The organism is Curvibacter gracilis ATCC BAA-807, assembly GCF_000518645.1.
GTDB lineage: Bacteria > Pseudomonadota > Gammaproteobacteria > Burkholderiales > Burkholderiaceae_C > Curvibacter > Curvibacter gracilis.
In genome coordinates this window covers 1-40,795 of record NZ_JADZ01000042.1, presented here as the reverse complement: position 1 = coordinate 40,795, position 40,795 = coordinate 1, and the positions used below count along the sequence as shown (strand labels likewise).

At 69.2% G+C, this 40,795-nt stretch carries 39 protein-coding genes; 17 read left to right on the top strand and 22 right to left on the bottom strand.

The features are described 5' to 3' along the window. The first annotated feature begins 456 nt into the window (after window positions 1-456). On the top strand, window positions 457-1,542 hold the full coding sequence (locus L880_RS33355) for an alpha/beta hydrolase family protein (RefSeq protein WP_245615333.1): 1,086 nt from the start codon (window positions 457-459) through the stop codon (window positions 1,540-1,542). Here L880_RS33355 and L880_RS0123715 read toward each other — a convergent pair. From L880_RS0123715 to L880_RS0123690, 6 genes are all read right to left on the bottom strand, one after another. After that, a complete protein-coding gene (locus L880_RS0123715) occupies window positions 1,533-2,141 on the bottom strand; it encodes a MarC family protein (RefSeq protein ID WP_027477780.1) in 609 nt (202 codons plus the stop codon). The genes L880_RS33355 and L880_RS0123715 overlap by 10 nt on opposite strands. 3 nt (window positions 2,142-2,144) lie before the next feature. Then, window positions 2,145-2,558 (bottom strand): VOC family protein, encoded by a 414-nt coding sequence (locus tag L880_RS0123710; protein ID WP_027477779.1) that lies wholly within the window; start codon window positions 2,556-2,558, stop codon window positions 2,145-2,147. Between the two features lie 40 nt (window positions 2,559-2,598). Continuing rightward, window positions 2,599-3,540 (bottom strand): patatin-like phospholipase family protein, encoded by a 942-nt coding sequence (locus tag L880_RS0123705; RefSeq protein ID WP_084461608.1) that lies wholly within the window; start codon window positions 3,538-3,540, stop codon window positions 2,599-2,601. After that, complete coding sequence (locus tag L880_RS34540; protein WP_084461600.1) at window positions 3,540-4,172, bottom strand: OmpA family protein; 633 nt, start codon at window positions 4,170-4,172, stop codon at window positions 3,540-3,542. The genes L880_RS0123705 and L880_RS34540 overlap by 1 nt, the downstream gene beginning before the upstream one ends. Window positions 4,173-4,372: 200 nt before the next feature. Next, window positions 4,373-4,747: a hypothetical protein gene (locus L880_RS0123695; protein WP_027477777.1), complete on the bottom strand. Its 375-nt coding sequence runs from the start codon at window positions 4,745-4,747 to the stop codon at window positions 4,373-4,375. A 61-nt stretch (window positions 4,748-4,808) separates the two neighbouring features. Then, complete coding sequence (locus L880_RS0123690) at window positions 4,809-5,174, bottom strand: TraR/DksA family transcriptional regulator (RefSeq protein WP_027477776.1); 366 nt, start codon at window positions 5,172-5,174, stop codon at window positions 4,809-4,811. 208 nt (window positions 5,175-5,382) lie between these two features. Here L880_RS0123690 and L880_RS0123685 point away from each other — a divergent pair, with 208 nt between their 5' ends. After that, complete coding sequence (locus tag L880_RS0123685) at window positions 5,383-6,201, top strand: enoyl-CoA hydratase/isomerase family protein (RefSeq protein WP_027477775.1); 819 nt, start codon at window positions 5,383-5,385, stop codon at window positions 6,199-6,201. Between the two features lie 35 nt (window positions 6,202-6,236). On the opposite strand, the gene L880_RS0123680 is transcribed toward L880_RS0123685, so the two are convergent. Then, window positions 6,237-6,881 (bottom strand): glutathione S-transferase, encoded by a 645-nt coding sequence (locus L880_RS0123680; protein WP_027477774.1) that lies wholly within the window; start codon window positions 6,879-6,881, stop codon window positions 6,237-6,239. Between the two features lie 127 nt (window positions 6,882-7,008). On the opposite strand from L880_RS0123680, the gene L880_RS0123675 reads away from it, so the two are divergent. The 8 genes from L880_RS0123675 (at window position 7,009) to L880_RS0123640 (ending at window position 14,353) form a co-directional block, all read left to right on the top strand. Beyond that, window positions 7,009-7,383: a hypothetical protein gene (locus L880_RS0123675; protein ID WP_027477773.1), complete on the top strand. Its 375-nt coding sequence runs from the start codon at window positions 7,009-7,011 to the stop codon at window positions 7,381-7,383. A 108-nt stretch (window positions 7,384-7,491) separates the two neighbouring features. After that, entirely contained in the window at window positions 7,492-8,061 is a 570-nt protein-coding gene (locus L880_RS0123670) for a Crp/Fnr family transcriptional regulator (protein ID WP_027477772.1), read from the top strand. Window positions 8,062-8,084: 23 nt separating this feature from the next. After that, complete coding sequence (locus L880_RS0123665) at window positions 8,085-8,444, top strand: DUF2946 family protein (RefSeq protein WP_027477771.1); 360 nt, start codon at window positions 8,085-8,087, stop codon at window positions 8,442-8,444. An 82-nt stretch (window positions 8,445-8,526) separates the two neighbouring features. Beyond that, window positions 8,527-10,917 carry a TonB-dependent receptor gene (locus L880_RS0123660; RefSeq protein WP_027477770.1) on the top strand — a complete coding sequence of 797 codons (2,391 nt, stop codon included), beginning with the start codon at window positions 8,527-8,529 and terminating at the stop codon, window positions 10,915-10,917. An 11-nt stretch (window positions 10,918-10,928) separates the two neighbouring features. Further along, window positions 10,929-11,516: a YcnI family copper-binding membrane protein gene (locus L880_RS0123655; RefSeq protein ID WP_027477769.1), complete on the top strand. Its 588-nt coding sequence runs from the start codon at window positions 10,929-10,931 to the stop codon at window positions 11,514-11,516. A gap of 22 nt (window positions 11,517-11,538) precedes the next feature. Beyond that, entirely contained in the window at window positions 11,539-12,018 is a 480-nt protein-coding gene (locus L880_RS0123650; RefSeq protein ID WP_027477768.1) for a copper chaperone PCu(A)C, read from the top strand. A gap of 131 nt (window positions 12,019-12,149) precedes the next feature. After that, entirely contained in the window at window positions 12,150-12,983 is an 834-nt protein-coding gene (locus L880_RS0123645) for a PhaM family polyhydroxyalkanoate granule multifunctional regulatory protein (RefSeq protein ID WP_027477767.1), read from the top strand. A gap of 89 nt (window positions 12,984-13,072) precedes the next feature. Continuing rightward, complete coding sequence (locus L880_RS0123640) at window positions 13,073-14,353, top strand: FIST signal transduction protein (protein WP_027477766.1); 1,281 nt, start codon at window positions 13,073-13,075, stop codon at window positions 14,351-14,353. On the opposite strand, the gene L880_RS0123635 is transcribed toward L880_RS0123640, so the two are convergent. After that, window positions 14,314-14,856 carry a MarR family winged helix-turn-helix transcriptional regulator gene (locus tag L880_RS0123635; RefSeq protein WP_027477765.1) on the bottom strand — a complete coding sequence of 181 codons (543 nt, stop codon included), beginning with the start codon at window positions 14,854-14,856 and terminating at the stop codon, window positions 14,314-14,316. The two genes, L880_RS0123640 and L880_RS0123635, sit on opposite strands and share 40 nt — an antisense overlap. A 136-nt stretch (window positions 14,857-14,992) precedes the next feature. Between L880_RS0123635 and L880_RS0123630 the strand changes: the two genes are divergently transcribed. Next, window positions 14,993-16,198, top strand: a complete 1,206-nt coding sequence (locus tag L880_RS0123630; protein ID WP_027477764.1) for a sulfite oxidase — start codon at window positions 14,993-14,995, stop codon at window positions 16,196-16,198. Window position 16,199: 1 nt separating this feature from the next. Here the strand turns inward: L880_RS0123630 and L880_RS0123625 are convergent, their stop codons facing one another. Beyond that, complete coding sequence (locus L880_RS0123625) at window positions 16,200-16,955, bottom strand: helix-turn-helix domain-containing protein (protein WP_027477763.1); 756 nt, start codon at window positions 16,953-16,955, stop codon at window positions 16,200-16,202. Between the two features lie 167 nt (window positions 16,956-17,122). Here L880_RS0123625 and L880_RS0123620 point away from each other — a divergent pair, with 167 nt between their 5' ends. Further along, the gene (locus L880_RS0123620; RefSeq protein ID WP_027477762.1) at window positions 17,123-19,051 is read left to right on the top strand and encodes an MFS transporter; all 1,929 of its coding nucleotides are present in this window, start codon (window positions 17,123-17,125) and stop codon (window positions 19,049-19,051) included. Between the two features lie 29 nt (window positions 19,052-19,080). Here L880_RS0123620 and L880_RS0123615 read toward each other — a convergent pair whose 3' ends face one another. Then, window positions 19,081-20,265 (bottom strand): saccharopine dehydrogenase family protein, encoded by a 1,185-nt coding sequence (locus tag L880_RS0123615; RefSeq protein ID WP_027477761.1) that lies wholly within the window; start codon window positions 20,263-20,265, stop codon window positions 19,081-19,083. 91 nt (window positions 20,266-20,356) lie between these two features. Continuing rightward, window positions 20,357-21,472, bottom strand: coding sequence for a phosphate ABC transporter substrate-binding protein PstS (gene pstS / locus L880_RS0123610; RefSeq protein ID WP_084461604.1), 1,116 nt, complete (start codon window positions 21,470-21,472; stop codon window positions 20,357-20,359). A 158-nt stretch (window positions 21,473-21,630) separates the two neighbouring features. Between pstS and L880_RS0123605 the strand changes: the two genes are divergently transcribed. Beyond that, window positions 21,631-22,089, top strand: a complete 459-nt coding sequence (locus L880_RS0123605) for a low molecular weight protein-tyrosine-phosphatase (protein ID WP_084461602.1) — start codon at window positions 21,631-21,633, stop codon at window positions 22,087-22,089. On the opposite strand, the gene L880_RS0123600 is transcribed toward L880_RS0123605, so the two are convergent. The 6 genes from L880_RS0123600 to L880_RS0123575 are packed head-to-tail and all read right to left on the bottom strand — an operon-like array spanning window position 22,061 to window position 28,998. Continuing rightward, entirely contained in the window at window positions 22,061-23,245 is a 1,185-nt protein-coding gene (locus L880_RS0123600) for an amidase (protein WP_027477758.1), read from the bottom strand. The genes L880_RS0123605 and L880_RS0123600 overlap by 29 nt on opposite strands. After that, window positions 23,232-24,278 carry an ABC transporter ATP-binding protein gene (locus tag L880_RS33345; RefSeq protein ID WP_043330419.1) on the bottom strand — a complete coding sequence of 349 codons (1,047 nt, stop codon included), beginning with the start codon at window positions 24,276-24,278 and terminating at the stop codon, window positions 23,232-23,234. The genes L880_RS0123600 and L880_RS33345 overlap by 14 nt, the downstream gene beginning before the upstream one ends. Then, a complete protein-coding gene (locus L880_RS0123590) occupies window positions 24,275-25,399 on the bottom strand; it encodes an ABC transporter ATP-binding protein (protein ID WP_027477757.1) in 1,125 nt (374 codons plus the stop codon). The genes L880_RS33345 and L880_RS0123590 overlap by 4 nt, the downstream gene beginning before the upstream one ends. Next, the gene (locus L880_RS0123585) at window positions 25,396-26,295 is read right to left on the bottom strand and encodes an ABC transporter permease (protein WP_027477756.1); all 900 of its coding nucleotides are present in this window, start codon (window positions 26,293-26,295) and stop codon (window positions 25,396-25,398) included. Before L880_RS0123585 ends, L880_RS0123590 begins: the two co-directional genes overlap by 4 nt. Before the next feature lie 32 nt (window positions 26,296-26,327). Further along, window positions 26,328-27,281 (bottom strand): ABC transporter permease, encoded by a 954-nt coding sequence (locus tag L880_RS0123580; protein WP_027477755.1) that lies wholly within the window; start codon window positions 27,279-27,281, stop codon window positions 26,328-26,330. Between the two features lie 43 nt (window positions 27,282-27,324). Beyond that, complete coding sequence (locus L880_RS0123575; protein ID WP_043330416.1) at window positions 27,325-28,998, bottom strand: ABC transporter substrate-binding protein; 1,674 nt, start codon at window positions 28,996-28,998, stop codon at window positions 27,325-27,327. A gap of 171 nt (window positions 28,999-29,169) precedes the next feature. On the opposite strand from L880_RS0123575, the gene L880_RS0123570 reads away from it, so the two are divergent. Both L880_RS0123570 and L880_RS0123565 read left to right on the top strand, forming a co-directional pair. Then, window positions 29,170-30,114: a LysR family transcriptional regulator gene (locus L880_RS0123570; RefSeq protein WP_027477753.1), complete on the top strand. Its 945-nt coding sequence runs from the start codon at window positions 29,170-29,172 to the stop codon at window positions 30,112-30,114. Window positions 30,115-30,206: 92 nt separating this feature from the next. Further along, window positions 30,207-32,462, top strand: coding sequence for a putative bifunctional diguanylate cyclase/phosphodiesterase (locus L880_RS0123565; protein ID WP_027477752.1), 2,256 nt, complete (start codon window positions 30,207-30,209; stop codon window positions 32,460-32,462). Between the two features lie 277 nt (window positions 32,463-32,739). Here L880_RS0123565 and L880_RS0123560 read toward each other — a convergent pair whose 3' ends face one another. Next, entirely contained in the window at window positions 32,740-33,570 is an 831-nt protein-coding gene (locus L880_RS0123560) for a creatininase family protein (protein WP_027477751.1), read from the bottom strand. A 143-nt stretch (window positions 33,571-33,713) separates the two neighbouring features. Between L880_RS0123560 and L880_RS33340 the strand changes: the two genes are divergently transcribed. Continuing rightward, on the top strand, window positions 33,714-36,635 hold the full coding sequence (locus L880_RS33340; protein ID WP_051443551.1) for a bifunctional diguanylate cyclase/phosphodiesterase: 2,922 nt from the start codon (window positions 33,714-33,716) through the stop codon (window positions 36,633-36,635). Window positions 36,636-36,664: 29 nt separating this feature from the next. Here the strand turns inward: L880_RS33340 and L880_RS0123550 are convergent, their stop codons facing one another. The 4 genes from L880_RS0123550 to L880_RS0123535 form a co-directional block, all read right to left on the bottom strand. After that, on the bottom strand, window positions 36,665-37,189 hold the full coding sequence (locus L880_RS0123550) for an ureidoglycolate lyase (RefSeq protein WP_043330415.1): 525 nt from the start codon (window positions 37,187-37,189) through the stop codon (window positions 36,665-36,667). 58 nt (window positions 37,190-37,247) lie between these two features. Then, entirely contained in the window at window positions 37,248-37,550 is a 303-nt protein-coding gene (locus tag L880_RS0123545; protein WP_027477749.1) for a polyhydroxyalkanoic acid system family protein, read from the bottom strand. A 2-nt stretch (window positions 37,551-37,552) separates the two neighbouring features. Beyond that, window positions 37,553-38,728, bottom strand: a complete 1,176-nt coding sequence (locus L880_RS33335) for an aminopeptidase (protein ID WP_425389208.1) — start codon at window positions 38,726-38,728, stop codon at window positions 37,553-37,555. Window positions 38,729-38,841: 113 nt separating this feature from the next. Further along, window positions 38,842-39,885, bottom strand: a complete 1,044-nt coding sequence (locus L880_RS0123535) for a peptidoglycan-binding protein (RefSeq protein WP_027477748.1) — start codon at window positions 39,883-39,885, stop codon at window positions 38,842-38,844. Between the two features lie 360 nt (window positions 39,886-40,245). On the opposite strand from L880_RS0123535, the gene L880_RS0123530 reads away from it, so the two are divergent. Continuing rightward, a complete protein-coding gene (locus tag L880_RS0123530) occupies window positions 40,246-40,569 on the top strand; it encodes a DUF1840 domain-containing protein (RefSeq protein WP_027477747.1) in 324 nt (107 codons plus the stop codon). The last annotated feature ends 226 nt before the right edge of the window (window positions 40,570-40,795 follow it).

The window sequence follows — 40,795 nt, the reverse complement described above, 5'->3', positions numbered from 1 at the left end:
CCCCCCTGGCGCGAGCAGCGCAGGGAACCACGAAGTGGCCCTGACTTCGGGTCGCCTTTCTTTGCTTACTTTCTTTGGCGAAGCAAAGAAAGTGAGGCGGCCGCCGGGCCGCAACCCCGGCCTCCGCCCTCAAACACATAACAGAAGCCTCAGAGCGCAGCGGCAACACCTGTCCGCCACTCAGTGACCCAAGGGCTACAGCGGCATTGCAGAGAAGCGCTGCATCGAGATGAAGGCGCACGAATCCGTTGGAAGCCAGCGAGCAGAAGGTGACACAGGCGGGGGGTCGCTGGCGCCCATGGCGTGGATGACGCGCCTCGGCAGCCCCTGCCGGCATTTCGCGCCGCTTTGCTGCATCCCGTCGCAGCAGGCTCGCGACAAAGGCTCTTCTGGATGAAAGTCTGCCCCAAGGCGCTCACATGGCGCATGCGGTTCAACAACATCCGGAGGATCAAAATGACTTGCTTCACAGCCCGCATCACTGTCAACCACCTGCGTGTCGGTCAGCGCGCTTCCCAGCCCCGCGCCTTGTGGCGCCGGGTGCTCGGTGCCGGGGCCTTGTTGGCGCTCAGCTTCTCGGCCCAGGCCTTCCAGGCGGGCATGCGCCAGATCACCGTGCCCGGCGAGGATCCGATTCCGGTGGCCCTGTTCTACCCGACCCAGGCCCCCGCCAAGGCCGTACCCATGGGGCTGTGGGCGCCTGAAGTGGCGCCGGGTGCGCCTGCCGAAGCCCGTTTCAAGGGCTTGATCCTGTTGTCGCATGGCACCGGCGGCAGCGAACTGGGGCACCACAACCTGGCCACCCGCCTGGCCGCGCAGGGCTATCTGGTCGCCGCGCCCCGCCATCCCCATGACGACTGGCAGGATCGCAACCTGGTCAACTCAGGCCGCTATTTCGGCGAGCGCGCCCATCAGGCCAGCCGCGTGATCGATGCGGTGCTGGCCGATCCTCAATGGGGCCCCCGTGTGCCGGAGGGGCGCATCGGGGCGCTGGGGCACTCGGCTGGGGGCTACACCGTCATGGCGCTGGCCGCCGATCAGGTCCAGCCTGCGCTGGCGGGGCAGCATTGCCGTCAGGTCAGCGACGACCCCATGTTCTGCCGGCTGGGCAACGGGGCCCTGGCCAGCACCCCGGGAGCCAAGCCTGCGGCGGCGGTGGCGGAGGACGCCACGCGGGTCGGAGACCCGCGGATCCGGGCCGTGCTGGCCATGGCCCCTGTCGGGGTGGTGTTTGACGCTGCCGCCCTGCAGCAGGTGCGGGTGCCTGTCCGGATCTATACCGCGCAGTTCGATCAGGTGCTCAACAGCCGATACCACGGCGACTGGCTGGCCCGGCAGGTGCCCAAGGCCGAAGCCGTCTCGGTGCCTGGGGCCGGGCACTTTGCCTTCATGGCCAAGCCTTCGCGTTCCATCCCGTCGGACGCGGGCGACCCGGCATCCGACCCGGCGGGCTTTGACCGTGAGGCATTCCAGCAAGGACTGGCCGAAGACGTGGTGGCCTTCTTCGATCGCAGTCTCGATGGCCGCCGTGCTCAGCCGTGAGTCAGCTGCGGCACCAACACCTTCAACCCCCGCAGCAGCATCTCCACCGACACCGCCACCAGGATCAGCCCCATCAGGCGCTCGAAGGCCAGCACCACCCGCTCGCCCACCAGCCGCTGGATGCGGTCGGCCAGCACCAGCACCACGGCGCACACCGCCATGGTCACGCTCAGGGCGCCCACCCACTCCAGGCGCCGCTCGGGCGCCTGTGACACCAGCAGCAGCACGGTGGCCAGGGCCGAGGGGCCGGCCAGGGCGGGGATGGCCAGCGGCACGATCAGGGGTTCGCCCTCGGGCAGCGGGCTGCCGGCCTCGCGGGCGCTGGGGAAGATCATGCGCAGCGCGATCAGGAACAGCACCACCGCGCCGGCCAGTTGCAGGGCCAGATCGCTCAGGTTCATCTGGCGCAGAAAGCCTTCGCCCATGAACATGAAGCTGAGCAGCAGGCCGAAGGCAATCGCCACCTCCCGCACGATGACCCAGGGCCGGCGGCTGGGCGGCACGTTGCGCAGGGCGCTGGCGAAGATCGGGATGTTGCCCAGCGGATCGGTGATCAGCAGCAGCAAGATGGTGGCCGAGGTGAATGTGTAGCTGGTCACGGCTCAGCTTTCGTAGACCGAGTCCAGCGAGTCGAAGCCCTTGACCTCGATCGGGTTGCCGAAGGGGTCGCAGAAGAACATCGTCCATTGCTGGCCGGGCTGGCCTTCAAAGCGCAGCTGGGGCGGCAGCACGAACTCGGTGCCTGCGGCCTGCAGCCGGGCTGCCAGGGCCTGCCAGTCGGGGGTTTCCAGGATCACCCCCAGATGGGGCATGGGCACCAGCTTGTCCCCCACATGGCCGGTGGGCGCGGTGGCGAACGGGGTGCCCAGGTGCAGCGAGAGCTGGTGGCCGAAGAAATCGAAATCCACCCAGGTGGCGGTGCTGCGCCCTTCACGGCAGCCCAGCACGTCGCCATAGAAGCGACGCGCCGTGTCCAGATCGGTGACGTTGTAGGCGAGGTGGAACAGGCTTTTCATGGCGCCGGAGGATAGCAGCCCCGGCGCCAGGCGGCACGGCTCAGCCCGCCCGGGCCTTGCCCGGCAGGCGACGGGCCAGCTCGGGCAGGGCCCGGCGACCGGCCTCGTAGCCGGCCTGGATCATCTCGCGCCGCGACTGGAAGTCGGTGCTGCTGAAGCGGCTGGTGTCGGGCCGGATCACCAGATCGGCCTGCTTGGCCTCCAGCTGGATCAGGGCCCGGCCCATGATCTCGAACGATTGCAGGATCACCTCGTACAGGCCGGCGCCGGTGTTGTTGCGCGGCGGTGTGCTGACATCCACCGCAATCACGAAATCGGCCCCCAGCTGGCGTGCCTGCTGCACCGGCAGCGGGCTGACCAGTCCGCCGTCCACCAGCTCCTGACCATTCACCATGGCGGGCACGAACACGCCCGGGATGGCGCAGGAGGCGCGCACGGCCAAACCGGCGTCGCCGCTTTTCAGGGCCAGCAGCTCGCCGCTGACCAGTTGGGTGGTCACGGCACAGAAGGGGATGCGAAAGCGCTCGATGGGCTGCTGGCGCAGTTGCTCATTGACCAGCTTTTGCAAGGCCTCGCCGGCAAACAGGCCGCGTTTGTTGGCAGCGCTCAGGTCGGCCACGTCCAGGTCGCGCACCTTGAGCGCGATCTCCTCGATCTGCCAGGGGCTCATGCCGGCGGCGTAGCAGGCGCCGATCAGGGCCCCGGCGCTGGTACCGGCCACGGCATCGGCGCGGTAGCCCGCCTCGTCCAGGGCCTTGAGCACGCCGATGTGGGCAAAGCCGCGCGCCGAGCCGCCACCCAGCGCCAAGGCCACCCGGGGCACCGGGTTTCCGATGGGTTTGCTCGGAGGGGTGGCGGGGGCCGGCGTCAGGGGCTTGACTGCAGCGTCGGCCGTGCGGGCGGTGTGGGCCAGGAGCGCCAGGCCCAGCACCGCGGTGCCCAGGCTGCGGCGGGGCAGGTGGTCGTCTGGGGTGCTTGGCATCATGAAGCGGCTGCCGGGCGCACCAGGCCCTGGTCGATCATGGATTTGAGTCGGTCCCAGGCCGATTCGAAGGCGTTGGGGGCCTCACCTCGGGTCAGGGTGTCGAGTTGCTCGTCCAGCACCAGCACCTCGACGCGCCGGTTCAGGCGCCGCCCCTCTTCGGTGGCGTTGGAGGCGACCGGGCGCTTGTACGAGTAAGCCTCGGTTTTCAGGCGCTGCGCGGGCACGCCCAGGGCGATCAGTTCGCGCCGCACGGTCTGCGCCCGGGCTTCGGACAGGGCCTGGTTGGTGGCGTCCGAGCCGGTGTTGTCGGTGTGGCCTTCCAGCACCACCGGATGCTCGGTCTTGTGCAGCAGCAGATCGGCCACGCGGCTGAGGTAGGGGCCGGATTCGGCCGGGTTCAGGCTGGCCTGGCCGGTTTCGAACAGGGCCGAGCCAGGCAGAAAGATCTGCACCCCGCGTGGCGACTGGGCCACGGCCAGGGTGGGGCCGCTGTAAGGGGCGGGCGCCGCGGCGGCGGGCACCGGGGCCGGGGGCGGACTTTGGCAGGCACCCAGGGTCAGGGCGGTGACCAGGGCGGTCGCCAGCACAAAGGGGTGTCGCAGGCTCAAGGGGGGTGGGGTGGGGGTCATCTTGTTGGGGGCCGGGGGAACGGAGGCCGATTATCGAAAGTGCCCCCCGTTTTGGCGCAGACGAGCGGCGCAACAACAGGGCTTCAGCGTGAAATTCGCCGCAGAAAACACCATTTGCGCGCCGTTGCGCCCATGAAAAAGCCCCCGGGCCGGTGGGCGACGGGGGCTGTGTTCGGCGCGCGGCCTGGGCCGCGCGGGTTTCAGGCCACGGAGGGGTCGGCGGCCAGGTTGTCGAACTTCTTGAAGTACTGGCGGGCCAGGGCCACCAGCTGGGCGTCGGTGGGGTGGTCGGCGGCGATCGAGTCGACGATCACACCGGCAACCGCCTTCTGGTGGCTGGCGCACCAGTCACGGAAGTTGGTGCGGGCCAGGCCGGGGCCGGTCAGCAGCACTTCGCGGGTGCCGGCCAGGGCTTCGGCGATGGTGGCGTAGAAGGCCACGTCGTCGGCGGTCTTGCCCTGGTGCTTGTGGTGGCTGCGCGACTTGATGCGCTGGGCTTCCACATGCTCGCGGTCGAACATCAGCACATGGGCTTCGGAATGGTCCAGCCAGACGACGGCGTGAAAAGTGGTCATGAGGTCTCTCTTTCTGAGGTGGGTGAGTGATGAAGGGACGGCACGGGCTGCGCAGGCAGGCTCAGTGCGCGTGGGTGTGTTCCAGGGCTTCCTGGCAGCGGATGCAGCGCTCGGCCTCGGGGGCGGCATGCAGCCGCGCCGCCGGGATCTCGACGCCGCAGTCCAGGCATTCGCCGTAGTGGCCTTCGTCGATTCGCTTGAGGGCGGCATCGATGGCCGCCACTTCGGCGGTTTCGCGTTCATCGAGTGCAAAAGCCAGTTCACGCTCGGTGGCCGATTGGGCGTGTGAATCTTCGGGTTGCGGGGCGCGGCCCTCGGCTTGCGCGCGGTCGACCAGGCCGCCGCGCTGCAGGGCCAGTTGTTCAATCAACGAGGCACGCTGGGCCAGCAGTTGTTCGCGGAAGGGTTGGGTGAGGTGAGGGTGCATGGTGGCCTTTCTGATCTCTGCTTTCTGATCTCTGGTTCGGCCCGGTCTCCTGGGCCATGGCTTCATGATCTGCCTGGTGCCGGGTGCCGTCTTTGATCGTGGTCAAGGGCGGGCATGGGGGTGATGACGGGCACTGCAGGTGACAGCGCGTTGCGCCTGGGGCGCCGCACAATCCGGGCGAGTCCAACCCAAGACCCAGGAGACCGACATGACGAGCCACGCCACCCCGGCACCCGACTACACGCGCTACACCACCCTGGCCATCAGCCGCCGCGGCCCCGAAGGGCAGGTGCTGGACATCCAGATGCGCGCCCTCAACGGCAAGTTGCCCACCGCAGGCCATGCGGGCCACCGCGAGCTGGCCGAGATCTGGCGCGATGTGTCGGCCGACGACAGCGTGCGGGTGGCGGTGCTGCGCGGCGAGGCCGGGGGCTTCTCGGGCGGTGGCGATCTGGCCATGGTGCAGGAGATGAGCGACAGCCACGAGACCCGGGTGCGGGTCTGGAAAGAGGCGCGCGACCTGGTCTACAACCTGATCAACTGCGACAAGCCCATCGTCAGCGCCATGCACGGGCCGGCGGTGGGGGCGGGCCTGGTGGCCGGCCTGCTGGCCGACGTGTCGATCGCCGCGCGCAATGCCCGCATCGTGGACGGCCACACCAAGCTGGGCGTGGCCGCCGGTGACCACGCGGCCATCGTCTGGCCGCTGCTGTGCGGCATGGCACGGGCCAAGTACTACCTGCTGCTGTGCGAGCCCCTGTCGGGCGAGGAGGCCGAGCGCATCGGCCTGGTGTCGTTGGCGGTGGACGAGGCCGAGCTGTTGCCACGCGCCTACGAGGTGGCCGAGCGCCTGGCCGCGGGCAGCCAGAGCGCCATCCGCTGGACCAAGTACGCGCTCAACAACTGGCTGCGCCAGGCCGGGCCCACCTTCGACAGCTCGCTGGCGCTCGAATTTTTGGGCTTTGCCGGCCCGGATGTGCGCGAGGGCATCAGCGCCTTGCGTGAGCGCCGCCCGGCCCGGTTCTGAGGGGCTTGAGTCCGGGCCCGCAGGGGCGCCTCGGCTTACTTGCGCCGGCTCAGCATCAGCTCGGTGTTGGCCTTGCGGTCGGCATTGATCTTCTGCACGTGCGGGCGCTCACCCATGCGCTTGAGGTAGTCGCGCACCGGCAGCTCGGCCAGGTAGTCGCGGCCATAGACGATCTTGGTGGCGCCGCTGATCAGCGGCAGGTGCACGATGGCGGTGCAGTCGGCCAGGCTGAATTGATCGCCTGCGATGAAGGGCTGGTCAAAGCGGGCCAGCTTGGCAAAGGCCGCGATGTTCTTCTCAAGCTGGGCGCTGATCTTCTCGCGCGTGCCCTCGCTCACCTGGCCTCCGAAAAAGGCCTGCGGGTACAGGTTGCGGGCCACCAGCTCCAGGTGCAGCTCCAGGTAGGTGATCAACTCGCGCACCTTGGCGGCGGCAAAGGGGTCGGCCGGCAGCAGGGGCTGGGCCGGGTGGGTCTGTTCGATGTATTCGCAGATCACGGCCGACTCACTCAGGGCGCCGTGTTCGGTCTTCAGGTAGGGCACCTTGCCCATCGGGCTGGCCTGCAGGTCCACCTCGCCCACCCAGGCGAGTTCCTCTTCGAAGGGCAGGCCCTTCTCCAGCAGGGCCAGTTTGACCTTGTTGTAATAGTTGCTTGCCGCAAATCCGCAAAGTTTCAGCATCGGGGGTCTCCTGTTGGTCGTTCATGGGGCCGGCCGCTTGCCGCCGCCGGCGCTCGCCATCGTAAAGGCCTGCCGGGGCAGTCGGGCGTCCCGCGCTTGACTTGCTGCGGTGCGACATAATTCGGAAATGCCGTCCATCCGCCCACGTCAGCTCTTCGCCCGCTCCATGCTGGCGTGGTTCGTGCTGTTCGTCGGCGCCTCGGTGGCCTCGCCGCTGATCCATCCGGTGGATTGGCAGGAGGTGTGCACCTCGGCGGGCGCGCGTCGCTTGGTGGTGGGCAGCAACAGCGCCGACGGGGCCGATGGCGTCTGGATCGCCCTGGCCCACACGCTGGACTGCCCGGCCTGTCTGCCGGGTCTGGCCCCGGCACCCGGCCCCTCGGCCCTGGCCGCACCGACCTGGGTCGCGGCCCTGGCGCCCGGTGCGCCCCGTGGTGCCGGGCCTGTGCCCCGCGCGGCCAGCGCCCCGCTGCCGGCGCGCGGCCCACCCGGATCGGCCTGACGCCGCTTCGGACCGGGCCGACCCTTGCCGTCGGCTTCGGGCTCAGTCATGCATGCCTGGGAACGCTTTTTGCCTGTCCCTGGCGTTCGTCTTATCAAGGGGGTCTTGATGACCTGTCAAGAAATTCAGCTGCCCGGCGAGGCCAAGTCCTTGCGCATGGGCGATTCATTGTTGGAAGCCGGTGCCGTGGGCCCGGTGTGGCGCGTCACCCGCGGGGTGTTCCGCCTGGAGCGTGTCAGCGACGAAGGCGTGGCCTTTGTGCAATTGGCCTTGCCAGGGGATCTGCTGGGGGTGGAAGCCTTGTGCAGCGAGCGCTATTCGTTCTCGGCCACCGCGGTGGTCGACAGCGAGGCCGTGCCCCTGGCCCTGGCCGACGAGGCCGCCCGGCACCGTGTGCTGGCCGATGCCTTCCTACAGCAGCAGGCGCGCACCGCCGAGGCCGTGCGCCTTCGCAGCGGCACCGTGGCCAGTCGGGTGGACCACTTTCTGACCACGCTGGCGCATGCCACCGGGGTGATCACCCAGCGCGTGCGCGACTGCGACCTGCCCTACCTGCGCGACATCGCCCACATCGTGGACTCGGCACCCGAGAGCGTGTGCCGGGCCATGGGGGGCCTGGTGGCCCCCCGCACCCGGGCACGCCCGGCGCGGCGCAAGCTGGACTCTGCGCTGGCCTGAGCTTTCCCGCATAATCAGCCGCCATGCACACCCTGCGCCAAGCCCGATACCTCGCCCGCCTGATGGTGGCGTGGTTTGTGCTGTCGCTGGGCGTGGCGGTGGCTTCGCCCCTGGTCGCGCCGCTCGACATGGAGCTGGTGTGCTCCTCCACCGGCGCCATCAAGGTGCTGGTCAAGTCGGCCGACGGCAGCACGGCCAGCCAGACCGGCCACACCCTCGACTGCCCTCTGTGCGCCGCCCTGGGCGCGCCGCCCCCGGTGCACACCGTGGTGCTGCCCCCGGTGCTGCCGCTGGGCCATGTGCTGCAGAGCATCCCGGCCGCGCGCATCGCGGCCCTCACGGCGGCGCCCCTGCCGCCTCGCGGCCCGCCCGCACTCGCCTGAAATCCAGCCTTCCCGGCCACCGCCTGCGCTCGCCTGATGTGAGCCGCCGGTGCGCCCAGGCCTGTTCTTTTCTGGAGTGCCCATGCGCAAAAGCCGCATGGCGGCGGCCCTGGCCGTCGCCTTTCCCCGTGTTTCCACCGCCTTCACCGGCCCGGTCCTGACCGGTGTGCTGGCCTTGTCCCTGCTGCCCCTGGCCCAGGCCGACGACAACAACAACGCCCCCAGCAAGTCGCTGGGCGTGGTCACCATCACCAGCGGCCAGCCCAGCTCGCTGCCCACGCAGATCCCCACCACCCTGGAGGGGGCCACCCGCGAGCAGATCGAGACCACCATCAACGCCACCGACAGCGAAGACGCGCTCAAGTACTTCCCCAGCCTGCTGGTGCGCAAGCGCTACATCGGCGACTACAACCACGCCATCCTGTCCACCCGGGCCTCGGGCACCGGCAACAGCGCGCGCTCCATGGTGTATGCCGACGGCATCCTGCTGTCCAACCTGTTGGGCAACGGGGTCGGGGGCCTGAGCTTTCCGCCCCGCTGGGGCCTGGTCACGCCCGAAGAGATCGAGCGCGTGGACGTGATGTACGGTCCCTTCTCGGCGGCCTACGCCGGCAACTCGGCCGGCGCCGTGGTCGACTACGTGACCCGCATGCCCACCCAGTTCGAGGCCCATGTCTCGGCCGGCTTCACCACCCAGCCTTTCGACCTCTACAACACCCATGACACCTACAAGGCCTGGCAGACCAGCGCCTCGCTGGGCAACAAGAACGGGGATCTGTCGTGGTGGCTCAACTTCAACCACACCGACAGCGACGGCCAGCCCCTGACCTTTGCCACCCGCCTGCTCAGTGCCGGCAGCGCCACTGGCTCGGGCACCGCAGTGACCGGCGCCGTGGCCAATGCCAACAACGCCGGCCAGAAGTGGATCGTGCTCGGCACCGGTACCCAGTACCACACGGTGCAGGACCATGTGAAGGCCAAGCTGGCCTATGACTTCACGCCCACCGTGCGCGGCAGCTACACCCTGGGCATCTGGCAGAACACCTCGGTGGGCAGCCCGGTGTCCTACCTGCGCAACGCGGCCGGGCAGACCGTCTACAGCGGGGCTTTCAGCACTGGCGGGCTCACCTACTCGGGCTCGCAGGCCCTGACCGGCGCCGACTTTGCGCTGACCCGCCAGGCCAGCACCCACTTCATGCACGGCCTGTCCCTCAAGAGCCACACCCAGGGCGAGTGGGACTGGGAGCTGGCCGCCAGCCTGTACGACTACAGCCGCGACCTGCTGCGCCAGAACGCGGCCAGCAACCCCGCGCCAGCGGCCGCCAGCGGCGGCGCCGGCACTCTGGCCGACGGTGGTGGCACCGGCTGGAACACCCTGGCCGCACGGGGCACCTGGCGCCCCACCGGTTTGCAGGGCGCGCACATCGTCGACTTCGGCGTGCAGCAAGACAGCTACAAGCTCAGCTACGTCACCAGCACCCTCAGCAACAACTGGCTCAGCGATGCGTCGGGCAGCCTGGCCTCCAGCGTGAAGGGTCGCACCCAGTTGCGCAGCCTGTGGGCCCAGGACGTGTGGGCCTTCGCGCCGCGCTGGAAGGCCGTGCTGGGCCTGCGCCTGGAAGACTGGACGGCCACCCAGGGCCAGACCGCCTTCTCGGCCAGCAGCGCGCTCGCTTTTGCCGAGCGCTCGGTGCAGGCTGCCTCGCCCAAGGCCGCGCTGTCCTGGCAATGGCAGCCCGACACCGTGCTCAAGGCCTCGCTGGGCCGGGCCGTGCGCTTCCCGACCGTGGCCGAGCTGTACGGCGCCACCTCGACCACCAACTCGCAGTACATCAACGACCCCAACCTGAAGCCCGAGCGCTCCTGGACGGCCGAGTTGAGTGCCGAAAAAGACCTGGGCAACGCCCTGGCGCGCCTGACCTACTTCGCGGAGACCACGCGCGACGCGCTGTACTCGCAAACCGTGTACGACGCCGCGGCCAACAAGAACATCAGCCGCGTGCAGAACGTGGGCCGCATCGACACCCAGGGCCTGGAGGCCGCCTTCAATGGCCAGGGCGTGGGCTGGCGCGAGCTCGACGTGCTGGGCAGCGTGACCTATGCGCACTCCATCATCAAGGAGAACGCAGGCTACGTCAGCACCCCCGGCGACACCCTGGGCCGCCAGCAGCCCAACATCCCGCGCTGGCGCGCCACCGCCCAGGCCACCTGGCACTTCAACCCGCAGTGGAGCGCCAGCCTGGGCGCGCGCTACAGCGGCACCCAGTACCGCACGCTGAACAACGCCGACACCAACGGCTTCACCTACATGGGCGTGAGCCGTTACTTCACCACCGACCTGCGGGTGCTGTGGCGCATCGACAAGACCCTGACGGCCTCGTTTGGCATCGACAACCTGAACAATTACCAGTACTGGAACTTCCACCCCTACCCGCAGCGCAGCTACCAGGCCAATCTGCGGGCTGATTTCTGAAGGCGCATCCCATGTTCAAACCTGTTTTCCTCCGGGCCGCTCTGGGCCTGACCCTCGGGCTGAGTGCCGCCGCGCAGGCCCACGTCACCCTGGAGCAGCCCCAGGCCACCGCCGGCGCTGCCTACAAGGCCGTCTTCAAGGTGGGCCATGCCTGCGGCGAAGGCCAATCCACCCACACCATCACCGTGCGCGTGCCCGAGGGCTTTCGCGGCGCCCAGCCGGTGCCCAAGGCGGGTTGGACCCTGAGTGTGCAGCGCGCCGCGCTGGCCCAGCCCTACGAGGCCCATGGCCACCTGGTCAAAGATGACGTGGTCGAGGTGCGCTGGCAGGCCCAGGGCCCCGCCAACGCTTTGCCGGGCGCCTACTATGATGAGTTCGTGCTGCGTGGCACGCCGGCCGGCCCGGCCGGGCCGCTGTGGTTCAAGGTGCTGCAGGGCTGTGACGGTGGCCAGTCCGACTGGGCCGAGGTGCCCGCCTCGGGCAGTTCCACCCGGGGCCTGAAGGCCCCGGCCGCCCTGCTCGAGGTGGTGGCACCGGCCGCTGCAGTCGTCCCGTCGGTCCCGGCCACCCCCGCCGCCCCGGCCGCCCATGTCCATTGATTCCATTGCCAGAAAGACCTCCATGCAAAAAGCATTCATGACCCTGATCGCCGCCGCCAGCCTCGCACTGGCCGCCTTGCCTGCCAGCGCCCAGGTGGTGCAGGTGCAAGGCGCCTGGGCACGCGCCAGCGTGCCGGGCCAGAAGGCCACCGGCGCTTTCATGACCCTCACCGCCCCGGCGGGCGCCACCCTGGTGGGCGTCAGCACGCCGGCGGCGGGCCTGGCCGAGGTGCATGAGATGAAGATGGAAGGGGATGTCATGAAGATGCGCGCCCTGCCGTCGCTGCCCTTGCCGGCTGGCCAGGCGGTGGAGCTCAAGCCCGGCGGCTACCACGTCATGCTGCTCGACCTCAAGGCCCCGCTGGCCAAGGACAGCCAGCTGCCCCTGACGCTGAAGCTGCGCGACGCCAAGGGCGCCGAAAGCCAGCTCGACATCAGCGTGCCCGTGTCGGCCACGCCGCCGGCGGGCGGCATGGCCGGCCACGAGCACCACAAGCACTGACGCCACGGGCGCTGCAACCAAAGGCAAGCCTTGTGTGCAGCGCCCCGATCAGGTGCAATTCCGCCTGTTCCAGCGGTGCGACCTCCGGTAAGCTGCGGCCATCGATCTCAATTTCAGAAGATGGAGCAGACATGACGGACACCACCCCCTTCGGCTTCGGCAAACTTGTGCCGGGTTTCGACTTCTTGCAGAACCTGGCCAGTTCGGCCGTCAAAGGGGCGCAGCAGGGCCTGCCCAACATGCCCAGCCTCTCCAGCTGGGTGGCCCCCACCCTGAGCGTCGAAGAGATCGACAAGCGCATCAGCGAACTCAAAGCCGTGCAGTTCTGGCTCGATCAGAATGCCCGCGCCCTGGCCGCCACCATCCAGGCCCTGGAGGTGCAGAAGATGACCCTGGCCACCCTGAAGGGCATGAACTTCAGCATGGGCGATGTGGCCAAGGCCTTCCAGGTCAAGACCGCCGACATGGTGGCCGAGATGCAGAAGGCCTCGGCCAACCTGGCTGCCGCTGCCACCGCCGCCACCACGGCCTCGGCACCCCCCGCACCGGCTCCGGCCCCCGCGCCGGAACCCGAGCCCGCACCGCCCCCCGCGCCAGAACCCGCCCCGCAGGCCGAGGCAGCGGCTGCTCCCGGTGTGATCGACCCCCTGCAATGGTGGGGCGCGCTGACCCAGCAGTTCCAGCAGATCGCCACCGACGCCATCAAGGACACGGCGGTGGCCCAGGCCCTGGACAACACGCGCAACCTGGCCACCGGTCTGGCGCGCGAGGCCCTCAAGACCACGGCCGAAGCCGTGAGTGCCGGCGTCAAGGTGGCCAAGGCCGCCAAGGCCAAGGCCAGCCCCGAAGCCATGGCCCCCGCCCCGGCCAAGGCCGCCACCCAGAAGGCGCCCGCCGCCCGCAAGGCCCCGGCGGCCAAGAAGGCAGCCCCTGCCAAGAAGGCCGCGCCGCGCCGCGCCTCCTGAAGTCAGGCTGGCCCGGGGCCAACCGGGCCAGATTGCGTCTGACGGGGTTTTGACGCGGCAGAATGGGGGCACGCCATCGCGGAGTCCTCATGTCACTTTTTCCTCACGGCCACGCCACCCATCCCCAGTGGCGCATGGCAGCCGGCCTGGTGCTGGCCCAGTTGCGGGCCCAGATGGCCTTGCCCGGGTATGCGTCCAACCCCACGCTGGGCCTGCTCTACATCACCGACCATTACGCCCCCGAGGCCCAGAATCTGCTCGATTTCCTGTCGGCCGAGCTGCCCGAGATCAACGACTGGGCGGGCACCGTGGGCATCGGTGTGGCGGCCAACAACGCCGAATACTTTGACGAACCTGCCCTGTCCCTGATGCTGTGCGACATCCCGGCACACCAGTACCGGGTGTTCTCGGGCGTGGCGCCGCTGGGCCTGGGCTTCCAGGCCCATACCGCGCTGGTGCACGCCGATGCCGGCACGCCCGATGTGGCGGAGCTGATCGCCGAGATGGCCGCCCGCACCGACACGGGCTACCTGTTCGGCGGCCTGGCCGCCAGCCGCCATGGCAGCGTGCAGTTTGCCGTGGGGGGCGATGGCAACATCCGCGGCCACGGCGCGGCGCGTGGCGTGTTCCGCGGCGGGCTGAGCGGGGTGGCCTTCACCGAAGAGGTGTCGCTGATCTCGCGCGTGACCCAGGGCTGCCTGCCGGTGGCGCCGGTGCACGAGGTGACGGCCGCCGACGGCCATGTGGTGCTGGCCCTGGATGGCGAGCCGGCGCTGGCCGTGCTGCTGCGCGACCTGCGCGTCACGCTCGACCTCGATGGCCCGCAGCGCAGCCCCGCCCTGCAGCAGGCCCTGGAGGTGTTGCGCTCCACCCTGGTGGGCCTGAGCGCGGCAGGCGACGACAGCCTGGACCGGCACGGCCGTTTCGGCGCCGATGTGCTGGTGCGCCACATCATCGGGCTCGACCCGGCGCGCCAGGGGGTGGCCGTGGCGCACCCGCTGCAGGTGGGCATGCGCCTGGCGTTCTGCCGCCGCGACGTGCAGGCCGCCCGGGCCGATCTGATGCGCATCTGCGCCGAGATCCGCGAAGAGCTGGAGCCCGAGATGCTCTCCGTCGACCAGGCCACGGCCCTGTCGGCGGGCTTGCCCGAGGCCGGCCCCGTGGCCGGGCGCCGCATGGCCGGGGCCGTGTACGTGAGTTGTTCAGGGCGCGGCGGCCCGCATTTCGGTGGGCCCAGTGCCGAGCTGCAGATCGTGCGCCACGCACTGGGCGATGTGCCCCTGGTGGGCTTTTTTGCCGGTGGCGAGATCGCCCGCCACCACCTGTATGGCTACACCGGGGTGCTGACGGTGTTCACCACCGAGGATTGATCGGCCTCATCAGGGGGTGTGGCCTGGTGGCGCGCATGCTCGATCAGCCGATCGAACAACTCGCCCAGGCGGGCCTGGTCCGACTCGGACAAGGCGCCAAAGATGGCCTGGTTGCGCCGTTCGATCACTTCCATGGTGCGGCGCCATTGGCTGCGACCTGCTTCGGTCAGGCTCAGCACCACGCCTCGGCCATCGGTGGGGCTGGCCTGCTTGAGCACCAGGCCCTGATCCACCAGCGATTGCGCGGCCCGGCTGGCCTGGCCCTTGTTCAGGTTGGCCCGGTGCGCCAGGTCGTTCACCGACAGCGGCTCGAAAGCCCCGATCGAGGCCAGGCAGCGCCCGTCGCTCAGCGGCAGGCCCGCCTCGGCCAGGTAGGCGCGCTGGCTTTCCAGGTCGGTCAGCTTGTGCAGCAGGTGCAGCCGGTAGGTCAGGGTGCGCTCCAGCGGCATGGCCGGCACGGGCGTGTGCTGCGGCCTTGTGGAGGAGGTGGGGATCTTTGCCATAGGGGTAAGTCTACCCACGGCACAGCTCGGACCGGCGCTGGCTTTGGTCCACAATCGTGGTCAGACCTTTTCTGCTCTGTCGAGCTGTCTGCCTAAGGGCAGGCCGGTTCGCCAGCCTGTTCCTTGTCGGTGTTCCATGTCCGAATCCATCCAGACTGCCTGCCTTTCTTCCGCATCCCGCCGCCGCTGGCTGGGTGGTGCTGCGGGCCTGTGCCTGCTCGGAGGCTGGCAATCCCCGGTGTTTGCCGAGCCGCGCGTGCTGCCCGGCTATGCGTCCTGGAAAGATGCCTCCGCCCTGGAAGAGCACAGCCACCTGGCCCTCGAAACCCGGCGCAGCGCCATGGGCAGCAGCGTCATCACCCCGGCCAGCCAGTTGTTCGTGCGCAGCCACCTGCCGCCACCCGAGGCCCGCATCCTCAGTGACCGCGACGCCTGGGTGCTGCAGACGGCCGGCCTCAAGCAGGCCCGTGACATCACCTTGGGCGAACTGCGTGAGCTGGGCCTGGAGACCGTGGCCACGGTGCTGCAATCGGCCGGCAATGGCCGGGCCTTCATCCCGGGCAAGGTCAATGGCCTGCCCTGGGGCGTGGGCGCGGCCGGCTGCGTGGTCTGGAGCGGCGTGCCGCTGCGCCGCGTGGTCAGCGCGCTGGGCGGGCTGGACCCTGCGGCGCGCTTCATCACCGCCACCGGTGCCGAGGTGCTACCCGAGGGCATCGACCCGCTGAGCCTGCTGCCCGAGCGCTCTGTGCCTTTGCTCGCCCTGGATGACGCCTTGCTGGCCTGGGAGATGAATGGCGAGCCGCTGCCGCTGGCCCATGGCGGGCCCTTGCGCCTGATCGTGCCCGGCTACTACGCCGAGAACCAGATCAAGTACATCCGCCGCCTGGCCTTCACCGAGCAGGAGAGCGCGGCCCGCATGATGGCCCGCGATTACCGCCTCACCCCCGTGGGGGCCGAACCCGGGCCGGGCGATGCCCCGCTGTGGGAGATGGACCTCAAATCCTGGATCAACAGCCCCGCCCCGGGCGGGCGGGCGCTCAAGCCCGGGCCGGTGCGCGTGCTGGGCGTGGCCTTTGGCGGCACCCGCGCCGTGCGCCAGGTCGAGGTGTCGGTCGATGGCGGCCAGCGCTGGGGCGTGGCCCAGTTCTCCGGCCCCGACCTGGGCCGCTTCGCCTGGCGCCAGTTCGTCTTCGAGACCGAGCTGCGCACCGGCAGCCACGTGCTGGCCAGCCGCGTCACCGATGCCGAGGGCCGCGAGCAGCCGCGCCTGCGCACCGACAATGCCGGCGGTTTTGCCAACAACAGCTGGCTCGACCACGCCATCAAGGTGCAGGTGGGGTGAATCACGATCCCGTTCTGAGCGGCTGGATGCGCCGCAGCGCGCTGAAGGCCTCGAACTCCCAGCTGCGCTGGGCCAGCAGCAGGGTGTAGCCCTCGCGCTGGCTTTCGGGCAGCTTCTGGTCGGCCAGGTGCTGCTGGGCAAAATCCTGCGCCACGCGCTGCAGCCGCTCCATGAACATGGGCGCCAGGCTGCGGCTGATGCTGCCGTGCACCAGCAGCAGGCCCTCGTCCGGCCCCGAGAAGGCGCCTGAAAAATAGTCCAGCAAGGCGTGTTCGCGGAAGAAGTTCATCACCGGCCCGTGCGGGCGCCAGCGAAAGGTCTTGGCCAGCTTGAGGCGGTAGCGGTTCAACGGGCGCAGCTCGATGATGCCCACCCGGTCCAGTTGCAGCAGGGCCTTCACCGCCTCGGCCTCGCTCAGGCGGTAGGTCTGGGTGATCTGCTCCAGCGTCCACTGGCTCAGCACGCAGATGGCGCACAGCAGCAGCTTCTTGTCGGCCACCACGGCGCGCTCCTGCGCCTCGGTCAGCTGGGCCAGCAGGGGCTGGGCATCGGCCACCCGGCGGGCCAGGTCGGCAAAGTCGAGCCGCAGCACACGGCAGATCGCGTCGATGCGCGACAGCGAAAGATCGCCCTTGGCCAGCATGCGCTTGACGCTGGACTCGGCCATGCCCAGCGCACGCGCCAGGTCGGCATAGGTCATCTGGGCGGATTTCAGTTCCTGCTTGAGGATGCGGATCAGGTCGGCGGTGCTGCTCATGGGGGTCTGCCAGGGGCTTGGGTATCGGATTGGGCTACTAAAAGGTGATTTTGAGCATTCTGGTGCCAAAAACGTGTCGCTGCACGACGGCGTTGCAGACACTCGGGGCTCAGGTCACCGGGCCCGCCTGCCTCTAAACTCGGCCCACCGTTGATTTCTGTCACACCATGAACCCCTCCGTCCAGGACGCTCATTCCGAGCACCCCAACCAGTTCGCCCTGCTGCGCCAGCGTCGGTTTGCACCGTTCTTCTGGACCCAGTTCTGCGGTGCGGCCAACGACAACCTGTTCAAGTTCGCCTTCACGGTGATGGTCACCTACCAGCTGCAGGTCAGCTGGTTGCCGCCTTCGCTGGCCGGGCTGGTGATCGGGGCACTGTTCATCCTGCCTTATGTGCTGTTCTCGGCCACCTCAGGCCAGTTGGCCGACAAGTGGGACAAGACGCGGCTGATCCGCCTGGTCAAGTCGCTCGAGATCGCCATCATGCTGATCGCGGCCTGGGGCTTTGTCAGTGGCCTGGTGCCGGTGTTGCTGTTGTGCACCTTCCTGATGGGGTTGCACAGCACCTTGTTCGGGCCGGTCAAGTTTGCCTATATGCCCCAGGTGCTGAGCGAGCGCGAGCTCACCGGGGGCAATGGCATGGTCGAGATGGGCACCTTCGTGGCGATTCTGCTGGGCCAGGTGGCGGGTGGGCTGCTGGTGGCCGTGCCCGCCGTGGGGCATGCCGAGGTGGCCGTGGCCTGCGTGCTGCTGGCCCTGCTGGGGCGTGGCGTGGCGCAGGCGATTCCGGCCACGCCAGCCACCGACCCGGGGCTGAAGATCAACTGGAACCCGGTCAGCGAGACCTGGCGCAACCTGCGCCTGGCGCGCGAGAACGTGGTGGTGTTCCGCTCGCTGCTGGGCATCAGCTGGATGTGGTTCTTCGGCGCGGTGTTCCTGAGCCAGTTCCCCAGCTTTGCCAAAGAGGTGCTGCACGGCGATGAAAAGGTGGCCTCGCTGCTGCTGGTGGTGTTCTCGGTGGGCATCGGCATCGGTTCGCTGCTGTGCGAGGTGTTGTCGCGCCGCCATGTCGAGATCGGCCTGGTGCCGCTGGGCGCCATCGGCATGAGCGTGTTTGCCATCGACCTGTACTTCGCCTCGCGCGGCCTGCCGCCAGCCGAGCAGATGGGCCTGGCCGCCTTCGTGGCCCAGCCGGCGCACTGGCATGTGATGGCCGACCTGCTGCTGCTGAGCCTGTTCGCCGGCCTGTACAGCGTGCCCATGTACGCCCTGATCCAGATGCGCAGCCAGCCCACCCACCGGGCCCGCATCATCGCGGCCAACAACATCCTCAATGCGCTGTTCATGATCGGCAGCTCGGTGATCGCCGGCGCCCTGCTGGGCGCGGGCTTCAGCATCCCGCAGGTGTTCCTGTTCGTGGGCCTGGCCAATGCGGTGGTGGCCGGCTACATCTTCCTGCTGGTGCCCGAGTACCTGCTGCGCTTCGTGGCCTGGGTGATGTCACGCTGCATCTACCGCTTCCGGGTGCGTGGCGACGAGCACCTGCCGGTGGCCGGGGCCGCCGTGCTGGCCTGCAACCATGTGAGCTTTGTCGATGCCGTGCTGCTGATGGCGGCCAGCCCGCGCCCGATCTACTTCCTGATGGACCACCGCATCTTCCGCACACCGCTGCTGGGCACGCTGTTCCGCCTGGCCCGGGCCATCCCGATCGCGCCGCAGAAGGAAGACCCCGCCGCTTACGAAGCCGCCTTCGAGCGCGCTGCCCAGGTGCTGCGCGAGGGCGATCTGCTGGCCATCTTCCCCGAAGGCGGCATCACCCGCGATGGGCAGCTGCAGCCCTTCAAGGGCGGCATCGTGAAGATCCTGCAGCGCGCCCAGGCCGACGGCCTGAGCGTGCCGGTGGTGCCCATGGCCCTGACCCATCTGTGGGGCTCGTTCTTCAGCCGCATCGAGCAGGGCGACGCCATGGTGCGCCCCTTCCGTCGTGGCCTGTTCAACCGCGTCGGGCTGGAGGTGGGGGCGCCGATGACGCCGGCCGGCCTCAGCCCCGAGAGCCTGCGCGAGCAGGTGGCGGTGCTGCTGGCGCGCGGAGACTGAGCTTCGGCCTCAGTCCCCAGCACCCGATCTCAGTCTTCCACCCTGAAACTCAGGCCCGCGTGGGCCTGCAGGCGGGCGATGAGCCTGTCACCCATGGCCGAGGCCGGGGTCCAGATGCCGCCCGGGGTGGCGGCGCTGTCGAGCAGCAGGCAGGCCGCGGCCTCGCTGATCATCTTGGAGGTGGAGCCATAGCCCGGGTCGCGGTCGCCCGTCACGCCCACTTTCAGGCTGTGGCCGGCGCTGTCGTGGCCCAGGAACAGCACGTCGTAGTAGCCCGCCTCGCGCTCTTCGCGTGAGGGGCCTTCGCCCGGTTGGGGGCCGGCGTCCGAGCCCATGGACTTGTCATTGGCCACGGCCTGGGCGATGGCCTGGCCTTTTTCGCCCGCGCCGGTGACCAGCATCTCGTCGTACACGAAATCGGCCCCGTAGGCCTGTTGCAGCAAAAAGTTGGAGCGGTGCACATTGCGGGTGTTGATGGCCGCCATCACAAAGGGGGCCACCCACAGGCCCAGGGCTTCGTCGAGCTCGGGCTTGTTGCCCGAGGGCTGGCGCGGGCCTTCAAAGCCCGGGGTCAGCGAGAAGGGGTTGCGCAGCAGGGCCAGCACGCCGGGGTCGCTGGCGGCGGCGGCCATGGTGGCCTTCAGGCTGGCGGCGGTGCCGCCCGAGAAGGTGCCCTTCATCTTGCGCACCCGGCCGCGCACGCGCTGGGCGGGCTGGCCGAAGCGGGCCTTCATCTCGGTCTGCAGCAGCAGCACACCCAGGTCGAAGGGGATGGAGTCGAAGCCGCAGGAGAACACGATGCGGGCGCCGCTGGCGCGCGCCTGGGCCTCGTGGGCATCGATCATGTGGCGCATCCAGGCGGGCTCGCCGCACAGGTCCACGTAGTCCACGCCGGCCTGGGCGCAGGCGGCCACCAGTTCGTTGCCATACAGCTGATAGGGGCCGACCGTGGTCAGCACCAGGCGGGTCTGCGCCATCAGCGCCTGCAGGCTGGCCGGGTCGCTGCTGTCGGTCACCACCAGGGGGGTGTCGGCCGGGGCGCCCAGTTCGTCGCGCACGGCGGCCAGCTTGGCGGCGCTGCGCCCGCCCATGGCCCAACGCAGGCCACTGCCGGCCGGGTTCGAGTTCGGGTATTGGCGCAGCAGGTATTCGACCACCAGGCGGCCGGTGAAACCCGTGGCGCCGTGCACCACGATGTCAAAGGGTTTGCTCATGAGGGCTCCTAGAAAAACCGTTGTTGCGCAGAGGCGCAGCACAAAGGCCGCGATTTTGGAGCCCGCCGGCGCGGGGCGCTGTCGCCCAGGTTCAGCCCGCCTGGGCCACCGCCGAGAAGGCCTCGGTGCCCAGCTTGCGGCCTTGCTTGTCGACCACGCTGCTCAGGGCCTTGAAGGCGCTGGCCTGCAGGGCGTCCGGCAGGCGCACAAAGCTCAGGCCTTCCACCACCGAGTCGCCCTTGAGCAGGGCCCACATCAGAAAGCGCAGGGCCCGCGCCGTCTCGGCCGGCTGGCTGCTCACGCGTGGCAGCAGCACGAAGGTGCCCATGGTGATCGGCCACACCCCGGGCCCGGGCAGGTTGGCCAGGCTGGCGTGGAAGTTGCCCCTGGCCGTCCAGTCGCTGGCGCGCAGGGCGGCCTTGAAGCCGGCCACGCCCGCCGTGGCAAATTCACCGGCGGCGTTGCGCAGCTGCACCGGGCTCAGGCTGTTCGCGCCCACATAGTTGAAGTCGACATAGCCGATGGCGCCCGCCGTGTCCTGCACGGCGCGCACCACGCCGTCGCTGCCCTTGGCGCCCGTCACATGATCGCCCCAGGCCAGGCTGGTCTTGGCGCCCAGGCGTTCCTTCCAGGTCGGGCTCAGGCGGGCCAGGTAGTCGGCCACGTACCAGGTGGTGCCCGAGCCATCGCTGCGGCCCACCGGGCGGATGGCCAGGTCGGGCAGGCTGAGCTCGGGGTTCAGGGCCGCGATCTCGGGGGCCGACCAGCGCGTGATGCTGCCCAGGAAGATCTGCGCCAGCACCTCGCCGGTCAGGCGCAGCCGGCCCCGGGGCACGCGCGGCAGGTTCACCACCGGCACGGCGCCGGTCACAAAGGTGGGCACCAGCAGCAGTTGGTCACGGCCCAGTTCGGCCTCGGTGGGGGCCACATCCGAGGCGCCAAAGGCCACCTCTTGGGCGCGGATCTTCTTCAGCCCGGCCGACGAGCCACTGGCCTCGTACTGCAGCTGCACGTCCTGGGTCTTGCCATAGGCCGCGGCCCAGGCCCGGTACAGCGGGGCCGCGGCCGAGGAACCGGCCCCCGTCAGGGTCTCCCCGGCCCGGGCCAGGCCCCAGGGCGTGGCCAGCAGCAGCGCCAGGGTGGCGCGGCGGCTCAGCGCGGGGGGCAGGGCGTCATTCGGGAGGGGGTGGGCAGGGCGGGTGTTCATGGCGCGGTCGGGCAACAAGCGCGCGATGATACGGGCAGTGTGTGACAAATTTCACGAAATCAAGGATGCCCTTGCCAACCCCTGGGGTGAGTGCCGCACACGGCACAATTCGCTGCATGCCAAGCGAAAACCACCCCCTGTCACTGCTTTTTGTCTGCATGGGCAACATCTGCCGCAGCCCGACGGCGGAGAGCGTGATGCGCCACAAGGTATTGGCCCTGGGCCTGGCGTCGCAGGTTCAGGTGGATTCTGCAGGCACCCACGCCTACCACGTGGGCAGTGCGCCGGATCCGCGCTCACAGGCGCATGCCGCCCGGCGTGGATACGACATGGCCGGGCAGCGCGCCCGCCAGGTCGCCCCGGCCGACTTTGCCCGTCACGATCTGATTCTGGCCATGGACCGGGCCAATCTGGCGCGCCTGCGTCAGGCCTGTCCGGCGCAACATCAGTCCAAGCTGCACCTGCTGACCGAGTACGGGCCGCAGCAGGGGCGGGTTGAAGTACCTGACCCCTATGAGGGCGGTGCCGCTGGCTTCGAGCAGGTGCTCGACTTGATCGAAGAGGCTTGTGACGGCCTGTTGGCCCAGCTCACCCGGCCAGCGCCACCCCCAGCCTGATCAGCGAGGCGTCCGAGCCCACCGGCCCGATCAGCGACACGCCCAGCGGGGCGTCGGCCTGGGTCTGGCGGGCCAGCGGCAGCGAGACCTGGGGCAGGCCACCCAGGCCGGCCACGCACAGCATGTGGATGGCGCGGTTGCGGTAGTCCTCCAGGGCCGACTCGGGCTCGCTGCGCAGGGGGGCCACGTCGGGCATGGTGGGCAGCAGCAGCACGCCGTCGCTCCCCAGCAGGGTCTGCATGTGGGCCTGGAAGCGGCGGCGGAAGCTCTCGGCCTGCGCCACCTGGGCATCTGTCACCTGGCGCGACCAGGCAAAGCGCTCGGCCACGCCCGGGCCCAGGGGCGGGGCGTAGCGTTCGATCAGCGGGCCATCGGTCATCCAGGCCTCGCGGCCCTGGATGTAGCGGAAGTTCCAGTACATGGCTTCGAACGAGTCCAGCATCACCGTGCAAGCCGGCGCCGGCCCCCACAGGCCCTCGGCCTGCGCCAGCACCGGTTGCACGGCGGACACGGCGGCCGGCTGGGCAAAGGCCCACAGGTCGGTGGGTTGCAGCAGGCGGGGGCGTGCCGGCAGGGCCACACGGTCCTCGCCCAGCAGCACCTCGGCCACGCGCGAGAAGGTCAGTGCGTCGCGCGCAAAGAAGCCGCAGGTGTCGAAGCTGGGCGCCAGGTCCAGGGCGCCGGCCAGCGAGATGCGGCCATGGCTGGGGCGCAGGCCGTACAGCCCGCAGTGGCTGGCCGGGGCGCGCACCGAGCCCCCGGTGTCGGTGCCCAGGGCAAAGTCGACCAGGCGCGAAGACACGGCCGAGGCCGAGCCCGAGGACGAGCCGCCGGTGATGCGATCCGGCGCCGCGCCGTTGAGGGGCGCGCCGAAGTGCGCGTTGTTGCCGTTCATGGAGAAGGCCAGTTCGTCGGTGACGGTCTTGCCGGCAAAGGCGGCGCCGGCGTCCAGCAGGCGCTGCACCGTGGGGGCGGTGCGGGTCTTCAGGCCCGACAGGGCCAGCACGATGGGGTTGCCGCCGCCGGTGGGGTAGCCGGCCACGTCGAACAGGTCTTTCACGCCAAAGCGCAGGCCCGACAGGGGCCCGGTGCCGGCATGCGGCACGGGGGCGTCGGGGTAGGGCACAAAGGCGTGCGCGGGGTCATGCAGGGGCATGGGTGTCTCCAACGGGTTGTTCGGATGGGGCCGTGTCACGCTCGGGCACCTGCCACTGGAAGCAGCGTACCGCATGGTCGGCACTCACCGCCTCCACCGGGGGCTGGCTGCTGCGGCACAGGTCGCTGGCTCGCGGGCAGCGCTCGGCAAACGAGCAGCCCGGGGGCAGGCGGGCCAGGTCGGGGGGCGAGCCGCTGATGGTCTGCAGGCGCTGGCCGGGCACCATGGCCCCGTGCGAGCGGCTGCCCAGCAGGGCCTGGGTGTAGGGGTGGCGGGGGGCGCGGATCAGCTCGCGCACCGAGCCCTCTTCGACAATGCGCCCGCCATACATCACGGCCACGCGGTCGGCCACCTCGACGGCCGCGCCGATGTCGTGGGTGACGAAGATCACCGACAGGCCCAGTTCGCGCTGCAGCTCGCGCAGCAGCAGCAGGATCTGGATCTGCACCGTGGCATCGAGTGCGGTGGTGGGTTCGTCGGCCAGCAGCACCTGGGGCTTGCAGGCCAGGGCCAGGGCGATCATGGCGCGCTGGCGCATGCCGCCCGACATCTCGTGCGGGTAGGCCAGCAGGCGGCGTGCCGGGCTGGGGATGCGCACCTGCTCGAACAGGGCCAGGGCGCGGCGCTCGGCCTCGGCGCGGCTCACCGGCTCGTGGCGGCGGATGGCTTCGACGATCTGCTGGCCCAGGGGGTACACCGGGTCGAGCGCCAGCAGCGGCTCCTGGAAGATCATCGAGGTGGTCTTGCCTCGGTAGTCGTTGAGCTCGCGCGGGCTCAGCGCCAGCACATCGCGCCCGTCCACCAGCACCTTGCCGCGCATCTGGGTGCGCCGCTCGGTGTGCAGGCGCAGCAGGGTGCGCAGGGTCACGCTCTTGCCCGAGCCCGACTCGCCGATCAAGGCCATCACCTGGCCGCGGGCCACGTTCAGCGTCACGCCGCTGACGGCCTGCACCGGCAGCTTGCCGCCGGTGAAGGTCACGCACAGGTCTTCGATCTGCACCAGCGGCGCGGAAGCAGGTTGGGGGCTGTTCATGCCAGGGCCTCCTGGGCGTTTTGAGGGCGCAGCAGATTGCTCGGGTCGTGCAGCGAGCGGTTCGGGGCCTTCGGGTGCTCGCTGCCGCGCTCATGCACCAGGCAGCGCACCTCGTGCAGCGGGCTCACGCTGCTGCGTTCGGGCACCTGGCGGGCGCAGGCCGGCGCGGCCATCGGGCAGCGCGGGTGAAAACGGCAGCCGCCCGGCGGGTCGATCGGGTTGGGTGGGTCGCCGCTCAGGGCCGGGGCCTCGGTGCGGTGGTCCGGGTCCATCGAGGGCACGGACGACAGCAGGGCCCGGGTGTAGGGGTGGGCCGGATCGTCGAACAAGGCGCCGGCCGGGCCCACTTCCACCACCTCGCCCAGGTACATCACCAGCACCCGGTCGCTCATGTAGCGCACCACGTTCAGGTCGTGGCTGATGAAGACATAGGTCAGGCCGAACTCGGCCTTCAGGTCCAGCAGCAGGTTGAGCACCTGGCTCTCCACCGACTTGTCCAGGGCCGACACGGCTTCGTCCAGGATCAGCAGGCGCGGGCGCAGCGCCAGGGCACGCGCGATGTTGACGCGCTGGCGCTGGCCACCCGAGAGCTCATGCGGGTAGCGCCCGGCAAAGCGCGCCGGCTCCAGGCCCACGCGGGCCAGCAGGTCGTGCGCCCGGCTCATGGCCTCGGCGGCCGGCACGCCGTGCACCCGGGGCCCGAAGGCGATCGAGTCTTCCAGGGTCAGGCGCGGGTTGAGCGAGGCGTAGCTGTCCTGGAACACCATCTGCACCTGGCGGCGGAACTCCTTGAGCGGCAGATCGCGGCTGCCCACGGTGCGGCCATCGAACACGATCTGGCCGGCGGTGGGTTCAAGCAACTGCATCAACAGCCGGGCGGTGGTCGACTTGCCGCAGCCCGATTCGCCCACCACGCCCAGGGTCTCGCCCTTGAGCACCTCGAAGCTCACGCCGTCGACGGCGCGCACCTCGCCGCGTCGGCGTCCCAGCAGGCCGCCCTTGAGGGGAAAGTGCTTGATCAGGCCGCGGATGGTCAGCAGCGGCTGGGCCGGGCCGCCCACGTCCACCACGCTCAGCGGGGCTTCTGCCCCGGTCTTGGGGAGTGAATGCCAGGTGCTCATGCGGCCCCCTTGTTGTCCATGGCCGAACGCAGGCCGTCCGACAGCAGGTTGAAGCTCACCGAGGTGATGAAGATCATCACCCCCGGCAGCGCCGCCACGGCGGGCTGGGTGTAGATGGCGGTGCGCAGGGTGTTCAGCATCAGGCCCCACTCGGGCTCGGGCGGCTTCACGCCCAGGCCCAGAAAGCTCAGGCCGCTGGCCAGGATCATCGACACCGAGATCAGGCTGGTCGAGTACACGAAGATCGGCCCCAGCACATTGCCCAGCACGTGCACACGCACGATGGTGAAGGCGCTGGCCCCCGAGGCGCGGGCCGCGTCCACGTAATCGCGGTTGCGCACCTGGGTGGTCACGGCCTCGGCCACGCGGGCGATCTGGGGCACGAAGACCACGGTCAGGGCCACCAGCGAGTTCAGGATGCCCGCGCCCAGCGCCCCCGACAGCGCAATCGCCAGCAGCACCGAAGGGAAGGCATAGAACACGTCGATGGTGCGCATGATCACGGTGTTCAGCGGCCCGCCGGCATAGCCCGCCACCAGCCCGATCAGCGAGCCGAACACAAAGGCGCACAGCACCGGGGCCAGGCCCATGAACAGCGACAGGCGTGCGCCGATCATCAGGCGCGACATCAGGTCGCGCCCCAGCTCGTCGGTGCCCAGCACAAAGCCCGGGGTGCCGATGGGCTTGAGCCGCTTGAGCATCGAGGCCGCATAGGGATCGGCCGGGGTGATCCAGGGGCCCAGGGCGGCCATCAGCAACAGCAGCAGCACGACCGCACCGGCGGCCATGGCCACGCGGTCGCGCAGCAGCCGGTGCAGCACCGATTGCCAGTAGCCCGGGGATGGCTGCACTGTCACGGGCAGCGCGCGCCGGCGGGGGGCCAGGGTCGAAGACATGGGGCTTCCTTCAGGGGCTGGGGGGCAAGGAATCAGGCCCGCGCAATGCGCGGGTCGAGCAGGGTTTGCAGCAGGTCCACGATCAGGTTCAGCAGCACGAAGAACAGGGCCAGCACCAGGATGGTTCCCTGCAGCAGCGGCAGGTCGCGCTGGAAGATGGCCGAGTTCAGCAGAAAGCCCGTGCCGGGCCAGGAGAACACGGTCTCGATCAGGATCGAGCCGCCCAGCAGGTAGCCCAGCTGCAGGCCCATCACCGCCAGCGCGGTGGGGGCGGCGTTCTTCAGCAGGTGGCGGAACACGCCCAGCTGGGTCAGGCCGCGGGCGCGCAGGCCGACGATGAACTCCTGCTCCAGGATCTCGGCCACCAGGGCGCGCACCGTGCGCGAGATGATGCCCATCGGGATCACCGACATGGTCACGGCCGGCAGCACCAGGAACTGCAGGTGCTCCCAGTCCCAGGCCCAGCCCTCCGAGCCCGAGGGGCCGGCGCCGGTGGCGGGCAGCCACATCAGGCTCGACGAGAAGATGATCACCATCACCATGCCCAGCCAGTAGTGCGGCACGCTCACGCCCAGCACCGACAGCAGCGAGGCCAGCTTGTCGACCCAGGAGTTGCGGAAGAAGCCCGCCACAAAGCCGAACAGGCTGCCCAGCACAAAGCCGATGGCGGTGGCCACCACGGCCAGGCGCAAGGTGTTGCCCACGGCCTTCATCACCTCGGCCGCCACCGGCCGGCCGGTGGCGATCGAGGTGCCCAGGTCACCCTGGGCGGCCCGCCAAAGCCACAGCCCGAACTGCTCGGGGTAGCTGCGGTCGAAGCCGTAGAGCTGGCGCATCTGCGCCGCCAGCTCGGCCGAGGCGTCGGGCGGCAGGATGGACACCAGCGGATCGCCCGGCGCCAGGTGCACCAGGGCAAAACACACCAGTGACACGCCCAGCATGATGGGCAGGGCGTAGCTCAGGCGACGCAGCAGGTAGGTGAACATGGCGGGGCTCTGGTGGCGTGGGCTGTGGTTGCGTGGGTGGGGCTCAGTCCATCGTCATGGTGGCGATGTCGATGAACCAGCTGCGCGGCTGCACCACGTTCTTCACCTTGGCCGACAGGGCGCGCGGGCCCACGTCATGGGCGATCCACACGAACGGGGCCTCGTCGACGATGCGGGCATGCAGCTTGGCCAGGGCGGCGTCGCGGGCCTTGTCGTCGAAGCTGGTGCGGGCATCGGCCACCAGCTTGTCGATCTCGGCATTGCCGAAATAGCCCCAGTTGTTGGACACCGGCGGGAAGGTCTTGGTGCTGACGAAGCGCACCATGGCAAAGAAGGGGTCCATGGCGGCAAAGCTCACGTTGATCGCGTTGCTGCCGTTGGCCGAGGGGTCCTTGCTGCCCTTGCGCCAGTTGGTGAACAAGGTGTTCCACTCGATCACGTCGAACTGCACGTCAAAGTAGCACTGCTTGAGCGACTGCTGCACGAACTCGTTCATGGGCAGCGGCTGCATCTGGCCCGAGCCCGAGGCCGAGATCTGCACCTTCACCTTCACCGGCTTGGCGGCCGAGAAGCCGGCCTGGCCCATCAGCGCCTGGGCGGCCTTGACGTCGTACTTGATGTCGAACGCCGGGTTGCCCCACCAGGGGTGGCCCGGGGGAACCGTGCCCTTCGGGATGGCCATCATGCCGCCCAGCATCTGCTTGAGGCCTTCACGGTCCACGCACAGGTTGGCGGCCTGGCGCACACGCTTGTCCAGCCAGGGCGAGCCCTCGGCAAACGACAACTGCCAGGGCCACACATGTGGCTGGGCATTGCTGTAGAGCTTGAAGCCGCGCTGCTTGATCTGGTCCATGGCGTCGGGCGCCGGGGCCTCGATCCAGTCCACCTGGCCCGACAGCAGGGCCGCGGTGCGGGCATTGGCCTCGGGCATGGGCAGCATCACCACCTTGTCGATCTTGGGCGTGCGCTTGGGGTCCCAGTAGCCCTTGTTGGCGGCCAGCTCCAGGCGCTCGCGCGGCACGAAGCGGGTCATGTGGAAGGGGCCGGTGCCCGAGGCGTCGGCAGCAAACGCGGCCCAGGCCTGCTTGCTGCGCTCGGCCGGCTCGCTCACGCTGGCGGGCACCGCCTTGAGCTTGGCCTCCCAGTGGCTGGGCGAGGCCATGAACAGGTTGCTCAGGTTGATCGGCAGAAACGAGTCGGGCTCGCTGGTGATCAGCTCCACCGTGTGCTCGTCGATCTTGCGCGCCGATTTCAGCGTGGGCATGCGCGAGGCCGTCACGCCGACCTGGCTGGCGTCGAACTGCGGCGCCTCCTTGTCGAGCACCTTGCGCACGTTCCACACCACGGCGTCGGCATTGAAGGGGCTGCCGTCATGGAACTTCACGCCGCTGCGCAGCTTGAACACCCATTTGGTCTTGTCCTTGGCGTCCACCGCCCAGCTCAGCGCCAGGGCCGGGATCAGCACGCTGGGCGCATCGGCCTTGGACAGGTCCCACTGCGTGAGCGAGTCGTACATGGGGATGCCGGTGAAGCGGTTGCCTTCAAAGCCCTGGTCAGGCTGGCCCAGCGTGCGCGGGATGTCGCCGGCCGTCATGGCGATGCGCAACACCTTCTCTTGCGCCTGGCTGCCGGTGGCGGCCAGCGAGGCCGCCAGCAGCGTCAGCACGGCGGGGGCGCGCAGCCAGGCCAGGGGGAAACGGTTTACCAAGCGATTCATGGAGTGCTCCTGCTAACCAGTCAAGATTGAATGCAGCAAAACGCAAGTAACATGCCAACGTTTTGATGCCATTCCGAGGGTCGCCTGGTCCGCAACAGTGCATGCAGCCCTGTCGTGGTGCCGGTTCAGATCCCCGGTTTGGCTGCCCCTGCCGCCTGCCCGGAGCCCACCATGTCCCTGGCCTACAACCTGGCCCGTTTTGACCTGATCTCGATCCGCCTGGCCGTGGCCTGCGCGCACAGCGGCAGTCTGACCGCGGCGGCGCGCGAGGGCCATCTGGCGCTGGCCGCCGCCAGCCGGCGCCTGCGTGAGCTGGAAGACGCCACCGGCGGGCCCTTGTTCGAGCGCCATGCCAAGGGCCTCACCCCCACCCCCGCCGGGCGCCTGTTCGTGAAGCATGGCCTGAGCCTGCTGCAGACCCTGGATCAGCTCACCCGCGAGCTGGGCGATCTGCGCCAGGGCATTGCACGCCACATCCGGCTGTGCGCCAGCACCGCCGCCATCAACCAGTTCCTGCCGGCGCTGCTGGCGCGTTTTGGCGACTTGCACCCCCAGGTGCGGGTGGATCTGGAGGAGCAGGTGTCCGACACCGTGGTCCGCACCCTGCGCGAGGGGCGGGCCGACCTGGCGGTGTTCGTGGAGGGGCCCGACACCAGCGGCCTGAGCACCCGGCATTTCCGCGACGACGAGCTGATCCTGGTGCTGCCGGCGCGCCATGCCGTGGCCACCGGTACGCCCGCCCGCCAGCCCGTGGCCTTTGCCAGCCTGCTCGATGAGCAATGGATCAGCCTGGCGGCCGGTGCCGCCATGCTGCAACAGCAGCAGCAGGCGGCGTTGGCCGTCAACAAACCCTTGCGCCTGCGCATGCAGGTGCGCAGCTTTGATGCGGTGTGCCACATGGTGGCCTCGGGCCTGGGGCTGGCGGTGCTGCCCAAGGCCGCCTCGCTGCCCATCGTGCGGGCCATGAAGCTGGCCTGGCGGCCCCTGGCCGACCCTTGGGCACGGCGTCGCCTGCTGGTGGCCACGCCCGAGGGCGCGGTGGATGAGGGGGTGCAGCTGCTGGCCGATTTTCTGGTGGCCGCCCCCGGAAAACCCCGCGACAAGATTTCACAATAGTTACTTTATAGTCATCGATACAAGGCGGTTGGTTGTTGAACTGCAAGGTTCAGGGACTGCTCGCGCGGCCTTGGCCCTTCAACAGGTAGCCCATGTCATCAGATGCACTGATTCCTTTTCTGCAGGAGCCCGACCAGCCCGAGGCGCCACCGCACCCGCCTGGTTCGCCGGCGCTGCCGCCGTGGCGGGTGCTGGTGGTGGACGATGACCGCGATGTGCACGACAGCACCGGCTACGCCTTGCGTGGCCTGGAGCTGGTGGGCCGCCCGGTGGAACTGCTGCACGCCTACTCCAGCGCCGAGGGCCTGATGCTGCTGCGCCACGAGCACGATGTGGCGGTGATCCTGCTCGATGTGGTGATGGAGACCGAGCACGCCGGCCTGGCGATGGTGGACAACATCCGCAACGGCCTGGGCCTGCACAACACCCGCATCATCCTGCGCACCGGCCAACCCGGGCAGGCGCCCGAGATCGAGACCATCCGGCGCTACGACATCAACGACTACAAGACCAAGAGCGAGCTCACCCGGGCCAAGCTGTACGCCACCCTGACCGCCGCCGTGCGTTGCTACGACCAGCTGTGCCGCCTCGACGCCAGCCGCCGCGGGCTGGAGAAGATCGTCGCCGCCAGCAACCAGTTCATGGCCGAGCAGGGCCTGCAGACCTTTGCCGAGGGGGTGATCACCCAGATCGCCAGCCTGATCGGGGTCCAGCCCGAAGGCCTGGTGTGCGCCAGCACCGACCCCGCCCCGGGCGCCGGCCAGGCCGCAGACTACGTGGTGATCGCGGCGGCCGGCCCTTACCGGCACCTGATCCAGAAGCGCCTGGGCGAGATCACCGACCCCGAGATCGTGCAGCAGCTCAGCCAGGGCCTGGCCGAGCGCCGCAGCCTGGTGGCGCAGCGCAGCCTGACCCTGTTCTTCTCGGGCCGCGACGGGCAGGACTTTGCCGCCTACGTGGCCGCAGCCGAGCCGCTGCGCGAGGTCGATGCGCACCTGCTGGAGGTGTTCTGCACCAACATCGCCCTGTGTGCGTCCAACGTGTCGCTGTTCATGCGGCTGCGCAACGTGGCCTTTGTCGATCGCATGCTGGGCATCCCCAACCGCACGGCCCTGGTCCAGCACCTGGACGAGCAGGTGGCGGCCGGCGAGCTGCAAGACCTGGTGCTGGCCCTGATCGATGTGGACCAGTTTGCCGAGACCAACGACATGTTCGGCCACCGCTACGGCGACCTGCTGCTGGGCGCCATTGCCCAGCGGCTGACGCAGGCCTTGGTCAGCCGCTGCTACATCGCCCGGGTGGCCGGCAACACCTTCGCGGTGGTGGGCCACGAAGGTGTGGTCAACCCGGATGAGTTGCGCACCTTGTTCGACCAGCCCTTCCAGGTCGAGGAGATCAACCGGCGCCTGTCGGTGTCGATGAGCCTGGTGCGCTGCGCCGAGGTGCCGGCCCTCAACGGCAGCGAGCTGCTCAAGGACGCCTCGATCGCCATGAAGCGCGCCAAGGCCGCAGGCCAGGGCCGCATCGAGTACTACTCGGCCGCGCTGGGGGCCGACTCGAAAGAGCGCACCCGCTTGCTGCATGGCCTGCACCGGGCCTTCGACCATGATCGCCTGTTCGTGGTCTACCAGCCCCAGGTCTCGCTGCTCACCGGCGCGGTGCTCGGGGTGGAAGCCCTGATGCGTTGGCGCGCCGAGGACGGCTCGCTGGTGCCGCCCGACCGCTTCATCCCGGTGGCCGAGCGTTCGGGCCTGATCGTGGGCCTGGGCACCTGGGTGCTGCGCACCGCCCTCAGCGATCTGGGGCGGCTGCACCAGCTGGGTTGGCGCCCGCTGCGCATGGCGGTCAACGTGTCGGCGGTGCAGTTCGGCCAGCCCGACTTCCTGCAGACCCTGGACGAGGCCCTGCAGGACAAGCAGATCGCCCCGGACTGCCTGGAGCTCGAGATCACCGAGTCGGTCTCGATGGTGGGCATGGAGCGGGTGGCCGCCGTGATGCGCGAGATCCGCAGCCGGCAGGTGGCGGTGGCCATCGATGATTTCGGCACCGGCTTCTCCTCGCTGTCCTACCTGGACCAGCTGCCGGCCGATCGGCTCAAGATCGACCGCGCCTTCGTGGAACTGCTCGAGACCGAACGCCCCGGTGCCCGCATTGCGCGCATGATCGTGCCGCTGGGCCATCAGCTGGGCATGAAGGTGCTGGCCGAGGGCGTGGAGACCGAGCGCCAGGTGGCCATCCTGCGCGACCTGGGCTGCGACGAGGCGCAGGGCTATCTGTACGCCCGACCCATGCCTTTTGATGTGCTGTGCGAGTGGCTGGCGCGCCATCCGGTGGGGATGGAGGACTGAGGCCCCCACGGTCGTGCACTTCGTGTCACTCCCTGCCCCCCAAGGGGGCCGCAGCCCGCCTTCGGGCGGCCGGGCGGCGGGCTGACCTCTTCGTTTCGAGCCGGCTGAATTCAGAAGGGGGCCCTACGGCTCGTTGAGTTCGTGTCACTCCCACGTGCGGCCGCGAGACGCGAACGCTCTTCGCCCTGTCCAGCCCTGCGCAGGCAGGCCCGGCGCCGGGCTGACTCCTTCGTTGTAAGCCTGCTGGAGCTCAAAGAGGGCCTGGTGGCTGCCTCACTTAAAACTGGGGTTTGTCCACCAGGGTGCTCAGGGGCAGCGCGGCGATTTCTTGCAGCAGCAGGGCCAGTTGGCGGGCGGCGGCGTCGATCAGGGCGTGGCCTTTTTCGGCCGTGGCGGCGGCGGCATTGCCGGCGGCACCGGCGGGGTTGTAGTCCTGCATCTGCCAGCCCAGCTTGGCGCTGCGCCCGTTGCCCAGCAGGGTGTAGCGTGCGGCCCGGTCCTGTGAGCTGCTGTGAAAGGCCTTGGCCTGGGCCATGTCCACCCGGTCTGGCTGCAGCGCCAGCATCATCGAGGTCTCGATGTCGCCGGCATGGATGCCGAAGCGGTGCTCCTCAGGCCCGAAACGGGCCTCCAGCTCGGGCGGCAGTGGCAGGTTGAACCAGCTGCTGCCGTAGACGATCAGGTTGCAGCGGCTGCGCAGCTCGCGCGCCACGATGTCGAGCACACTCACCTGCCCGCCGTGGCTGTTGAACAGCAGCAGTTTGCGCACCCCGGCGCGGGCCACGCACTCGCCCAACTCCACCCACAGCCGGATCACCGTCTCGGGCGACAGCGTCAGCGTGCCGGCAAAGCGCTGGTGCTCAGGGCTCAGGCCCACCGCCTGGGTGGGCAGGAACAGGGCCGGCAGGGTGGCACTCAGGTGGGGCAGGCAGGCCGCCACAATGCCCTCGACCAGGGCCGTGTCCACGCTCAGCGGCAGGTGCGGGCCATGCTGCTCGATGGCCGCCACCGGCAGCACCGCCACCACCTCGGCCGCCTCGCCACTGGCCTGCAGGTGGGCAAAATCACGGGCACTCAGGTCGGCCCAGAAGCGCGATGGAAGGATCATGCGCGCATCTTAGAGCGTGTTGCGGCGGTGGGCAGCCTCCAGTGGTGCGTGCTCCGCTGGATCTCAGAATTGACCAACATCACCAATTCACCCTCCGCAACCCGTTAGGATGCAGGCCCATACCCACCGCAAGCCCATAACAAGTGCCCGTTGATCTGAAATCCAAGCTGCTGCCGGCGCTCTGGACCGCAGCGCTTTATGCCGCCACGGGCTGGCTTTCCCTGCAGATCTGCATCCCGCCCGACTATGTGTCGCTGATGTTCCTGCCGGCGGGCGTGGCCCTGGGCATGGCCCTGACCCAGGGGGCCTGGGCCCTGCCGGGCGTGGCGCTGGGCTCGCTGGCGGTGCAGTGGATGGCGGGGCAGCAGGCTGGGCTCGAAGGTGGGGTGTCCTGGACCATGCTGATGTCCCCCCTGGGGGCTGCGTTGCAGGCGTATCTGGGCGCCTGGCTGGCGCGGCGCTGGGTGGGCTACCCCGATCCGGTCGAGACGCCGCAGCGCGTCACCCTTCTGTTGTTGGTCGTGGGGCCCTTGAGCACGCTGCTCAATGCCAGCCTGTCGGTGCCGATGCTGGTGTTGTCGGACCTGATTCCTGCCAGCGAAGCCCTTTTCAGTTGGTGGACCTGGTGGCTGGGCGATGCCGTGGGCGCCGTGCTGGGCTTGCCGCTGCTGCTGGTGTTCCTGGGGCAGCCCAAGGCGGCCTGGCGCTCGCGTCGCCTCAGTGTGGCCATGCCCTTGCTGTTGGCCCTGTTGGTGGTCGGGGCGGTGGTGTACGAGACCAAGAACTGGGAGGAGCAGCGCATCCGCAGTCAGCTCAACCAGTACGCCCAGGAGCAGGGCGGGCTTTTGCAGCGCCGCCTGGATGCGCAAAACGACAGCGTGCAGGCCATTGCCCGCGTGATGCAGATCAGCCGCACCGCGCCCGAGGTGCCCCAGACCGAGGCCCAGACGGATTTCTCGATCACCGTGCGGCACTGGCTGGACCGCTATGGCGGCACGCAGAACTTCGGCTGGAGTCCCCTGGTGCAGCAGGCCGACCGGGCGGCCTATGAGGCCGGGCGCTGGCCCATCAAGGGCCGCTCGGCCAAGGGCGAGACCTTTGCCGCGGCCCTGCGCGACAGCTACCTGCCCATCACCCTGATCGAGCCCCTGGCGAGCAATGCCCAGGCGCTGGGCCTGGATGTGGCCGTGCTGCCGGCCACCGCCGACTCGGTGGCCGGCACCCGAACCACGGGCCAGCCGCGCGTGAGCGAGGGCATCCGCCTGGTGCAGGAGGTGGGCGAGCAGCGCGGCGTGGTGATGTACCAGGCCGTGTTCCAGCCCCACAGCACTGTGCTCAAGGGCGTGGTGTCGGCGGTGTTCCGCATGGACGACGTGTTGCAGGCGCTGGGCACGGCCGACTCCGGCGCACGGCCCGAGAGCTGCCTGATCGACTCGCAGGCCGCCGTGGGCAACCGGCGCCTGGCCGGCCCGAGCGGCTGCGATGCGGCCGAATGGGCCCGCGCCCCGATGACGGTTCAACTGCCCTTGCAGTTCGGTGGCCGGGAATGGGTGCTGCTGGTGCGAGCCAATGTGGGCTTCCTGAACCAGGCGCGCGACCTCAGCGCCTGGGCCATGGTGGCCCTGAGCCTGCTGTGCGTGGGTCTGTTGGGCGCCTTCCTGCTGGTCATCACCGGGCAGACGCGCCGCACCCAGGCCCTGGTCGAGCAGCGCACGCTCGAGCTGGCGGCGCTGGCGCATTACGACAGCCTCACCGGCCTGCCCAACCGCAGCCAGTGGGTCAGCCGTGGCCAGGCCGAGTTGCAGCAGGCCCTGCAGTCGCAGCAGGCGCTGGCCGTGCTGTTCCTGGACCTGGACCATTTCAAGCACATCAACGACACCCTGGGCCATGCGCTGGGCGACGAGTTGCTGCAGGCCGTCTCGCAGCGCCTGCAGCCCTGCCTGGAAAGCCACCACATGCTGGCACGCATCGGGGGCGACGAGTTCGTGGCCCTGCTGCCCCAGTTGCAAGGCCCCGACGAGGCGGCCCAGGTGGCCGAGCGCCTGCGCCGCGCCCTGCAGGCGCCGCTGTACATCCAGGGGCATGAGATCAACCTGTCGGCCAGCATCGGCATCGCCTGCTACCCGCAGGACGGCGACACCCTGGACCACCTGCTCAAGCACGCCGACACGGCGATGTACGTGGCCAAGGATGCCGGGCGCAATGGCTACCAGTTCTTCGTGAAGGAAATGAACGCACGCGTGTCGCGCCGCATGTTCCTGGAGAACAACCTGCGCCGTGCGCTGGAGCGTGACGAGCTGTTCCTGGTCTATCAGCCGCAGATCGACGCCGCCAGCGGCCGTGTCGCCGGGGTCGAGGCCCTGGTGCGCTGGCGCCATCCTGATGAAGGCCTGATCCCGCCCGACCGCTTCATCCCGGTGGCCGAGGACTGCGGCCTGATCGAGCCTCTGGGGGCCTGGGTGCTGCACCAGGCCTGCCGCCAGTTGCAGGACTGGACCCACCTGGGCGAGACCGATCTGATGATGGCCATCAACATCTCGCCCATGCAGTTCCGCAAGTCGGGCTTCATCGACACGGTGCGCCAAGCCTTGAGTGCCAGCGGTGTGAACCCGGCGCGCATCGAGCTGGAGATCACCGAAACGCTGCTGATGCAGCCCCTGAAAGACCTGGACAACCGCCTGCGCGAACTGGCCGACATGGGCCTGACCTTTGCGCTCGACGATTTCGGCACCGGCTACTCCAGCCTGGGCTACCTCAAGCGCCTGCCGATCTCGCGCATCAAGCTCGACAAATCCTTCGTGGCCGATCTGCCCGGCGATGTGGAGGACGAAGCCATCACCCGCGCCACCCTGTCCATGGCCAAGGACCTGGGCCTGCATTGCGTGGCCGAGGGCGTGGAGACCGAAGCCCAGCAGCGCTTCCTGACCGAACGGGGTTGCGACACCTTGCAGGGCTACTTGTTCGCACGCCCCATGCCGGCCGACGAATGCCGCGACTGGTTGCGTCGCTACCGGCGCGAGTGGGCCCAGTTGCAGGCTGGCGCAACTGAGCCCCTGAGGGCCTGAGCAGCCCCCCAGGCGGACCGGGCCCGGGTTCAGTCCAGGCTCAGCAGCAGGGTCTCGGCCAGCGTGCTCAGCTCGCAGTCGATGGGGGCGCCGGCCGGGGTGTGCCGCTCCAGCACCACGAAGCTGCCCGCGTCCACGGCCAGCAGGGCGTGGTGCCAGGTGCCGGGGTGCAGCAGCACGCCCTGGCGGCCGTTGCTGATGAAGGCCTGCACGTCGTCCGGCCCTGGCAGGGCGTTGGGCCGGGCCACCACCACGACAAAGCGCGCCCCCTCCAGCGGGATGAAGCTCTGGCTGGCCAGGGTGTGGCGCTCCAGCACGTCCACCGGCAGGGGAAAGCGCCGCGCATCGGCGCGGTAGATGGCCAGGCCGGCCTGACCGCCGGCTTGCTCGAACTGCAGGTTCAGCGGCAGATCCAGACGCCAGTAGCTGTGGTCATTGATGGGGCGTGCCTGCGCAGGCGGGGTGCCAAAGCCCTCCAGCACGGCACCAAAAGGGGCAAACGCCGAGGCACTCAGCGGCTGGGGCCGCAGCAGGGTGGGGGGGAGACAAGGCATGCCCACCACGCAAGCATGGGGCGTGCCTGCCGCCGTGGGCTGCGGGTGCGCTCCGGGCTCAGGCGGCGCGCTGCTGCCCGATCAGCTCATCGAGCTGGCGCCCGATTTCCTGTTCGATCTGGTCCTTGAACGAGCCCAGCAGAAAACCCAGCGTGGCCTGCAGCTCAAAGCGCTCAGCGTTCACGCGCAGCGTGCCCTGCGCACCGGCCCGGCTGAAGTGCAGCACGTCTTCGGCCTCGCCCTCTTCGTAGCGGCAGCTCATGTCCAGCTTGCGTTCGGCCTTTTCGGCCCAGCCTGTGGCCACCTCGCGGGCGCCGCTCAGGCCCAGTTCGTGTTCGCGGTGGATGTGGATGTCGGGCAAGTTCAATCTCCGGCAGAGGGGGTGGATGGGCCGGCCGATGATACCGGTGCCGGGGGCTGCAGGCGGCGCAGGCGCTCCGCTTCGGGCAGGCGGGCCAACTGCCGCACCGCTTCGTAGAAGAGCGGCCAGGCCTGTTCGGGCTGGCGCGCGCGTTGCTGCTCGTACAGGGCCTCGAAGCCCGGCACCAGGGCGTCGTAGGCGGCCAGGGCGCCGAAGGCCGCGTTGTTGGCGTTGGCCACCCACTGGTCGTAACCGGCCTGCCGCGTCGGGTCGATGGTCCATTGGCTGCGCAGCGCGGCGTACTGGCGCCGGAAATCGGCCATGACCTCGGCTTTCTGCCGCGTCAGCCCGTCAGGGGGGCTGCCGGGCGCGCGCGCCTGGGCATACACCGCCTCCAGCCGGGCCCGGGTGGCGCGGGTGAGGTCGCGAAAGCCCAGGCGCAAGGACTCGCTCTGGGCATAGGCCTGGCGTGCCGCCGGGCTGGCGGCCTGGGCCAGCCATTGGCGCACGCCGATCAGCTCGACCGCGGTGGCAAATGATTCGTTGAAAGAGGTGTCCCCGTTCAGGTAGACCACCTGGTGCGCCAGTTCGTGGAAGATCAGCCGCGCCAGTTCGCCCTCGGGGTAGTGGATGAAGGTGTTGAGCAGCGGGTCGCCCCCGGCCCAGTTGAGCCAGCCCAGCGTCGAGTAGGCCGGCACACCGTAGACATGGGTCTCCAGCCCCTGCTCGCGCAACCCGGCGGCTTCGGCGCGGGCCGCCTGCACATCGAAATAGCCGCGGTAGCCGATGCAGCCCGTGACCGGGAAGCACCAGGTGTGCAGCGTCAGGGCATCGGGCGGGGCGGCCGTCACGTTCCAGATCACCGCGCTGCGGTGCAGGTCGGCATAGCGGTGGTAGCTGGCGTTGTCGGGCAGGCCCAGCTGGCGCACCGCGTAGTCGCGCAAGGCCTGTGCCGACGCCAGCCGGGTCTTGAGCAGGGGCGGCGTGGCCGGGTCGGCCAGCCAGTCGGGGATGGGGCGTGCCGCCCGCATCAGCTGCACATGGCCGCTCACCGATTGCCAGTAATAGCCCAGGTGGCTGCAGCCCGTCAGGCCCCCCAGCAGCAGGGCGGCCAGCCAGGCGCGCCACAGCACGCGCACTGACAAGAGGGGTGAGGTTGGAGGGGCGGGCACGCGCATGGCCGGATTACAGCATGCGTGCCGGGCCCGGCGCGCCCAAAAAACAGGCGCCTGGCCCGTTCCGGTGTCGGAACAGCTCAGGCGCCCGTTGTGGCGCGTCGCGCAGGCCGCGCTTACTTGCTCAGCTCGGCTTGAGTGGCGGCGTCCAGTTCGCCGGTGGTCGGCAGCTGGCGCGACTTCTGGAACTTGGCCAGCTCACGCTTGGTGCGCGGGCCCATGGAGCCATCGGGCTTGCCGACGCTGAAACCCAGGTCATTGAGCTTTTGCTGGGCGGCCAGCACGCTCATGCCGGTGCCGGCGGCAGGGGCGGCCTTGGCGGCCGGTGCATTGGGGTTGACGCCGCCGTCCACGTTCAGGCGCCCGCCGGTGCCCAGGCCGCCCTTGACCGTCTGGGCCTTGTAGTTCTGCACGGCCTTGACGATGTTGGCGTACGAATCGAGGAAGGCGGCCACGATCACCTTGCCTTCGGCGGTGTTGGTGTAGCCTCCGCCCAGGCCGCCGAAGCCGGCGCCCAGAATGCCGCCAAAGGCACCGAAGTCCCAGTTCTTGGCACTGCCTTCGGCCGCTGCGATCTGCACGCTGGAGCGGTTGTCGTCCAGGGTCAGCAGGGTGCTGGCTTCCTTGGCGCTCATGTTGCCACCCACCAGCGCGCCCACCGGGCCCAGCAGGCCGCCCACGGCGGCACCTGCGCCGCCGGCGTTGTTGTTCGAGAAGGTGATCGAGGGGGTCAGCGAGTAGTCGGCCGACACCATCTGACCCTTGCCGAAGTTGGAGTTGTTGCGCAGCTCACCCGACTGGGCCAGGGCGCGCTCTTGCATCATGTTGTTCATGGCGCGGCCGCGGTCCACCACCACGAAGCAGTTCGATTGCTGGATCAGCAGCTTGAGCACCGGGGTGGTCGGGCCCAGGTGGCGTTGCTGGGTCAGCATCACATACCAGGGCGCATTGGTGTCTTCGACGATGGCGATCGTGCCCAGGGTTTCTTCGCAGCGCGGCAGCTTGCTGTTGGCGCCCTGGCTGTTGGCACCGCCGGCCGAGCCAGTGGCTTCGGTCTTCGCGGCGGCCGAGCCGGTTTCCATGGTGGCGCAGCCGGACAGGGCGGCCAGTGAGCCAGCGAGAGCGAGCAACGTCAGTTGATGGGGGATTTTGAAGGCCATGAATGAACTCTTGTGAATGCGCATGCGGGGCATGCTGGTGTTGGAATGGTTCGGGTGCTCCCAGGTGCCTCTGTCTGGCGACAAAAAGCCTGGGGATGCTAACTTGAGGCAGCCAAGGTTTACAAAAATTTTTGGAATGCACATCAGCGTTCAACCTGATGCGAAGTGAAAACGTGGGTGCGCTTGCGTTGCGGCAAGCTTTTCGGGTCTGCATACCCCCTGCGGCGTTGCTGGGGTGCAACAATCGACCCGGTCTGCACGGCCGTTGTGATCCCGAGCGTCGATCGTGCTTGCAGGGGGACAATCAACGCATTGACATGCCGCCGCGTTGCTGCGCGGCACAAGGAAAGAGCCACCACCATGCTTTACAAGTTCAAGTCCAAATCCACCGCCGACCTGATCATGCTGGAGCCCAATGGGCGCCGGGTGCTGGAGATCATCGGCAAGACGCCGGGCCCGCAGGGCATCATCCTGTCATCCCAGATCGCCGCCGCCGTGGGCGCCCTCGAGTCCGCCGTGGCCGCTGAGGATGCGCTGGCGGCCCAGGCCCGGGCTGAGAACCCCGAGGAAGACGAGGACACCGCCCGGCCTCAGGGCGTGTCACTGCGGCAACGGGTGGCGCCCTTGATTGACATGCTTCGGCGCAGTGAGCGGGAGGGGCATGATGTGACTTGGGGGGTGTGAGGGCGGGGCTTGGCCCTGGCAAGCGGGGGCGGGATCGGGCGGGCTTGCTTGGGCTCGCGATTGCCGCTGCGCCCTGTGACTTCTGCTCTTTGTTGAAGGTCGGAGGCCGGGATTGCGGCCCGGCGGCCGCCTCACTTTCTTTGCTTCGCCAAAGAAAGTAAGCAAAGAAAGGCGACCCGAAGTCAGGGCCACTTCGTGGTTCCCTGCGCTGCTCGCGCCAGGGGGG

What these genes read in the sequence shown, in the direction of transcription:
- L880_RS33355 (WP_245615333.1), top strand. Translation starts at nt 457, where the DNA reads ATGACTTGCTTCACAGCCCGCATCACTGTCAACCACCTGCGTGTCGGT.
- L880_RS0123710 (WP_027477779.1), bottom strand. Translation starts at nt 2,558, where the DNA reads ATGAAAAGCCTGTTCCACCTCGCCTACAACGTCACCGATCTGGACACG.
- L880_RS0123705 (WP_084461608.1), bottom strand. Translation starts at nt 3,540, where the DNA reads ATGCCAAGCACCCCAGACGACCACCTGCCCCGCCGCAGCCTGGGCACC.
- L880_RS34540 (WP_084461600.1), bottom strand. Translation starts at nt 4,172, where the DNA reads ATGACCCCCACCCCACCCCCCTTGAGCCTGCGACACCCCTTTGTGCTG.
- L880_RS0123695 (WP_027477777.1), bottom strand. Translation starts at nt 4,747, where the DNA reads ATGACCACTTTTCACGCCGTCGTCTGGCTGGACCATTCCGAAGCCCAT.
- L880_RS0123690 (WP_027477776.1), bottom strand. Translation starts at nt 5,174, where the DNA reads ATGCACCCTCACCTCACCCAACCCTTCCGCGAACAACTGCTGGCCCAG.
- L880_RS0123685 (WP_027477775.1), top strand. Translation starts at nt 5,383, where the DNA reads ATGACGAGCCACGCCACCCCGGCACCCGACTACACGCGCTACACCACC.
- L880_RS0123680 (WP_027477774.1), bottom strand. Translation starts at nt 6,881, where the DNA reads ATGCTGAAACTTTGCGGATTTGCGGCAAGCAACTATTACAACAAGGTC.
- L880_RS0123675 (WP_027477773.1), top strand. Translation starts at nt 7,009, where the DNA reads ATGCCGTCCATCCGCCCACGTCAGCTCTTCGCCCGCTCCATGCTGGCG.
- L880_RS0123670 (WP_027477772.1), top strand. Translation starts at nt 7,492, where the DNA reads ATGACCTGTCAAGAAATTCAGCTGCCCGGCGAGGCCAAGTCCTTGCGC.
- L880_RS0123665 (WP_027477771.1), top strand. Translation starts at nt 8,085, where the DNA reads ATGCACACCCTGCGCCAAGCCCGATACCTCGCCCGCCTGATGGTGGCG.
- L880_RS0123660 (WP_027477770.1), top strand. Translation starts at nt 8,527, where the DNA reads ATGCGCAAAAGCCGCATGGCGGCGGCCCTGGCCGTCGCCTTTCCCCGT.
- L880_RS0123655 (WP_027477769.1), top strand. Translation starts at nt 10,929, where the DNA reads ATGTTCAAACCTGTTTTCCTCCGGGCCGCTCTGGGCCTGACCCTCGGG.
- L880_RS0123650 (WP_027477768.1), top strand. Translation starts at nt 11,539, where the DNA reads ATGCAAAAAGCATTCATGACCCTGATCGCCGCCGCCAGCCTCGCACTG.
- L880_RS0123645 (WP_027477767.1), top strand. Translation starts at nt 12,150, where the DNA reads ATGACGGACACCACCCCCTTCGGCTTCGGCAAACTTGTGCCGGGTTTC.
- L880_RS0123640 (WP_027477766.1), top strand. Translation starts at nt 13,073, where the DNA reads ATGTCACTTTTTCCTCACGGCCACGCCACCCATCCCCAGTGGCGCATG.
- L880_RS0123635 (WP_027477765.1), bottom strand. Translation starts at nt 14,856, where the DNA reads ATGGCAAAGATCCCCACCTCCTCCACAAGGCCGCAGCACACGCCCGTG.
- L880_RS0123630 (WP_027477764.1), top strand. Translation starts at nt 14,993, where the DNA reads ATGTCCGAATCCATCCAGACTGCCTGCCTTTCTTCCGCATCCCGCCGC.
- L880_RS0123625 (WP_027477763.1), bottom strand. Translation starts at nt 16,955, where the DNA reads ATGAGCAGCACCGCCGACCTGATCCGCATCCTCAAGCAGGAACTGAAA.
- L880_RS0123620 (WP_027477762.1), top strand. Translation starts at nt 17,123, where the DNA reads ATGAACCCCTCCGTCCAGGACGCTCATTCCGAGCACCCCAACCAGTTC.
- L880_RS0123615 (WP_027477761.1), bottom strand. Translation starts at nt 20,265, where the DNA reads ATGAGCAAACCCTTTGACATCGTGGTGCACGGCGCCACGGGTTTCACC.
- pstS (WP_084461604.1), bottom strand. Translation starts at nt 21,472, where the DNA reads ATGAACACCCGCCCTGCCCACCCCCTCCCGAATGACGCCCTGCCCCCC.
- L880_RS0123605 (WP_084461602.1), top strand. Translation starts at nt 21,631, where the DNA reads ATGGGCAACATCTGCCGCAGCCCGACGGCGGAGAGCGTGATGCGCCAC.
- L880_RS0123600 (WP_027477758.1), bottom strand. Translation starts at nt 23,245, where the DNA reads ATGCCCCTGCATGACCCCGCGCACGCCTTTGTGCCCTACCCCGACGCC.
- L880_RS33345 (WP_043330419.1), bottom strand. Translation starts at nt 24,278, where the DNA reads ATGAACAGCCCCCAACCTGCTTCCGCGCCGCTGGTGCAGATCGAAGAC.
- L880_RS0123590 (WP_027477757.1), bottom strand. Translation starts at nt 25,399, where the DNA reads ATGAGCACCTGGCATTCACTCCCCAAGACCGGGGCAGAAGCCCCGCTG.
- L880_RS0123585 (WP_027477756.1), bottom strand. Translation starts at nt 26,295, where the DNA reads ATGTCTTCGACCCTGGCCCCCCGCCGGCGCGCGCTGCCCGTGACAGTG.
- L880_RS0123580 (WP_027477755.1), bottom strand. Translation starts at nt 27,281, where the DNA reads ATGTTCACCTACCTGCTGCGTCGCCTGAGCTACGCCCTGCCCATCATG.
- L880_RS0123575 (WP_043330416.1), bottom strand. Translation starts at nt 28,998, where the DNA reads ATGAATCGCTTGGTAAACCGTTTCCCCCTGGCCTGGCTGCGCGCCCCC.
- L880_RS0123570 (WP_027477753.1), top strand. Translation starts at nt 29,170, where the DNA reads ATGTCCCTGGCCTACAACCTGGCCCGTTTTGACCTGATCTCGATCCGC.
- L880_RS0123565 (WP_027477752.1), top strand. Translation starts at nt 30,207, where the DNA reads ATGTCATCAGATGCACTGATTCCTTTTCTGCAGGAGCCCGACCAGCCC.
- L880_RS0123560 (WP_027477751.1), bottom strand. Translation starts at nt 33,570, where the DNA reads ATGATCCTTCCATCGCGCTTCTGGGCCGACCTGAGTGCCCGTGATTTT.
- L880_RS0123550 (WP_043330415.1), bottom strand. Translation starts at nt 37,189, where the DNA reads ATGCCTTGTCTCCCCCCCACCCTGCTGCGGCCCCAGCCGCTGAGTGCC.
- L880_RS33335 (WP_425389208.1), bottom strand. Translation starts at nt 38,728, where the DNA reads ATGCGCGTGCCCGCCCCTCCAACCTCACCCCTCTTGTCAGTGCGCGTG.
- L880_RS0123535 (WP_027477748.1), bottom strand. Translation starts at nt 39,885, where the DNA reads ATGGCCTTCAAAATCCCCCATCAACTGACGTTGCTCGCTCTCGCTGGC.
- L880_RS0123530 (WP_027477747.1), top strand. Translation starts at nt 40,246, where the DNA reads ATGCTTTACAAGTTCAAGTCCAAATCCACCGCCGACCTGATCATGCTG.